Raw genomic sequence first — 57,671 nt, forward strand, 5'->3', positions numbered from 1 at the left:
ACTCACGCCGAGCGGCGCCAGCCGGTCAACCCAGCCGGCACGTCGAAATTCAGATAGAAGGGATCGAGCTTCATGAGAAGACAGCCCTGCCGACCGTCGGTGAGTAGCGCGGTTCGAGCATTCCAGTGCTAGCTTCACGAATGGCATCGACCGCCCTTGCCGAACGCACGCGCCATGCCGACCGGATCGGCCGCCCTCGGGACCGCCGTGTTCAGGAGCACGGCGTCAAACCCGAGCTCCATGACGGTCGCCGCGTACGACGGCCGTCCGAGCCGTGCATCCACAATCAACGGAATGTAGGGGAAATGTCCGCGCATCAACTGGACCTCGGAGCTCAACGCTTCATCGCATTAGAATGAGCGTTCGAAACGCAGGATACCGCCGACACTGCTCTTCTTGTTGGCATTGGCCCAGTTCACTTCGGAAGCTTTCACCTTTCCGACGGCGGAGCCTCCGTAGCGGTCGTAGTCGAGTTCAGCCGTAACTGTGAAATCTGGAAGAAGCGCATAGGCGACGTTCGCAGCGACACCATAGTTCTTGAGCTGATCACCCGAGAGCTGAAGGTTGAACGAAGTTGTCTCGTTGACCTCGTAAGCGGCGCCAGCCCAGAAAGCCCAGTTCCCGCCCCAAATCTTATAGAAGCCGCGACCATGAGCGTCGATCGCGTTCATGGAGTCGTCGTTGAGCTTGCCATTGGAACCGTAGCCGAACATTCCGAACAGCAACAGTTCGTTGGTGACATTGATGTCGACACGGACCTTGGCGGCCACCGATTCGTAGTTGCTATCATAACCAGCAACGCCGGTGATCGCTCCCCAGCCATGTGCGTATTTCAAGCCGCCGACTATGTGCGGAGCGTAGTTGTCGATTGTGCCGACCACGCCTGAGCCTTCTTCGAGCGAAACCACGGCCGAAAAGCCGTTCCCGGCGTCGAAGTAGTACTGGACCACATTGGTATCGAAAGCGCCGTACGGAACCGGCGTCTGGTTGAGTACGTCACCCGCGCCGCCAATAAACATGTCGAAGGCCGACCAGTCCTTACCAACTCGGAGGCCACCAAGCTGAATCCAGGCGAAAGTCAAGATGCTGTCTCCGTTGAAGGCATTGGACCGAGAACTGTCCGAAACCGAAGTGTGGCGGTTACCGAAATCCACGCGGGTTTCGGTGTAGGTCTTCAACGTGCCGAGTTCGGTCTCCTGGCCGGTCCAAGCTTTCAGTGTGAAGCGCGTGTTGTTTTGCCATGTACCCTGATCCTCACCAGTCCTCACATCTGAGGTTCTTGCGTGGTAAAACAATCCGACATCGCCCAAGCCCACGTAGTAGCTAAGATAGCCGCCGATGCGCAGGCAGGTCTCGGTGCCTGAAATGTAGACGTAGCCCGAGCCGTAGACGTCGCAGATCTTGACGTACTCAGTCGGGTCAGGCTCGGCGACGGTGGTCACCGCGCGAGCGTCGGAAACGGCGATCAGTGCCGCAGTTGAGCCGAGGAGGAGGCTCCCAATGGTCATTGTTGATCTCCGTCTAAATAGTAAAAGGAATCGAGACCGATAAATGATTTTGCTAAGCAAACGATTGATAGCGCATCAAGCTGAATTCTGGGAGTGTTGCTGCACCTGTCGTGCTAATGCTCAGGAGAAGTTAGAATGTGATTGAGACTTGTTGTCACATATATTAAATAGTTATCACTCCCAGGCGGTCGTACAACATTTTTGTACAATCACCCTTTTCACCTCCGCGGCGGGCCTCACAAAGGGTACTACTGCAAATGACGTGCCACCCTGACGACCCAGCTGCGGCTTGAAGCTCAACTATGCGGGCGGACCTTGGTTCGCGCTTCCGTTCTTTTGCCTTGCGGATCCACCCAAGCACGAACGGCAAACGTTTCGGCTACGGTTCGTCTGTTCGCTTCGGGACAGTTTGGCTTAATGGCGACGGCATTGTTTGCTTGAGCCCCGCCGTTGAGGCATCATGCGGCGGCCACCGCTCGGTACGACGCCGTCACTTTGGCGAGCTGATGGTCGATAACCACGCGCCGCAGCCTTGCACCACTGAGTCGGTAGGCGCCAGCCTTGACATTGCGGCGGACCAGACGGTCGTGTCGAGCAGGTTTTAGTGCTGAAAGCGGCGCGCCACAGCTAATCTTCTTGCCAGCAATTCACACAACGAGCTCATCGAGACGGCAGAGATCATTATGGGCGGCGCTAGCTGGCGTGCAAAGTCTGGACCCAACACCGTATTGTCTCATCGGATGCGGCATCTGCGCTCAGAAGAATCTCCCACGCGCAGATGAAGGGAAGGGACGGTGGAACAAAACGGTGCGCGTGAGGGTTTCGGCGGGAACACCATCGTCAGTTGCTGACCGAGTGCGCTCAGACCATCGCTGTCCAGCCAAGACTGAACGGCGCCCATTGCTAAAAAATTTCGAGCCCAAAGCGGGACGGACTGACATAGCGCAAAGACGCAGGCGAGCGCAGCGGTAAGGTTGGATGTTATCAGCATGGGACGGTGACCGTTGCAGACCACGAAATTTCGAGAGGCTCGGCTGCCTTGGTACACTATCTATCCGGCTGTGTCGGAGTTCTCTGGGGCGGTCGGCGCCGAGGCTTATGAGGAATGGCTCAGGAACCTGCCGGCTGATGATCCGGTGTCACTCTATCTGCACGTTCCGTTCTGCCGATCAGCCTGCTGGTATTGCGGCTTCCCAACCACCATCACCCGCCATGATGCGCCCATCCTCAACTATCTGGCGGCGCTGCGTGACGAGATCCGTCTGGTTTCGGAGCGAGTGCCGAAGACGCTGCCCGTGAGCGACATACATTTCGGCGGCGGAACGCCGTCTCTCATCGGACCAGCCGAGTTCCTCGCTCTGATGGAGTTCCTGCGATGCCGCTTCGCCATCTCGAAAACAGCTACGGTCGCCATCGAGATAGATCCACGCACGCTCACGCCCGAGATGGCGGAAGGCTTGGGAGCGGCCGGCGTGAACCGCGCGAGCCTGGGCGTACAGAGCTTCGATCCCATTGTTCAAAAAGCGATCAACCGAATCCAGAGCGAGGCCCAGACGTCGGCTGCCGTGGAAGTGCTGCGCCGGCATGGAGTAAGCCGCATCAACTTCGACCTCATCTACGGCCTGCCGCGTCAAACGGTGGAGTCGTGCGTCGAAACAGTGAGGGCGGCGGTCGCCATGCGCCCCGACCGGCTTGCCTTGTTCGGCTACTCGCACATCCCATCCCAAGTAAAGAAGCAGCGCCTCATCGAGGCGGAATTTCTTCCCGACAGCGCTGCCCGCGCTGAACAGTATGCGGCTGTCGCCGTGACGCTGATTGCCGCCGGCTACCGACAGATCGGGCTCGACCATTTCGCCTTGCCGGACGACGAGCTCGCGCTGGCACAGGAAACAGGTCGCCTGCGACGTAACTCGTTGGGCTACTCGGCCGATACCTGCAGAACCCTGATCGGTTTCGGCGCGTCGGCTATCGGCCGCATCGGCCAGGGATACGTTCAAAACGAAGTTACACGGGAGTCCTACATCCAGCACATCGCAGCTGGCCGACTGGCGACATCGAAGGGCCATCGCCTCACAGACGACGACCGCGTGCGAGCCGCAATTATCGAGCGATTAATGTGCGATTTCGAGGCTGACGTGCCGGCAATCTGTGTCGCCCACGGATCTGATCCGATCCATCTTCGCGATTCGGCTGAGCGCTTGGCCATGCTGGCCAAGGACGGGATAGTGGACTTCGAAAACGGCTTTGTCCGCGTACGGCGGGAGCATCGCTTTGGGATTCGCGCTGTCGCTGCCGCATTCGATGTTTTTAGGGATGGCGTTACGTATATCCCGCAGCAGCTTAATGCGATGCAAAGCACGACATAGTCCGGCATCAATGTCTCCGCTTGGAACCGCCGGCCTACTTGCCACGCCGGCCGGGCGCTGGTCTGGCAAGTGGGCTTTCCGTTTGCCCATGCGTTCGTTCCCGGCCCTCACGGGGCGGCGAGTCCCTGCCGTGAGCGCCTCACCCGCGAGGCTACATGGCGGCCGTGGAGATTACCTCAGCAGCGGCGCCCGATCGGAAACCTTAGCACCTCAGCGCTTTGGCGTGGCTGCTTGAACTCTTCGACGGCAACCGCCTCAATTAGCAGGTCCAAGGCTTCGCGGCCCCTTTGACTCATCGGGTCATCCCCACAAAGGTAGTCATACGCTCGATCTAAATGCACTCGGGCGGCGGAAAAATCGCTTGTCATATCATAGAACCCTCTCTACCCGCCCGCATTGCCGTCTACCGAGGTGAAGGTAGTGCAATCGTCAATATATACAGACAAATTTGAATTAAATCGGCCGAGTTCCCTGACCTGATGCCGCCATCGAGCCCGCCGACGACCACTCGCTGGCGCTCGGTCGGTTCATAAATGCCGAGCACCCCGTCCCGAGACCACCTCTGACCTACCTCCTTCGATGCTAGACGCGTGGAAGACATGGCTGCGCCGCCGCTGCGAGAAAGGCGTGTCCCATCGCGCGGCGGCTGCATAGTGGGCAGCCAGCGCCGGGAGCTAATCGGCAAAGCCGCGTGTGGCGATTTTGCATAGCGGGCGCAGGCGAATCGCCACGCCCGTCCAGCATGTCCGATGCCGCGTAGGCCGCCAGGATCCCTGAGCGGAGTGCATGCACGATCCCGCGTGATGACAGTGGATCGGCACAGAACAGGCAGTCGCCCGCCGCGACCCAGCGGTCACCGGCGGCGGGATCGATCGTTGCGGTTCCCGCCGCCTTGATCATGCTGGCGGTCTCGATTGCGTTGGGCGGCACGAGCGGCGCGATGGACTGCGTTGCGGCTAAAGCGCGGTACCAATGTCCGGCTTTGCGCAGTTCGCTGCCCAGATCCGGATCGGTGAGGCACGCGCAAGTCGGCGCTGTACCACCAGCCTTCGGGACGCGCCTCGACGACCATGCTGCAATCGCTCGGTGCGCGGTCGAAAAAGCGTGTGTAGGCGGCAAGATGTCCGTGCATGGTGAGCTTGGCGCCGAAACATCGCGCCAGCCTCCAACTGCGACCGGTCGCCCAAACCACGGCGCGGGCAACGATAGCTTCATCGGCCAGCTTGAGCAGCCAGCCTTGAGCGTCGCGCACTGCCGAACCCACGGCCGAGCCAAACCGCGTGTCCACACCTGCCGCCTTGGCCGCCTGCACCATCAGCCGGTCGAATCGCGTCCGGTCGAGCTGCCAGCCGGCACCTTGAGCGGAAAACATGCCGTGCCGCTCGCTGGGAACTTCATTGGCCCACACCGAAACAAGCGCACGATTTTCAACGAAGCCGGCCTCGGCGAACGGCGTCCAGACACCAAGCTGACGCAGCAGCCCATTCGCTACTGCCGGCAGCACCTCTCCCGGCTTGGGCCGATTATGTCTTCCTGCTTCCAGCAACAGCACGCTCCGCGCGGGTGCATCGTTGCCAACGCCAGTCCAGATGTGGTCGCCGCCGAACGTGATCGTCGCAGCGAGCTGGCGGGACAAAATGCCAACCTCAAGATAGCGTTGGCCCGGATCAGCGAGGCGGACTGAGGAAGACTTTAAATTCAAAAGGTGACACGCGGCAATAGTCGCGTGCCGCTGTAGCCCCAGGCTCCGCTTCACCGTGGGGACCGATCGGACGCACTCTCAGCCTGGGGTTCTTCTCTGCCACCCATCATCGAATTTTGGTGGATTGTCCGTCTCCCGCACCGGTTTGAGCGCGATAGACAAGAATCGCGTTTTCTGTGCCGGCCGGGCTTCAATGAGGGGGATGGCGAAAAGCTGAGTGCTCGGGCTTGCGGGCCGAGCTTGTCGGCCGCTCGATGGAAAGTGTCATCTGAGGCGCTTCCTCTCCCGCGTGCAACTGGAAGACACGCTCGTCCAGTTCCTTGTCCACTTCCGTCAGACGATGATTGAGGCGAAGGTAGTCCGTCCAGGTCGGCGTGCGGAACGTTTCTGTCCAATGCATAGGCTTCTGCAGGTTCCGCTGGAGCGTCCAGTTCCGAGCACCGACGCGGCTGTGTACATGGCGCCGCTGCCGCATGAGGTCGAGGAAGGCCTCGAGATTTCTCTCGGCTATCAGATATTCGATCTTGACCACGATCGGGCCGCTCCTCGGCTTCAGATTGAGAGCGACAGCCGGGGCATCGAATTCCTCCAGAGGATCGGGCTCTGAGTCGCGGCGCTCGCGAAGAGGAAAGAGAACGCCGGCTGCAGCGACGAACATCAGGGAGGCAGCGGAACCCTCCAGCGCCCAGGTCAACGAATGGTTTTCGGCCACCGTGCCCCACACCCAGCTGCCGAGCGCGATGCCACCATCTATCAAAGCATAGTAGATCGAGATGGTGCGCCCCACGACCCAGCGCGGGCTTGCCAGCTGCACGCTCACGCCGACCCCTGACCAGGCGGTGACCCAGCCCGCGCCGCCCAAAGCGAGTGCAATTGCCGCCACCCCGATCGAAGTTGTCAGTGCCAGGGAAAGTGAGCACGCCGCGCAGGCGACGCAGGAGAGCCTCATCAGCCGCTCCTGCGACAAGCTCCGTCTGAACAGGCTGTTGGAGAGGCCGGCGAAGACGGCTCCGGTCCCGAAGCCGGCCATGAGCGCGCCATAGGCGAGCGGGCCTCCTCCCAGCTGATCGCGGACAACCACCGGCAGCAGCGCGAGTATGGCGATGCTCGCCAGGCCAAAGAGGGTTCCGCGCGCGATCGCTGCCTTGATTTCCGATGACATCGCCGTGAAGCGCAGCCCGTCATAGATCGCCGTCCTCATCGACTCGCGTGGAAGAGGGGAAGAACGAACCTTCCACTTGCAGCGCCAAATAGTGCCCAAGGGTACGAAATAGGTGAGCGTGGTCACCGCGAATGCTGCCATAAGGCCAAACGAGGCAACTACAATGCCGCCGAGCGCCGGGCCCACAGTCCGGACGGTGTTGAATCCAACAGAAAGCAGGGTGACGGCAGCGGGAACATCTCGTCGATCCACGATATCGCCAACCGACGCTTGCCAGGCGGGATCATTGAGAGCACCGCCGCTTGCGATCAAGAAGCTGAAGCCGAGGATCATCCACGGACTGACAAAGCCCAGCGCCACCGATGCGGTCAGCATCGCGGAGGCAGTCACCATAAGGCACCGACCGGCGAACATGACCCGGCGCCGGCTGAAATTGTCGGCGAGAGCCCCGGCGAAGACAGACAAGACGAAAGCGGGCAGGTTCGATGAAGCCTGAACCAACGCAACCATCAGATCGGAAGTCGAGATCGTTGCCATCAGCCAGCTGATGGCGACAGTCTGCATCAACCAGCCGAGGCTTGAAACCTGCGTGGCGAGCCAGATCGAGCGAAAGGTGGGCTGCAGAAGTGGCCCAAAGGTCGTTGGTGCAGCCAAATCTTCGTTTGATCCAGCCACCCTACTCATTTTGCGAACCTTTTCTTTCCGTTATTGTCGCTTCCCATGTAATCTAGGCTGAACCGTGGCGGCTTAAGAATAGATGGCCCATTTGCCTACGACGAATGTGGCCACAGTTCCTCCTGACCAGTTGTCAGGCGGCCGGGACGCAGAAATGGGCCGGCTCACTCGCCTTCGACGACATGTTGGTGAGCCGGAATTCACATGTCATTTGAGGCATCATGCTCGTTCGACGCGCTGCCGAGCGATTTTTCGCGAAACTGTTACCCTGTTCTTTTGTTGGAAACTCACTCATCAGCGACGTTCGATGCTGAGTGTGGCTTCCGAAAGTGAGGACGCTTGCAGATCTTTGACAGGATCAGTTCCCTGATAGATGCAGACGATTGCCAGGCCGCGATCGAAGACGCGCGCGCCCTGCTCCTTCAGTTCGGACAAAAGTCTGACGCGCTCACACATGCGATCGACGAGTTTCTGCTCGACCTGATGACATTAGCCACTATCCAAGTTCCGCGTCGCGAAAGTTCTCCGGAGGGGTGCTGCGACAGCGCGAATACGTTCATCGCCATTTGAAACGTTTCAGCCCACAAGTCATCATGGGCGGATCTTTTCATATCCGGATATCAGTGAAGCGACCATGTAACCTGAATTTAGGCTTTCGGTGCGCGTTAGATGCCATGCCGTCGTGCCGAGATCGAGAACAAGAGGGCCGTGTCCAAAATCGTCAAAATCGACAAAGTGGACCTTCCCCTGGTGAACGCGAGTATTGCCTGTCCAGGCGTCGCCGTGACACAGGCCGGCTGGAAGGGAGTGCAACTCAGATCGCCGTAAGCACGCCAAGTAGTCGTGCTCAATCAATCCCGAGACTTCGCGGCTCTCAAGGATGGGAGAAAGTGCCAGCAATGTATCTTGGACTATCGCTATCGGCTCAAGGCTTCGGATGTCGCCGCAAGTGACAGTCGGCATGGCCAGGTGCAGTTGCGCGATGGACGCTCCGAACTGCGCCATACCAGTCGGTGTAAGCTCGATCGGATCGCCATCGACACTTTCGAAAAGGCAAGCGTGACGAAGGCCACCACGACATGCCAATCCAAGGATATGGCCGGACCGATTGGCCGTGGCGACAGGGCGGCTTACACCCACATTCGCGCAGTCAGGAAACTGCGCCAGCAGGGTTGCCTCGGCAATGTTCTGCGAAAGGGGCCTTCCCGATGCCCGGTAGAGCCGGTAATAGAAATGCTTCTTCCCCGCACGTGCCCGATAGGTACGGTTGACGCCGGTCAATGGCGTCAAAACCGATCGAGTAATGGGAAGAGAGCCAAGCCTTGTCGATATCATTCGTGGGCGTCAAATACACATTCAATCCGACGCTGCAAAATCCGAGGCCCCCATCCGGCCTTGCCTGTTGGTTCTAACCGGCGATCTTCGGCCGCACTTTCCGCGAAGGCCGTAAACACGGATGGGTGGTGTCAGGCGAACCTCATCACCGCCGGAGGCGCTGTTCCGCCGGGCCAAGGAATCCGGTCTCGGCAAGGCAGGCGGCCATCAGGGCATCGAGGATTATCTCGATACCAAACATGTCTGCCTCGGCCTCGCTGTCATTTGCTGACGGGTAGGTGCAGCCTTGTGTCGAGGGCAAAGGCTTCCTGGAATTTAAGCGCATAGGAACCTGCCGCTACTTTCGCGACGAAGATGATGTTCCAGCTATAAGAAGAGACCGTACTCGGTATGGCCACGAAGCGATGTTTCATCAGCAGGTCATCCCCGAATGCCTGCTGGCCGGCGCTTGGTATGCCCGGGCGAAGCCAGTTCGCATTTGGCACGCTTGCAGGGTCGACGACATGGATCTCGTTGGTATTGCCGATGACAGCGGCCGTCATCGTGTGAGGAACGATGTCGAGGGTGGAAAAACCCTTGTGCACGGCGACTTCGAGAATGGCGGTGGCGGGATCCAACGAGCAATAGACTGCCCTTGTGCCCTTGCTGTTCCAGCGGCCACCGACCCGATAGGCACCTTCGCCATTGTCCCACGTGGATGCGTGGACAGCTTGATCGAGCCGCCATGCGAGGAACTCCGCTCCCCCGAGCGCTATCGGCAGAAGCGTCATGCATAGACGCCGTATTCAAGCCGCTCCAGATAGTCTTCGACCAATTCCACACCCGCGGGGGTGCCCAGAAGATCGATCGGACGACGCTGGTCCAGGCCGATCGCCGGGTGCTCCAACCATTGCTCGGCTCCCGCCTGGGTGCCAAGGACATCGGTCGCTTTTGCAAGGATCTCCGCGAACTTCCATGTTCGTCCGCTCTGCTCTTGGCTAAGGGGTTTGGATGGAGCGTCTTTGCGGCGCTGCCACGTTCGCAGGCTCATACCAACCGCCTTTTCGAGAGAGGCTGTCTTGTTGATGAAGACCAATTGTCCGACGAGGTGGTTTAGCGCCGAGGCCGGCAGACCGTTTAGAAGTAGTTCATGCGCATCGAGCGCGCTGGTCAGTCGGCGCGATAATACACGAGACCCGCCGAGCAGTGCTTCCACCCTTTTTAGACCACCGCTTCTCGCTTCCATAGCGGCCTTATCCGCTCTGACTGTCAAATGCGCCTCCTGTGTCATGTGTCGCTCCAGATATGACAGTTGTCGCTCAGGATTTCAAGCGTGCGGGCGCATTTAGCTTTTCGTGATCGAGCACCATCCCCCAGAAACGCGAGACAGGTTGGTAGCGAATGGTGCACCAATTCGAATCTACGACGCGATTTCGGCGCATCCGGCCGTCTTCGCCGGCCATCATCGCGCGTGAACGCGCCCGCCTGCGGCGTCAAATTCCGCCATGCAGAGGTACTTCATCTCGAGGTAGTCTTCCAGACCGTGGCGGGAACCTCCAAAACCGCAGGTCGTAGGTTCGAGCCCTGCTGCCCGTGTCATTTTCTGGGAAAATCAGGCACTCAAAAATCGCCTTGCTTGGCGAGGACGCCGAAACAAGCCTTACACATCTCTTTCACAAACCTGCACGCGCGCAGGGAGTGTCTGGCGATGGCGGAAAAGCACAGGATTCTGGAAGGCAAGGTTCACGTCCATCGGCACAACGACTGACTGTCCGTACCTGCCTTTGCCCCAGACATTGCGGAAACGCTACGGGAGCCTTTACGCGGCCTATTTGTCAGTCGGGCTATGAAATGCCGACGCGATGGAAACTCGACGTCCAGGGCAACCCCTACACCAATGAGGATCTTTTCAACGAACTACGCCGCATTCACGCCGAGCATGTCCCCAGCTGGTGCGTGACGAGATGCCTGATCCGCCTTCCAGATTCTCGGCGGCAATGCCGGAGAGTGCCGCGCCTCGAACCTCATAACCTGCTGCCCATGCTTGGCGCGCAACGCCCAGCATGGCGCTCTTTCCGGTTCCGGCAAAGCCGACAATGACACCTAGACCGTGACCATCGGTGACATGCGCGAGCGCTTCGGTCTGCTCGCCTGACAGGACAAGCCCGCGTTGCGCAGCCCGCGCCAGCGCTGCCTCGCGATGTGCCTCACTCACCGCGTGTCGTTCGTCCAAATCAATACGCTCCGTGGCGCGGTGAAGGCGCTGTTCGGTCTCGATCATCTGCCTTGTGGTGAAACGGTCTTCGCCGCGTACGTCCTTGCCGAGTTCAACCAGATCGGGTGCGTTGCTGATGGCTGCCATCACCTGGTTGAACTGCTCCACTCCATCGCTGTGGCGATGCGCAAACTTCGCAATGTCTTTTTTGGTGAAGGTCGATTGCTGATGGGTGATGGCATCCAGCGCCACGGATGGATCGGCAATGATGCGCGCACCATTTTGCGCGCGATATCGCGAAGCAGTTCGGCGCGATCTGCTTCGATGTTGCCAGCAGCAAGGCCGGTGCCCTCGATGGGTTGGGCTGGCGCACCAATCCGGGTTTGCGGCTCCAGTGAAATGCCCTGCGCTTCCAAACTGCGATGATCGATGCGGGCGTCGATGTCGAGTTCGGCCAAGCGTTCATTGGCAAGCTCCGCCCATCGCTCGCGCTAGCGCTCGACCAGCTGGGTAGCATTCCAGTCGCGGACCTTGGCACCAAAACCGTTCTCGTCCACGGACCGCATTGACAGCATGACTTGAGCATGCGGCTTGGGGCCGCCATCCTCCGCCTTGTCCCAATGCACATTGAGATCGGCAACCATGCCCTTGCTGACAAACTCGGCTTGGACAAAGTCGCGCGCCAATTCGAATGCCTTGCGCCTCACGCGGCAGCGCAAACTCGACCTCGCGGGCAAGCTGCGCATCCTTGCGTACCTCCAACGCCCCGACATCGTTCCACAGCCGTTCGCGGTCGCGCCAGGCCTCCGGTGCGTCCTCCGGCAACATCACCTCGGAATGGACGACACCGCGTTTGGCCGAAAAGTCATGCGTTCGATCGATCCGCTCGTCGCACAACCGCGCGGCCGATCCATGCGCAGCCGACGCCACAGCGCTGCTCCCTGCCTTGCCGCCAATGACCTTGACGTGAAGATGATAGATCGCCATTGAAGACCAGATCATTTGCACGGCAAAGCGCACGTCGGCACGACGTATAAGCGCGGCTCCCTCGAAAAAATCTCGGGATGGACCAGCCCGTCCCGGGCTGTCTCGGCAACCCTGAAGCGTTCCGGCAGGCGCTCCCCCCTATCATCGCCGCATCGACAATCAATGGAGACAGCCATGCGCAAACCACGGGACTTCGACGCAGAACTTCACGCCCTGGAAGAAAAAGCGCGAGAACTCAAGACGCGAAAGAGGTGCAGCAGCTTGGCGAGTTGGTGATCGCCACGGGCGCCGATCAGCTCAGCACGGATGAATTGGCCGGCGCACTGGTCGCAATTGCCGAGACGAAAGACACCGCAAAGCGTGAGGCATGGGCCAAGCGTGGAGTGATGTTTTTCGAGAGCGGATCCCGGCGAACTGCTCCGGAATCGCAGCGCTACCTACGCAGCGCTCCAGCGCAACCGGGCGGCCCACAATCGCCGGCAGGCGGCTCTGGCTCGGCATGATATATGCACCTGGCAGGTCGAGCGTCGCAAGCGCACACGGCAGCTCATCGAACTCGGTGGGCTCGTCGTCAAGGCGGGCATCGTCGAACTGACTGCCGATGATCGCGCTACCGTCTACGGCGCGACGCTCTGGATCGCCGCCAAGCTTCAGAGCCCTGAGGCGAGCGTGCGCGGGGCCTATGGGCGGCGAAGGGAAAGCAGACGTTCAATGCGGGGCGCGCGAACGCAGCGGTGATTGATGCGAGCGGCGGGCGGCGCGAGCCCCGAACAGCTGCGTTTGAGACTTCGAAGCACGATTTGATCTTAACGGTCCGCTTCTGATTCAGGTCGTGCTGAAGTGGATGATGGTCGTTCAACGGCGGAGGGGATCGGTTTTCCTGCAACCGTAAACTCTGAAAGTATCGTGACGGTCGGCCAGATCGGCCGCGGCCTGGCAGATTTGCGCCTGATTGAAATTTATGGAGCCGTGAGGGCACTTGCCATCACTTCGATGTGCTTACGCACGATTTAGTTGGATGAGCCTTTCGGCTTACGACAGATGAGGATGGTTTCGGTCCTCATGCGCTTGCTCAGGCTGTCGCCCGTCACGGGCAGGTAGCGGTTCGCCGTCGGTAGGTCACGGTCACGTCGCTCGGAAATCTTCATTCCCGCACTCTGGACGCTCCGGGCTACCCCTTCGGCATTGTTGACGAATATGCCTTTGATGCAGCTGTTCCCAATCACGAAGGTGGCTATGCCGCCTGGACGAAGCACTCGGGCCACCTCGGACGTCATCCCCAAAAGATCCAGGGCATATCTTACCAGTACACCCTCCATCCGGCCGGCTAAGGGGGTAACACCACGCATCGACTTGACCAGGCTCTCGACGTCCTCGGCGTGATGATGCTTATCCGCACTCCGTTCCGCTCCGATCGAGGCGGATCGGACCGAACGAAGCTCCGGGATTGAGTGGCCCAGCCACACCAAAGACATTCTGTGCCCTCGCATGTAGTCGATGGCATTCAGGTAAGGCGGCGACGTTACAACGGCGTCGATGCTGCCATCCTCGATATCCAATGACCTCGCGTCGCCTCGGCGCACGGTTGCGTTTCCGGGGGCGGGATTCTCGGTAAGCCGCTTTCGCAATTGCGCAACGGAGCGTTCGAAGTTCGGCATGACCTCGTAGGCGGATTCCGTAGCGACCCGGTGGGGGCGGCTGTGCGACGTGTCCCTTGCAAGCGACGCGCATTGTTCCTTGGTGATGATTATGCGGCTGAACGCTACCTTGATGGCGTCCAGTGCCGCCAGTCGCTCTGGCGACCTCAATGCGCGGCTTCTTTCGTCGATGGCGTAGGCGATCTTAGTCAGCTCGCTCCTTTGTTTGCCATGGAACCAGTATTCAAGGAATTTAACGGTCTCGGCGTCCCGTTGCCAGGACAACACCGGAACAGCATCACCCAGAGCTGCTATTGTAATTTTGAGAAGCCGGAACTCTTCCCCGATGTCAGTGTCCGCGACCCTTGTGGTCCAAACCCTGCTCATGAGAATTGCGAGTGGGTCTAGATCGAACCCGATCGCACTATGGCCCAGTTCCAGGGCGTGGCGAATCACAGTGCCGGATCCACTCATAGGGTCCAGTATCCTGCTCCCGACGGGCAGATTCTTCAAAGAGACCAACGCGAGATCGGGTGCCATCCGGGCGGGAAACGGGTGGATCGTCCGGATGGGGGGATTCGTCACTGACTGCCTCGGCTTCCGGGTCGACCGGCTTTGAAGAAGAACCGGTGTCGATCATCAACTGCAACGTCGACGCATGCCACCTCGCCTAGGCAATAACATCTGAAACCGCTTGGACAAATACCTGAGACGATCGGATTACCGTAACCTGTTAATAACCGGAGGAATGTAGCTTTCGCGCAGACAAATCTCGCGAACCGGCGGTGGCCATGCTCACTATTCAAAGGCACGAGGATGACGCCCACGCCTACCTCGACTATGCACGGCTGAGTAGCGTTCCCGTATCGGATGCGTGGACCAGCACACCCGCTGTCGAGAATAGGGTTCACCGAATCCATGCGTATCCCGCCAAGTTTCCGGCTTTCATGATCTCGGCCGCTCTGGCCTATGCGCAATCCGAAGGTGTTGAGGTCTGTAGAGTTGCCGATGTGTTCTGCGGTTGCGGAACTGTTGCATATGAAGCTGCTGCCCGCGGTCTGGAGTTTTGGGGCTGCGATATCAATCCCGTTGCCACTTTGATCGCCGAAGTGAAGGCTTTCAAGATTGACGTCGTGCTCTTCGAAGCCCATGTGGCATCGGTCGCTTCGCGTTTCGATGATGCGTCATCGTCGCCTGCAATCTCAACGCAGGCAATCGACCGGCTACTCCCTTGGTACGATGCGCTCCAGTTCGATGACCTTGCCAAGTTGCTCAACGCCATCAACCTCGAACGCTGCGCTTCGGCGGATTATCGTCAAGCGCTTCTGTGCGCGTTTTCAGCGATCGTCAAACCGTCGTCGCGATGGAAATCACGTTCGATCAAACCGGCGAAAGATTTTCATCGAACCCCAGACAAGGTGCTATCCGCATTTCTGCGCCAATGCAGGTTCATGTCCAGAGCATGGCCCCCAGACGGCGACGATAGCCACAGGAAGCCCCGAATTGAGATGGGCAATGTCACGATGATCGAAGGTCCAGACGTTCCTGTCGATCTGATGCTTACCAGTCCGCCGTACGTCACTTCCTATGAGTACCCCGATCTGCATCAGTTGTCGGCGCTCTGGCTGGGCTTCACGGGCGATCACCGGACGCTGCGCAAAGGTGTCATCGGCACAGGCTATCGCCGTGCTGACCTCGGCTCCGCTCTTCGACATCTTAATCCGGTTGCGACACGAGTGGTATTCAGCCTGTTCGACAAGGATCGCAGCATGGCCGAGGCGGTCGCCGCTTACTTCCTGGACATGCAGTTGGTTGCCCGCCGTTGCTATCAATTCATCCGTTCGGGAGGTATTGGAATATTCGTCATCGGCGACACTAAGCTGCAAGGCGTCGGCATAGACAATGCGAATCATTTAGTCGAAAGTCTTTTAGATGCGGGTTTCGACAAGATTCGCGTGGTAAGACGTACCACGAAGAACAAGGCGAACACGCCTTTCAGGATGCCCGATGGCAAATTCTCAGGATCGCCGACGAGCATCAGTATCTATGGGGATGAATACATCTTGATGGCGCACCGACCATGAACGGAAAGCCTCTGAAGTTCCGCCCATATGCACGACTGCTCACGATGCTCGGCGATCAGTTGATCAAGAATGAGCAGGTAGCTCTTTCGGAACTGGTCAAGAACGCATACGACGCGGATGCCAACTGGGTGAAGGTGGACTTCATCGGGTTCGACGAGAACTTCCGAGCCGGCCCCGGAGCCGTGATCGCGATCGAGGACGACGGCCATGGCATGACGGCCGACATCATCGAGCACCACTGGGCAAACCCGGCGACGCCCGTGAAACTGCTCGGCAAGAAAGGGCAGAAGCCCAAGACCGATAAGGGCCGCATCATCCAGGGGGAGAAAGGTATCGGTCGTTTCGCTTTGCTTCGATTGGGGCGAGATGTCACCATGACGACCCGCCCAAAAGGACAGGCAGATGAGAACATTCTCGAGCTCAAGCTCTCGGGGTACGACAGCGACTTCCTTCATGGTGACGGCGCGCTTTTCCTCGATGACTTGGAACTCGACCTTTCCGTTCGGAATCCTGCCCGCGAGATTGTCGAACGTGATGTCAGTATTGGCACGCGAACAGTCCGGCGATTGCCTCATGGAACGAGATTGGAAATCTCGCCGCCGGCTGGCGTTTGGTCGAAGGAAAAGGTGGCGAAGGTCTTTCAGGACCTCACGCGGCTGCAATCGATCTTTGCGGCACCAGATGAGACGTCAAGCAGCTCCACACCGGATTTCGAGATCGTAATCTATCGCGACGGCGAGTATGTCCCGTTGGGCGAGGATGTGCGCGGCAAGCTCGATACGCTGTTGCAAGACCATTCCGTCGTGCAGGTCATTGGCGAGTACGATCAGGCAGCTTCGAGATTTGCATTTACGTTGAACGGCAAGCAAATCGAGTTGCCGCTCGAAGATGCTAGCATCTCGGGACTCAAGGTCTTCCGGGAGTATCTTGCTGAACGCGGCGTACCGAAGGATGAAGTCGGCTCCCTTAAAACCGAGTGCGGCTCCTTCGGCTTCTCGTTCTATGTCTTCGATTTCGCGGCTGACGCGGCCGGGGCTTACAATCTCGATAAGGAAGATAAGGAGCTGATCCGACAGCACCGGATCTACCTCTATCGAGACGGCATCAGGGTGTATCCCTATGGCGACGCTGATGACGATTGGTTGCTGATCGACATGCGGCGAGGCACTGTGCGTGCCAGCGAGTTCGTCAGCAACGACCAAGTCGTGGGCTTCGTCAATATCTCCCAAGCGGCCAACCCCCAGTTGCGGGACAAGACCAGCCGGGAAGGGCTGGTGGACACCGGATATCCTATCGAAGATTTCCGTGCGCTTCTTCAGGCGCTATTGGCCTGGATACGTCGAGAGCCCTACGCGAAGTACGCGCTGCGGAAGCAGCAGAAGAATGAAGTCGAAGTATTCAAAGAAAACAAGGTCCCCACCCTGCTGGAGGAGGCCATTGCCGCAGCCGCACAGGCGGGTGTGCCGTCGGCAGTACGCGAAAAGATCGGCGAAGCGACCAAGCAGTACAAAGCCGAGCGAAGGTATCTGATCCAGCGGGCGGAGACCACCGAACATCTCGCCGGTGTGGGTCTGTCCGTCGAGGCAGCGTCACATGATCTGATGCTCGCCATGCAGAAGGTGATGGGCATGATCGATCGGCTCATTCTCGCCGCTAACCGGGATGGGCCTGTTGATAAGGACGGTCTGCGGAACGAACTGACTTCAATGCGCGGGTTGCTCTCGTTCATCCAGAGCCAACTGAAGGACATGCAGCTGCTCTTCCGGTCGACGAAGCAGCGTCGTAAGGACATCCGGATCGGCGATATGGTCGAGAAGGTGTCGAAGATATTCTCCCCGATGATGAACCGCAACAAGATCGACTTCGTGCTCCGTGAGGAGGGTTCACCCCTTACCGCGAAGACCACAGATGCCGTTGTGCTGCAAGTTCTCCTCAACCTGTTCGACAATGCCGTCTACTGGCTCGACGGCGCGCAAGAGCCTCGGACGATCGAACTCGTTCTCGACGGAACCGCTGGCACAATGGTCTTCGCCGACAGTGGCCCGGGCTTCCGCGAAGACGATCTGGACTTCTTGTTCGAACCGTTCTTCTCCGGGAAGGGCGAGGAGGGAAGGGGCCTCGGGCTTTACATCGCGAGACAGCTTCTGGAGAGGCACGAGTATTCAATCGATGTGGCAGATCCGGATCAACGCCTACTGCCGGGTGCCAATCTCGTGGTTTCTTTCGTTAAGGAGCATATATGACCGTAGGTGTCCCAAACCTCTTCAAGGGGATCGCTGTCGTTATCGACAACGGGATCGGGGTGAAGGAGGAGGCTATAACCCAGATCCTTCGGAACATCGCCGAAAAGGGCGGTCACACGATTACCATGGGGGATGTGCCGACCGCTGCCATCGACCTTGAGCATTTCTCAAACGCCGCATTCTTCGTTATGGACTGGAATTTGCTGAACGGTGAGGATGGGAAGCCCTTTCCGCAAGGAGTTCAGATACCTGCTGCGCTCAAAGCCGACATGGTAAAGCGTAACATCGATTTCCTGCAGCGGTTGAGCAGGAACAGGCATGCCCCCGTGTTCATCTTCACGAATGAAGATCCCTCCGAGGTGATCGGTCATTTGGAGGACGCCGATTTCTATAAGGGAGCCCACGAATCGCACATAATGGTCAAGAGCAAGGCAGACGTGCTCGATAAGGTCTACGAGGTGTTGGAAGAATGGGGCCGCACGAAGCCGTCTGTAATCACTCTCAAAACTTGGGAGCGTAGTGTCAACAAGGCGGCGAACGAGCTGTTCATCGATCTGCATGACAAAACGCCCTACTGGCCGGTGGTCTTCTGGCAGACGTTCACGGCTGATGGGGTCCCTCAGGCCGCTGAGATGTCGAGGCTGCTGAACCGCTTAGTAGAATCTAGAATGGGCGTTTCCGAGCTCGACCTGTCGGCGTTCGAAGAGGCGCTGAAGGAACAGCAGGCTGCGGACGCGACCTCCTATAGAGAATCCGTCTTCAGTGTGCTCGAAGGCGAGCGGTTCCTACGTGCAGCGAGGTTGAGCGACGATATATTTGCTCCTGGCGACTTATTTGCCGTGCCCAATGAGCAAACGAAAGAAATCAGCTATTACCTTAATATTCGCCCTGAATGTGATTGCATAAGAGGGGGCGACGGACAGGAGCTCTATCTGCTCAAGGTCCGGAAGGTGAAGCCCGCTGTGCACCCGCAATTCGGACAAATCATGGACGAACAGCACAACGAAGCAATCGTACATGGGATGGTAGAGGGCCAGAGCTACAGCGTCTTGTTCAAGGAGATGAAAGTCAAGAAGGCCAAGCAGCTCCTGAAACATCGGGTTGGTCGGCTGCTCCCGCCTTTCGTGACGCGTGTTCAGCAGCGATACTCAACCTACCTCCAGAGACCAGGACTGCCTCGTATTCCTCCGTCTCTCATCGAGCAGGTTGCCACGTCTGGAGCCGTTCCAGCATAGTTTTTGCGGCGCTTTGGTAAGTGATAGTACGATGCCATCCCGATGAGGATCGACTCAGCAAGTAACCGGACGATGTTACGGCCACGTCATGGAACTGGCCACTCGATAGACGCTATAGCGCCGTCAAGAATTTCCGCATTGCATCCTTACGCGCGCTGTGATCGAGCGCATAATTTGCGCGCTCGAACTTAACTCCATCAAGCAAAGCCTGAATGTAGCTAGCGACTGTATCGCCTGCCATCACGAGCGCCGTGTCTACGGCGTGAATGTAACGGCTCGTGGCTCGTGATCGTCCCACGAGAATGTCCACCAAGGCAGCTATCGTCGACTGGGTAAAGCCGAGATCTGCCACGCTCGCGAAACTGTGACGAAGCACATGGGGTGTAACGCTTTCAAGTGGTGTGTCTTTGACGAGCTTTTCCCACAGCTTTGGGAAGCCGACTAATGGCTTGCCTTTCTGGGTACCGGGGAACACGAAATCAGCCTCATCGTTGGACAATAGTGGTTGGGAGCAACTCGACCACGGGCAAGCCGATGGCCCGGGTAGATGCTCCTTCCTTGGAATTCTTCAAGCCTGATGCAGCTGCGCTCAACATCGATCTCGCCCATTCTGAGATTGATGATCTCGCCTCGTCGATATCCAGTCAAAGCGAGGGTCCGCACCATTTTGGTAACCGTTGAAAACTGCGGGTCGAAAGCGGCGCCCGCGAGAATCTTACCCAACGCCCGATACTCACGATCGGTCAGACGACGGTCTCGAACGCGATCTTTTGATTTACGAAAGCCTTGAACCGGAATCCTCTCGATGATCCTTTCCCGGATGGCATACGTGAAGATGCCGCCGAGAAGACCTACGCCGCGTGAGCCGGTGCCAATGCCTGCGCGAACGATCGCTCGCCCACGCTTCTTCGTTTTAATGTCGGCTCGGATCTTCCCGTTGGTGCCTATCTGCTCGACCTCGCCGCCAAGACCCGTGTTGCCGAGATCCACATCTACGATGACGACCAGCTTCTCAACCACAATCTTTTCCGTTCGCCTGGTGCTCCCGAACTGGCGCTAGCCCGTCTTATTCATGACGAATCTGGATTTGTTTGCCGCTGAGCGGCGGACATGTGGCGGCTCGGCGTCTTTTTCACCGCGGCTGTGTCTGGACTTGTGAACGCGCTGGAGGGTGGAAGCTGTGTGGTTCGGCGGGGCCCGCTGCCCCGGCGGTCATGCTCCTGCCGGTAGCAGATTGCTGGCGATCGCCCGGAACAGACTTGCCTCGGGACAGGCGGCGGCGAAGGCCAGGCGGATGCGCGAGACGGTTTCGATGACGCGGGCGCCGAGCTTGAGCAGCCTGAGCCGCAGCGTAGCGAACTCGGGCGTTGCGCAGATGATGGGTCGTGGGCACCGCCTCGCGCAGGGTGAGCATTAACCAGTTTGCGGCGGTGTGCAGGACAAGACGGACCTGATTGGCAATCGGTGAGCGGCAGGAGGTGCGGTCGGAGGCGAGTTGGCTCTTGTGCATCTTGATCAGGTTTTCGGCCTGGCCGCGGGCGCAGTAGATCACGTCGTAGATGTGCTCGGCGGAGCCTTTGTCGAGATTGGTGACGACGAAGCGGATGCCGAGGCCGAGGGTGGTTGCCTCGATGCGAGCGCAGGTGCGGCGTTCGGCCTTCCACGCCCTGTGATAAAGGGGCAGGAGGGCTACGGCTTCCATTTCAGCGTCAGCCGCTGAACGCTTGAGCCGGCTCTACGGCTATTCGGCTGGGGTTTTCCGAAGCTTTTCTGACACAAAGAGCTTGCCCTGGCGCACGGCGTACTCGATTGATTGCGCCTTCGCCAGATGTGCCGCAATCGAGCTGGCCAGCATGCAGCCCGTCCCGCGCATCGATGCGGCAAGACGCGGCGTGTCAAAGCGGACTGGTTCGTGATCGGGGCGCAACAGAATATCGGTTGATTGCGGTCCCGATGCATGGCCGCCCTTGATCAGCAGAGCCCGCGCGCCGGCTGCCAGCAATTCTTGGCCTTGCCACACTACGCCATCCTCATCCACTGCCCGCTCCGAGCCAACAAGGAGTGCCAGCTCGAAGAGATTGGGGGTGACCAGACGGCAAAATGGCATCAGATCGCATTTCAGGGCGGCGATGGCGCCGGCTTCCAGGAGCGCCCGGCCTGACGTCGACGCCAGCACCGGGTCGAGCACTGCCGGCACCTGCGGATTTTCGCGCAGCAATCCGGCAACCGCAATGACGATCTCCACCGTGGCGAGCATCCCGATCTTGATGGCCGCCACCTTGTTGGCCTGCAACGCCGCACGCATCTGACCGGCAACCAGACCGGGTTGCATAGAGTGGATTTCCATGACCGCATCGTGCGTCTGCACCGTTAGCGCGGTGACAGCAAGGCAGGTACGCACGCCAATGGAAGAGATCGTCTCGATATCGCGTGCTATTCCGCCTCCACCGCTGGAGTCAGATCCGCCGACCACGAGCACATGCGGTTCTCGCCTCAGCGCCATGGCTTTGTCTTTTCGATCCATTCTCGCGTGCGCGCTTCGGGATCGGCATTCAACGTGATGTCGGTGACCACCGCCGCGCTGTCCGCACCAGCCTCGAAGACACCGTCGAGCCGGTCGGGGTTGAGGCCGCCGATGGCGACCAATGGGATCGGCGCCAACCGATGCTTCCACGCGCTGATCCGCGCGAGCCCTTGCGGCGCCCATTTCATCTGCTTCAGGATGGTGGGATAGATGGGGCCGAGCGCGATATAGTCGGGCTCGGCAGCGATGGCCGTTTCCAGTTCTAGATGATCGTGCGTGGAAAGCCCGAGCTTCAATCCGGCGTACTTGATCGCCAGCAGGTCGGCCGCAGCCAAATCCTCTTGGCCGAGATGGACGAAGTCGCAGCCTTCCTCGATTGCCGTGCGCCAATAGTCGTTGACGATCAGTTGGCAACCATGGGCCGCGCAGACGCCGTTCGCGCGGCGGATTTCCGTCCGCAGCGTGGCCTCGTCCCTATCCTTGATGCGCAACTGAACCAGCTTGACGCCAAGCGGCACCAGCCGTTCGATCCAGGCAGCGCTGTCGACGATCAGGTAGAAGGGATCGAGCTTCATGAAAATACTGCCCTGCCGATGGTCGGTGTCGATGGCATGGCGACGTCGCGCGGTTCGAGCATTCCCGAGCTGAAAGCTTCACGACCGGCCTCGACCGCCTTGCCGAACGCGCGCGCCATGCCGACCGGATCGGCCGCCTTGGCAACCGCGGTGTTCAGGAGAACGGCATCAAAGCCGAGTTCCATGACAGTCGCCGCGTGTGACGGCCGCCCGAGCCCTGCATCCACAATCAGAGGTACCTCAGGGAAATGTCCGCGCATTGAGCGCAGGGCCGGAATGTTGACCGGCCCGAGGGCGGAACCGATCGGCGCGCACCACGGCATCAAGACCTTGGAGCCCGCCGCAAGCAGCCGCTCGGCGACGACAAGGTCATCTGTGGTATAGGGGAATACAGCAAAACCGTCCTCGCACAGGATGCGGGCGGCTTCGACCAAACCGAACACGTCCGGCTGCAGCGTGTCGTGGTTGCCGATCACTTCGAGCTTGATCCAGCTGGTGCCGAAAACTTCGCGCGCCATCTTCGCGGTCGTGACAGCCTCCTTGACGGAGTGGCAACCAGCCGTGTTGGGCAGGATTCTGACATCCAGCGAGCGTATAAGAGACCAGAATTTTTCGCCGCCCCTGCCGCCTGCCATCTCACGGCGCAGAGAGACGGTCACCACCGACGTGCCCGATGCCCTGACCGCATCGGCAAGGATGGCCGGCGAAGGATATTGAGCCGTGCCGAGAAGCAGGCGCGACGGAAGCTCGGCTCCATAAAGCTCGATCATGGCCTAGCCACCCTGCATGGGCGAGAGGATTTCGATCCGGTCGCCGTCGTTCAACTGGAATTCCGCCCGGTTGGCTTTGTGCACGAGGTCGCTGTTGACGGCGGTCGCCAGCCAATCGCCCTCATAGTCAAGCGCGGCAAGCAGCTCGGCCAGCGTGGTGGTGGCAACCTCATGCGCTTCGCCGTTGACGATCAGTTTCATGAGCAAGCTCCTTAGTTCTGTCTTGACTGAAAACCAGGTCGGCAGCCTGGCGCGCCATGGCGGGAGCCAGGAGAAAACCGTGACGATAGAGCCCGTTGATCGCGATGATTTCGCCGTTCGTTTCGACGCGCGGCAAATTGTCGGGAAAGGCTGGGCGGACGCCGACACCGGTTTCAACGATATCGGCCTCGCCAAAGGCCGGGTGGAGGGCATAGGCGGTACCCAGCAGCTCCATCATGGAACGCGCCATCACCGGTCCGGCACTCTGGCTTTCAATCATCGTCGCTCCGATCATGAAACGGTGATCGGTGCGCGGCACGGCATAAAGCGGAAAGCGTGGATGAAGCAAACGGACCGGCCGCGACAGCGAGACATCAGGCGTGCGAAGGATCAGCATTTCGCCGCGAACACCGCGCAGCCTGTCATCGGCCGCTGCCATTCCCATGCAGTCTATCTGACGGGCGAAACCCGAAACAGGCCGGGCGTCGCAGCCGAAGTGGAATTTGACACCCATGGTCGCAAGCTTGTCATGAAGTGCCGCCATCGCCGGGCGTGGGTCGAGGTGAGCCTCGTCGGGGAAGAGCAATCCGCGGCGGAAGCGGCGGGCTAAGTCGGGCTCCAGCAAGGCAATTTCATCTTCCTCGACACGCCGATAGCCCGTCGTGCGGCTGGCGAACCGGTCGAGCTCGCCCGCATCGCGCGGCGCGGCCAAGACCAGCGTTCCCCGTCGTGCTACCAAGCCTGGCGTTGCGGCGTCCCACCAGTCGGCGGCGTCGCGTCCGAGATCCAGCACCGGCTGCTCGGCGCTTTCACGCTCGCACCACGGCGCCAACATGCCACCGGCGAACCACGACGCATTGCCTCCAAGGGCAGGCCTTGTCTCGGCAACGGTAACCGCCGCGCCGCGTGCGGCGAACTCGAAGGCGGCGGTGAGGCCGGCAACGCCCGCCCCTTTGACCAAGACCTTCATGATGGCTCACGTGGCTGAGATATGAGCGGTGCGCCGGTCTCGTCCGCCGGCAGGTAGAGATCGCCGCCCTCGCGGTATTTCGCCGCCATCGCCGCCATGCCCTCTTTCTGTGCCTCGGCGCGGATGTCGTGAGAGATACGCATGGAGCAGAATTTCGGTCCGCACATCGAGCAGAAATGCGCCACCTTGTGCGCCTCCTTGGGCAAGGTCTGGTCGTGGAAGGACCGCGCGGTTTCCGGGTCGAGCGACAGATTGAACTGGTCCTCCCAGCGGAACTCGAAGCGCGCGCGGGAAAGCGCATCATCCCTGACTTTCGCTGCCGGATGGCCCTTCGCCAGGTCGGCGGCGTGGGCGGCTATCTTGTAGGTGATCACGCCGATCTTGACGTCGTTGCGATCGGGAAGGCCGAGATGCTCTTTCGGCGTGACGTAGCAAAGCATTGCGGTGCCGAACCAGCCTATCATGGCGGCACCGATGCCGGAGGTGATGTGGTCATAGCCCGGCGCGATGTCGGTCGTCAGCGGGCCAAGCGTGTAGAACGGCGCCTCACCGCAGACGGCGAGCTGCTTTTCCATGTTCTCCTTGATCTTGTGCATCGGCACGTGGCCGGGGCCTTCGATCATTACCTGGCAATCCTTCGCCCAGGCGATCTGCGTCAGTTCGCCGAGCGTTTCCAACTCGGCAAATTGCGCCGCGTCGTTCGCATCGGCGATCGAGCCTGGACGAAGACCGTCGCCGAGCGAGAAGGAGACGTCGTAGGCTCTGGCGATGTCGCAGATCTCGGCGAAGTGCTCGTAGAGGAAGCTTTCCCGGTGATGGTGCAGGCACCATTTTGCCATGATCGAGCCGCCGCGCGAGACGATACCCGTGACCCGGTCAACGGTCAGCGGGATGTAATGCAGCCGCACGCCGGCGTGGATGGTGAAATAGTCGACGCCTTGCTCGGCCTGCTCGATCAGCGTGTCGCGGTAGACCTCCCAGGTCAGGTCCTCGGCAATGCCGCCAACCTTCTCGAGCGCCTGGTAGAGCGGCACCGTGCCGATCGGCACCGGCGCGTTGCGGACGATCCATTCGCGGATGTTGTGGATGTTGCGGCCGGTCGACAGGTCCATCACCGTATCGGCGCCCCAGCGGATCGCCCAGACCATTTTTTCGACCTCTTCGGCCATCGATGATGTGACGGCGGAGTTGCCGATGTTGGCGTTGATCTTGACCAGGAAATTGCGGCCGATGATCATTGGCTCGCTCTCGGGATGGTTGATGTTGGCGGGGATGATCGCCCGTCCGCGCGCCACCTCGTCACGCACGAATTCGGGCGTGACGAAATCGGGCAGCGTCGCGCCGAAAGCCTCGCCGTCGCGCTCAAGCTTGCCGCGTAGGATCTCGCGACCAAGGTTCTCGCGGATGGCGACGAACTCCATTTCTGGCGTGATGATGCCGGCGCGCGCATAGGCAAGTTGGGTCACCGCCTTGCCCTGCTTGGCCTTGAGCGGCCGATTGCGTATCGGAAATTCCGGTGTCAGGCGCTCGCCGGTGGCGAATCCGTTGTCCTCCGGCCGGACATGGCGGCCGTCGCAGCCCTCGACATCGCCGCGCGCCAAGATCCATTCGTGGCGAAGCCGGGCCAGGCCTTTTTCGATGCTGGTTTCGACAGCCGGATCGGTATAGGAGCCCGACGGGTCGTAGACGGTGACGGGCGGTTCGCCGGCTGTCGGATGGACGGAGATTTCGCGCATCGGCACCCGGATCTGCGGGTGGATGGCACCGGGCTTGTGGATCTTACGCGAAGCAGGCAGCGGTCCCGTTGAGACGGCTGGGGTGAGGGCATTCATCTTGAGGCTCCTTTGCTCATGCATTGGAGACCCAGTTCTGTGCCGGAAGGATGAAAAGACGCTTCTGTCGACCTGCCGAAACAGGACCTCGGGCGTGAACTCCCGCAGAGCGCTTGCACCGTCCCTACGCCAGTATGAACTGGATCAGGTTCAACGGGTCACTGCGCCGCGAAAGCCAGCAGTATCTCAGCCCCTTGCCGGGACTCCCCTGGTGAATGCCTCAAGTTGAACGGGCCGGGGTTGTCTTGTCAAGCGCGTGTTCGTCCTGCGGCGGCGGTGGGCGGCAATCAAATTGGGGCCAAATTGGGCCGACGGCCTCGCCACGGGTCGCGGAGAAGTTCCGCGGGAGACAAGGCAGGTGTGGCCAAAGCTGCATTTGCCTCGTCAAACTTGATGTGACATTGACGTAGACGGAACTGCTGCGTTTCAAGGATCTTAAGCCGTCAATGCCTGATCGGAACAGAACTGGTGGGCCGCCCGAACGCCCCACAAACATCGTGCTCTCGATCACCTCTTATTGTCGCCGGAAAAGGGGTGATCGACCAATCGATCAAGTCGACCGCTCGCTGAAGGGCGCCCTCGGTTTCAGCACGGCTGGGCGAAGTGGCAATGACATGTCCAATCCAGTCTCGGAAATCCCCCTTCCTGACGATCGGTGTCTTGGGTTCAACATTCAATTTGACCTCGGCCACACCTGATATAGCAGCTGCCTGAGTGTCGCCACCAATCCAGTCCAGGGTGCCATCTTGATCAGGAAGCAGGAATCGCGCGGCCGCAGTATGCGAATGCTTTTTGCGCAGATCCCATTCCCCGCCAATGACAAGCTTGATGTGCTCGGCGACGAGGTCGACACCGTAAGCTAACTGGACCAGTTGAGGGTCGGGCGCGCCACTAAGACGCGGATTAACTTCAATGACAACTGGACCGCGTTTCGTGCACCGGAGTTCAACGTTAGTTGGCCCCAGCCAAGGCCGAGAGCCCGCAAACAGCTCAGCGAAACATCGGCGATGCGCTCACGCTCCTGATCGGTTAGCAGGGCCGGATACGTCACCTCACGTATGACGAAATGGGGGAGGGGACCAAAGTCATTGGCGCAAATCGCAACGACCTCATTCCCCATAACATTAATGCTATAGAACGGGCCCTGTGCGAATTCTTCGACGAGTATTTTCGGTGTAGACCGCCATATGTGCTTTCCGCCCAATAGATAGGTCGTATGTTCGGCTACGTCTTCGAGGCTGCGGCACAATCGGACACCCATGCTGCCGCTGCCTACTGCCGGCTTAAGAATCACGGGCAGGCCGATCTCTGCAGCCGAGCTTTCTACCTCCGCCGCATTCGTTGCCAACCGATAAGCCGGTATTGGAACGCCGGCCTGCGCGAGGAGTTGGCGTTGCTTGAATTTGTCGCAGCTTCGTTCAATCGATTCAGGGTTCGGTCCCGGTAGATCGAAATGCCGGCAAAGCTTGCCAACTGTCGCATAGATCGATTCATGGTCCCCGGCAAAGCCAGTAATGCCAGCAATGTCGTGGGTAGCACGCAGCCGCGAACTTTCGCGGACCAACGCTTCGAGATTGCCAGTGTCGACACGGATTGCCTCAACGTTTTCCGCCGAAAGATAGTCGTACCGAGGTGGATCAGCCGTCAGAGTAATTGGATGAAGACCAAGACACTGAGCCGCTTGGACGTATAGCTGACCAGTACCCCTATGGCCTTCGACCAATATGAGCGCTCTTCTTCTTACCATTGCTGTTAATCCCGATGTTGCGTGCTGGCGGCGGTCCGAGGGTACCGGCGTCACTTTTGGAGCCGTGCCGGACCTCAGACTCGCGGTGCCGTACCATTGTCAACGACTGACGGTTGTAAAAATCTTGTAAATTGATTTGAAGGATCTGTTGCAGCGTTGTTGATTAGGGCGGCGTCGGAGGCTTGCTCCGTTCAAACCAGGTTAGCTGGGGTTGGTGTGTGATCCCGTGGGCCTGGGCGTGACCTACCTCTCGGGTAGGGCACGCCAAGCCACATCAAACTCGCAGCACAAGAACATGCGCTCTGGTCATACCGGCTCATCGTGAGCCCTGAATCTGGAACCGGCCCGATGTGTAAGCAGCGAGTCGTCAAACGGCCCCATTCAATCATGGAGTCACATCATTTAAGATCGCGAAAGCTGTCATTGCGGGTTACGGAACTGCTTTCCGATGACATTCGAAGATGCGATCGGGCGTCAGAACCGGATCGCGGACCGCCGCATCCACCTCGGCGAGCCCGGCTAATATAATCAGGTCTGAGGCTGCGCGCCCTGTCGTTCCCAGCATTTACATTAGGCAGCCTTGCCAAGATTGTCCCGCAGCAGAACCTGCCTGAGCGCATCGACGAACGTCCGAATATCTGTCGTACTATGGGCAGGCGTAACCGTCACCCTGAACCGCTCGGTTCCCACCGGAACACTCGGCGCCAGAATTGGCTGAACGTATATTCCATGCTGATCCAGAAGCTGGCGGGACGCTTCCTTGCAACGGAATGGATCACCAATAAGCACAGGAATGATGTGGCTTCGGGTCGGCATGACGGGGATGCCCGCCTCTTTCAGCAATCCGATTAAAAGTTTCGTTTTCCGGTGCAGATCAATTCGTTCTGAATCTGAATCGCGAAGATGGCGCAGCGCTGCCAGCGCACCAGCCGCCAGCGCTGGCGCAAGCGCCGTGGTGAAAATGAAACCGATCGAGAAGCTTCGTATGCTGTCAACAATGGAGGCAGGTCCGGTCACATAACCCCCCATCGAGCCGAACGCCTTACCTAGCGTCCCTTCGATGATGGTTGGACGATCCATGATGCCAAGTTCCGCGGCAATGCCGGCGCCTTTCGGACCGTACATTCCCGATGCATGAACTTCATCCAGAAACGTCATTGCGCCAAATTCGTCCGCCATGTCACAGATATCTTTGATCGGTGAAATGTCACCGTCCATTGAATATACCGATTCAAAAACAATGATCTTGGGTCTTGCAGGATTTACACTGCGCAGAAGCTCCCGCAAATGCGCAACGTCGTTATGCCGGAAGACGCGCTTTTCGGCCCGGCTGTTGCGGCATCCACTAATAATTGAAGCGTGGTTGTGCTCGTCAGAAAAAATAATTGTGTCCGGCATCAAAGATGCCAATGTACTCAAGGATGAATCGTTTGAGCTGAAGCCGGAAACAAAAATCAATCCTGCTTCCTTATTGTGGAAATCTGCAAGCTCCCGCTCGAGCAACACGTGGTAATGGTTGGTGCCACCAATGTTGCGGGATCCTCCCGATCCTGCGCCGTTGGCATCGACGGCGCGCTTCATTGCCGATAGCACTTTGGGGTGCTGCCCCATACCGAGATAATCATTAGTGCACCAAATGGTTATCTCTTTTCGGCCGTCGGGCCTATTGAGCCAGGCCTTTGGGAAGTTGCCAGACTGACGCTCCAGATCGGCAAATTCACGATACCCGCCACGGCCTTTGAGTTGCTCGATTCTTCCGGCGAAATACTGCACATAATCCAAATCAATCTCCTGTTGGGAAGCCGTTTTTCGGCGCGCTCAGTGCTGCTTCACAGCGCACCTGCGCCGGCCCATCGCGTCGCATCCCTCGACAAGCACCAGCAAGATTGGATTTCGACTACGCGCTTGATCCTGCGGGGGTTTCGGCCGCTCCAGCTAATCGGGTAACGCGCCCCAAAGTGCAAGTGAAGAGAATGTTAAATCTATTTATTACTGAAATGTCTGAAATTGCATAGTGTCGCAAGGGATTTCATAATTCTGGCCAGTCGTCGTTCAATTCCTGTCGCGGCCTTGTCAGAGCTGCGCTCGGCGGGCTTTCGGGCCCGAGAGCCGCAATGCGCGAGGGCCGCGTCTTGTCGCGCAACAGCCCTTGAAGCCCTTCTGCGGCGAAACGCTCTGCAAACGCCATACGCAGCTTTTGGACGTGCTGGCCTGCCGGATCATCTTGACGGTGCCGACGTCATCGTCGGTCCAGCCGGTTCGGAGTCGCCTCAGAATCGGAAATTTCTGCCCATCAGACTGGAAATTGACATGTAAGCTTCCCGGCTCCTTCAGATGTCATCATCTCTCGCACACCAACTCATGCCACGCAGATGAGATCGCGCCTTTTTTGTCGTCACATTCCATTGTCAGAATCGGAAAAGAAGGGTCTCCTTGTTTTTTTTATGAAACAAAATTTTCACAAATATTATGAAACGGACATGTTTGCTGCAGACAATTAACGTGCACGTACTTGTCTGCCGCTGAATAACAAAATATAGGCAGCGATTATAACTTATAAACGTAGTGAAACGCGTCAATCGACATTTCCGTAGAGCTGCAGCACAGACGAGGGGAGTCCCATGGGCCCTATGAAGATGCAGCCCGAGGAGATGGGCAGCCTGTCCGCGCGGATTTACAGCAAGGTGCGGGATGGCTTGATCATCGGCAATTTCGCGCCGGGCGATCGTCTCCTTATGCAGGATCTTGCCGAGCAGCTCGGAACCAGCATTACGCCGGTGCGCGAAGCCTGTCTGCGGCTCGTCAGCGAGCAGGCGCTCGAGTTGCGCTCCGGCAGGTTCGCCGCGGTGCCAGACCTCAGCCGCGCCCGCTACATTCAGATCAAGCTGATCCGCGTGGCACTTGAAGGGCTTGCGGCAGAACACGCTGCCGACCATTTTGCCCCCGCCGATCTCGAACAGCTTGAGACCTTCCGCGCCTCATTTGTAGAGAGCCATAAGGCCGGTAATATCAAGGAAGCGCGATCCTCCAATCGCGCTTTCCACTTCGGCGTCTACCGCCTGTCGCGTATGCCGATGCTGATCGGACAGATCGAAAGCATGTGGGCCTCGATGGGTCCAATCCTTAACGTTTACGATCGGGAAATTCCGCGCGGGTACACCGGCGCGGAAGAACATGACCATCTCATCGAGGCCTTGAGGGCTGGCGACAGGAAGAGGGCCCGCGAGGCGATCGAGAACGACATCCAGCGAGGCTCACATGGTTTTCTGCGCTATTTCGACGAGCGCGGCTCCGGCTGAGCTGAATTGCCCTAAGCACCATCGATCTGCGCGACGCGGGGTGTGCGCAGGCCGGCTGTTTCCCCGCCGTCTACAGTCACCACCGTGCCGTTGACATAGCTCGATTGATTCGAAAGTAACCAAGCGACCACATCAGCGATCTCTTCAGGGGCACCGAAGCGGTTGGCAGGGATCCGCAGTTCGAGCTGCTTCTTGCGCAGTGCATCGCTTATGATGTTGCCCATCATGCGTGTTTCGATCTGGCCGGGGCAAACAGCGTTGAAGCGGATCTCCTCGCCGAACTCCAGCGCGAGTGCCTGCGTCAGCCCGATGACCGCGGCCTTTGAGGCGCAGTAGGCAGCGAGCCCTTCTTCGCCCGTCTTTCCGGCGATGCTGGCCATGTTGACGACTGAACCCCTCCCGAGCCGCAAGCCGTCCAGCGCATGACGGATGAAGAAAAAGACGCTGCGTGCATTAACCGCAAGGACCTCATCCCAATCGTTCTGGGTGGCGGTGGCGAAGGCAATGCGCTTCGACATGCCGGCATTGTTCACGAGCCCGGCGAGCCGGCCGTTGCCAAGTTCAAGCGCACGGTCGACGACACGGCGGCAATCGTCTTCACGGATGATGTCACCGGCAACGAACGTGACACCGTGATTGGCGCGTTCGAGCGCCGCGCCCGCTTCTGCATCTCGGCCGGTCGCCACCACTCTGGAACCGGCAGACGCAAGTTTCTCCACGCAGGCCCGCCCAATCCCGTGCGTGGCGCCTGTTACGATGATCATTCCAATTCACTCCATTACGTATTTGGCAACCGCACAGTTTGGGGGGCTCGCTTTTGGGCCAATCCCCGCCCCATCAAATCATGACGAACAACGTTGTCGTCACCTAGGATCAGTGGATCAAGTTGTGACGCAGGTTAAAGCCGGTGGACTGGCCCAAGCGCCGGGCCGTCGGCCCAACGGCTAGATTGGCGATACTGCGCATGTGGCCATGTCTTTCCTCGCGTGATGGGGTTTCCCTAGAAGCGGAGCGATATGCGGGTGTGACGACCGATAAGGCGGACCGGCTATTCCGATAGGGACATCCATACTGTCGCATGACCGACTCGTCATCCCCGCAAGGCCAGTAATGCCAGAAGTGCTGCACAATACGCCAAGAACGCACACCGACCAATCAGTGTTTCGACTGTTCGCCGCACACGGGATCGGCCTCTCAGCTGGCAAAACCATGTCGCAATGGCTGGACGTGCATCGCGATTTGCGAGCCTGGTGACGCGGGACTTGCGCCGGCACGCTATCAAGGGAACGGGCCGCGACGGCTTGCCGGCGGAGGCTGTGCTGCCCTGCCCCTGCTCAAGCAGCACCACCCACTAAGCATCGGGAACCCGCGTTCCATTTAGAAGCCTCCACGTTGCGGGCCTTTGCCCGGCTGCCGGGAGAATGATGTCGCAAGACAACACCCGCAATCCGGGCGCCGACCTCTAGGAAGAACTCAGGCTGGCAAGCGCCAGACGAGAGAAGTTGGAAAGCGGCACGGTCGTGCGCGGGGAACCGTCATTTCAACAATCATCCGACCGCAGCGTGTTATGGCACGCTGCCGTGCGGTTCAGCGCGGCTGTTGCAGCACGCGAATGCACTGGGCACATCTCCTCCCTAAAGACCCTAGACGATTTGGTCGCTAGCGAAGTGCGGCTGCTGACCAATGGCTCTGTATTCGAAGGCCACGCTGATGGCTTTGACTTATTCGCCGGCGCTTGATGTCAGGCAACTCGATCGACAAGCCGCATACCGGTCGGTCGCGAGGAAGCCCACATCGCCGAGGCCAGTTGCATGGCTGCTGTCTCCGACCTCGTCTTTCGTCAAATGGATTGTGATCCCGGTCGAGGCAGCGAAACCGCGATTGAAGACACCTTCCCGGCTGAGCACCGGCTAATGAAAACCCTATTGACTTATAACTTATAAGTAGTACGGTAGCACTGTGAAAATGAACAACGGCGCGGATGGCCCTGAAGGCGGACTCGCCTAGACGGTACTACGATCCGCCAGCAAGCCTCTGCTCCCAAGGCAGACCGCGGAGCCGGCGAAATCGCCGGCTCCGGACCCGGGAACACACGAAAATGGGGAATCACATGACCAAGAATCACGCTTTCCGATCCATCCTCGCGGCGGCTTTCGTCACCGGCGTGGCCGTCCTGCCCAACGCCGCCCAGGCCAAGGATTGGTGGCCCTTCAAGATCAACTCGGCCAAGGGCGGCGATCTGAAAAAAGTCGAGGCACTCGACTATGTGCCGCTGGAAAAGGCCGAGAAGCCTTGGAACCTGTGCGTCTTGTTTCCGCACCTCAAGGACAGCTACTGGGTCTCGGTCGACTACGGTATCGTTGAGGAAGCAAAGCGCCTGGGTGTCAAAGTGACGGTCCTGCAGGCTGGCGGCTATGACGCGCTGCCCAAGCAGCTGTCGCAATATGACGATTGCGTCGCATCCGGTGCCCAGGGCATCCTCGTCGCCGCCATCTCGGAAGCCGGCCTGGCGGCCAAGCTGAAGGAGGGCGACGCCAAGGGCCTTGTCCAGATCGCCGTCGCCAATCCCATCCTGGAAACTCCGATCACCGCGCGCATCACGCCCGATACCTACCAGAAGGGTTTTCAGGAGGGTGAGTACCTCAAGAAGTATCTCGGCGACAAAAAGACGACCGCAATCGGCCTGCCGGGTCCGCAGGGATCGGGTTGGGCGGAGAGCTATATGGCGGGCTTTCGCGACAGCATCAAAACCGGCAACATCAAGCTCGCGGCCGAGCTCTATGGTGAGCCCGGCGTTCCGCAAAGCCTGCGCCTCGTCGAGGACGCCCTGCAGACCTATCCGGATCTCAATGTCATCTGGGGCGGGGCTGCTGCGGCGGAAGCGGCCGTCAGCGCCGTCGCCGACGCTGGCCGCGACGATGTCGTGATCATGTCGTCTTACGAGAACCAGACGATGCTGAAGCTGGTCAAGGAAGGCAAGGTGCTTGGCTTTGCCGCCGAGTATCCGGTGATGATGGGCCGCATCAGCGTCGACCTCGCGGTGCGCGCCTTGGAAAAGAAGGACTATGAGAAGGTTCTGCTGGTCGCGCCGGGTATCGTGACCAAGGACAACGTCGACAAAATCGACCCGACGCAGATTTTCGCGCCCGATGGGTGGAAGCCTGAATTTTCGGTACAATAGTCGCATCTTCGATGGGCGGTAGACCTCGGCCTTGGCCTGCCGCCCGTTTTGCTTCGAGTTCGGTGGTGTCAGCGATGCTTGAACTTACGGGTATGACGAAGCGTTTCGGGGGGGTGGTGGCGCTTGACGGCGTCGATTTCACGCTGCTGAGCGGTGAGGTCCATGCCCTTCTCGGCGAAAACGGCGCCGGAAAGTCGACGCTCATCAATCTGATAGCGGGAACCTACGGCTGGACCGAAGGCTCTTGCCGTATCGACGGCCAAACCGTTTCCGCGCTGACCCCACAGAAATCCCGCGATGCCGGGGTGGCGGCTGTGTTCCAGGAATTCAGTCTTGTCCCCGACCTCACGGTCGAGGAGAACCTGTTTCTTGGACGCGAGATCAAGGGAAGGCTTTTCCTAAATCGGCGCGCGATGCGTGCCCGCGCGGAAGAACGCTTCCGCGACGTTGGCTTTCACGTCGAGCTGGACAGCAAGATCGAAACGCTGACCCGGGCGCAAAAGCAGATGGTCGAGATTGCCAAGGGCATGCTTTCGGATGCCAAGATACTCATCCTCGACGAACCGACCGCGTCGCTTACCGACGGTGAAGCGGAAAAACTGTTCGCCGCAATCGCGGGCCTCAAGGCGCGGGGCGTCGGCATCATCTATGTGTCGCATCGCATGGCCGAGATCCGTCGGCTCGCGGACCGTGTCACGGTCTTGCGAGGAGGGCGCAAGATCGACACAGTGGCCATCGCCGCGGCATCGGACGCGACCCTGATCGAGATGATGGTCGGCCAGCCGGTCGAACGACTTTATCCATCAATTAGCCAGCGCCCCGCCGAAATCGTGCTGGCGACCAGGGGGATCAGTGTCTCCGGCACCATATCCGATGCCTCCATCGTGGTCAGAGCTGGCGAAATCGTCGGCCTGGCGGGCCTGGTTGGCTGCGGTCGTAGCGAACTTTGCCGAGCCGTATTCGGCCTGGAGCGTGTGACGTCCGGTGAGATCGAACTCCATGGCGAGGTGGTCAGAGCGCCAGTGCCGCACAGCATGTTGCGTGCTGGACTTTGTTACTACCCGGCCGATCGCGGCGCCGAGGGACTGGCGCTTGGCCGGCCAGGCCGCGAGAATGTGACCATGGCCGCGCTCGACGACCCGAGACTGTCCCAGGCCGGACTGCTCAAGTTCTGGCGCGAGCGCCGGGCGATAGCCGCGCCGTTGAAGACACTGGGTCTACGACCGATGGCGCCGGAACGCGCGGCGTCGTCGTTTTCCGGAGGAAACCAGCAGAAACTCGTGCTGGCGCGCGGTCTGATGCGTCCTGTCTCGGTCCATATTTTCGATGAACCGACGGTCGGCATCGACGTGGGCGCTAAAAGCGAGGTCTACAGGCTTATGAAAAGCCTGGTCGAGAATGGCGCGGCTATTCTGCTGTCATCGTCCGAACTGCCAGAGCTCGTTCACCTGGCCAACCGCGTCTATGTCATGCGCGAAGGGCGCATAGTCGCCGAACTCAAAGCCGACGGCATCACCGAGGCCACTGTGCTGCGTCACTATTTCGACGCCGAAACCGGCGCCACGGAGGCAGCATGAGCCCTGACACGCTGCGGCGCCGTTTTCTGGAAACCGGCGGGATCGTCATCCTGCTTCTGGTCGCGGTTGCGGCCGCGGCCGCGATCATCGAACCGCGTTTTCTGAACCGCCTGAACATCCTCAACGTCCTGCGCAATTTCTCCTTCCTGGCGGTTCCGGCGATCGGCCAGATGATCGTCATGACCACCGGCGGTTTTGATCTGTCGGTCGGTGCCACCATGGCCTTGGCGTCCGTGGTCACGGCCGCGGCGATGGCCGCGATGCCCGACGCGCATGGGCTCCAGCTGCTGATGCCGGTAGCGCTGGCCTTGGCCTGCGGCGCCTGTGTTGGCCTGGTAAACGGCACGCTGGTGGCGCGGCTTTCCCTATCACCTTTCATGGTGACATTGGCGTCGTTGTCGATCGTCGCGGGAATTACGCTCTATTACACGCAGGGCATCCCGATCTATGGCGTTTCCGACGCCTTCGTCGATGCCATCGGGCGAGGGCAGGTGCTTGGCCTGCCGCCGGCCTTGCTGCTGGCGATCGCGGTGATCGCCATCGCCATCATTCTGCAGCGTCGGACCGCGCTCGGGCGCCACTTCTACGCCGTCGGCGGCAATGTCGGTGCCGCCCGGCTGTCGGGAGTGCGCACACACCGTGTGTTGATTACCGCCTATGTGCTCTCCGGTCTCCTGGCCGCGCTCACCGGCGTGCTGATCACCGCCCGTATCGGTTCCGGCCAGTCGACGATCGGCGGGACGCTCGGACTGGAGACGATCGCCGCAGCGGTGATCGGCGGCGTTTCATTGCGCGGCGGCTCAGGCCGCGCCGAGAACGTCGCCATGGCGGCGCTGTGCCTGGCGATCATTGCCAATGCGATGAACCTCACGCAGATCGACAGCAAGTTCCAGACGCTGGTGCTGGGTTCGGTGCTCATCGGCGCACTGGCTTTCGACCGAATTGTTCAGGGGAGGCGGGCCAATGTCTGATCGCCCAGACATGGCGGCTCCGGTTGTTCTTCACCGCGCTCGCCCGGACATCCGCCAGTTCGCGTCGCAGGCCAAGCTGCCGGGGCTCGTATTCCTGGCCCTGCTGGGTCTCGGTCTGCTCGACCCGCGCATTGTTTCAAGCGGCAATCTCTGGAACATCGCGATCCAGACGAGTTATCTCGCACTGTTTGCCATGGCGCAGACCATGGTGCTGCTAACGCGCGGCTTCGACCTGTCGCTTGGCTTTACCGTCTCGCTCGTCAGCGTCATATCGGCGATGGTGATGACCGGAAGCGGCGATATGCCCATCCTGTGGGGGATCGCCGCTGGCCTTGGCGTCGGGCTGCTGATCGGCGGGCTGAACGGCGTCCTCATCGCCGGTATCGGCATCAATCCACTGGTGACGACGCTTGGCATGGCCAACATTGTCATGGCACTGGCGTCAACCGTCAGCGGCGGCTTTCCCGTGCCGGGCGTTCCCGAAGCCTTTACGGAGGCCTTGGCGGAGGGACGGCTGATCGGCATTCCGGTGCCCATCCTGTTCGCCGCGCTGTGTTTCGCACTGCTGTTCCTGGTCCTGCGCTTCACCGTGTTCGGGCGCGGCCTTTATCTCATCGGCGCCAACCCTCGCGCGGCGAAGGCGGCGGGCGTTCGCACCGGACGCGTCGTTGCGATCGACTACGTGGTCTGCTCGCTGCTGGCCGCGATTGGCGCCATGCTGCTCACCGCGCGCACCGGATCGGGCGAGCCCAATCTCGGCGGCAACCTGACCCTGGAATCGATAGCGGCGGCGGTGGTCGGTGGCGTGCGCCTCACCGGCGGAGAGGGAGGCGTCACCGCGGCTCTGCTCGGTGCCCTGTTTATCACGGTCATTTCCAACGCCATGAACCTCATGCAGGTCGACGGGTATCTCCAGCAGGTTTTGTTGGGCCTCATCATTCTGGCCAGCCTGATACTGGGCCGCGATCACAAGAAACGCTAACAGCTTCGGACCTATAAATGGCTTATCAAGTCTGCATCGATATCGGCGGAACGTTCACCGATTGCCTGGTTTCCGAGCCCGGTGGGAAAATCTCGATCTTCAAATCGCCCACCACGCCCGGCGAATTCGAGAAGGGATTCATCAACGTGCTGCACGTGGCGGCGGCCGGATACGGGCTCGATCCCGCGACGTTCATGACCAAGATCGACTTGATCGTACACGGCTCGACCGTCTCGACCAACGCGCTGGTCGAGCGCAAGACCGTCAAGGTCGGATTGATCCTCAACGAAGGACATCAGGACATCCTCGTCCTGCGCGAGGGGCCGCGCAAGGGCGCCTTCCAGTGGCGGCTCGACTATCCCGAGCCCTATGTCCCGCGCCACCTGACGAAGACGGCGCGGGGCCGCGTCGATGCGCGCGGGCGGGAGCTCACGCCTCTGTCGAGATCCGATGTCGAGGCGGCGATAGCCGACTTCCGGCGCTATGGGGTCGAAGCGATAGCGGTCGGTCTGCTTTGGTCGGTCGTCAATCCCATCCATGAAACAACGGTGCGCGATATCATCGCGCAGGCATGGCCGGAGATCCCGGTCACGCTTAGCCATGAAGTCAATCCGATGTCGCGCGAGTACAAGCGCATCATCGCGGCCGCTATCGACGCGTCGATCAATCCGATCGTGCGCACCTACATCGAGGACTTGCGGCAAGCACTTTCGCAGGCGGGTTTCCAGGGCGAGCTGCTGCTCGCCAACTGCGTCGGTGGAATGATGCCTCCCGCCGAGATGCTGCGGCGGCCAATCTACAGCGTCATGTCGGGGCCGACGCTGGCGCCGATGGCCGCGCTGGCGCTGAGCGACGAAGCCAACGTCATCGTCGGTGACATGGGCGGCACCACCTTCGACGTCTCGGCTTTGCGTGACCACCAGATCATCGTCACCCCGGACAGCATGATCCACGACGACTCGCTGGGGATCGCGAAAGTCGATGTGAGATCGGTTGGCGCCGGCGGCGGGTCGATTGCCTGGGTCGACGATGGCGGCCTGCTTCGTGTCGGGCCGCAAAGCGCTGGCGCGCGGCCGGGGCCGGCATGCTACGGAGCGGGCGGCACCGCGCCGACGGTCACCGACGCCAATGTCGTGCTCGGCATCATTGACCCGGATTATTTTCTCGGCGGCCGGATCAAGATCAGCCGCGATCTGGCCGAGAAAGCGGTCGCGAGCATCGCGACGCGGCTCGGCATCCCGTTGCTCGACGCGGCTTACGCCATCCAGACCACCAGCAACCACAACATGGTCGGGGCCATCGAGGAAATCACCATTCGCGAGGGCATAAACCCACGCGACAGTTTCTTTGTCTGCGGCGGCGGTGCGACCGCCATCCACATCGCCGAGATGGCCGACATATTGGGCTTGAAACGCTACATGATCCCGCGCTTCATGGCTGGGTTGAGCGCGTTCGGCGGGTTGATCTCTGATATCACGCGCGAGGAAAGCGCGGTTTTTCTAACCTCGACCCGGCGCTTCGACGCCGCCGGCGTCTCCGACATCCTGGCGCGGTTGAAGGTGTCGGGCGAAGCATTCCTCGAACAGGCCGGTGTTGAGCCAGATCTCCGGCGTTTCGAGTTCTCCTTTCTTGGTCGCTACGAATACCAATCCTGGGAGATCGAGGTCCATTTCGAAGCCAACGAGGCGCGTCTCGACGCGGCGAAACTGCCAGGTCTCGTCGAAGCGTTCCATCAGATGCACGAACGCATTTATTCAATCAGATCCGACCGCGACGTCGTCGAATTCACCAACTGGAAGCTGCGCGCGGTGGGCAAGCGGGCTAATCAGGACGCCTGGAGGGACTTCAGGCTAGCCGACCAGGCGACGGCGCCGGTCGCCAAGACCCATCGGCCAGCTTATTTGCACGAAACCCGGCGGACGAGCTCTCTGCCTGTCTACGACATGGACCAGCTGGGCGCGGGGGCGGCGCTTGATGGGCCATGCCTGGTGGAGGCGACGACGTTCACCGCCTTCCTCAAGGACGGACACCGCGGGCGCGTCGATCCGCAAGGCAACATTGTCGTGACAGTCGATTGAGACTCAAACCTTCCCGAACAAGGCATCGTAAAATGAATTCACCTGTCATTCGCCTGGAGACGCCAACGCGCCGCGTCGATCCGTTCCTGATGTCGGTTCTCAAGAGCCGGTTCGAGGCGGTGGTGCGGGAAATGACGCTGGTCGTGATGCGGGCCAGCCGCTCAGCGGTGATCAAGAACGCCCGCGACCTGAGCTGTGCGATCCTGACCTATGATCACCGCCTGGTTTCCACCGAGGACGCGCTGCCGATCCACGTCATGTCGATGGATCTGGCGACCCGTCCGATAACGGAGTTGTTCGACGATATTGCCGACGGCGACATCTTCCTCAACAACTGCCCATACACGGGCGGCACCCATCATGCCGACCTGATCATGGCGATGCCGATCTTTTTCGACGGCAAGCCGCTGTTCTGGGCCGTGGCGCTTTCCCATCACGCCGATACTGGCGCGCCGACACCTTCGACCTATCTGCCATTTGCCAAGAACGTTTATGAGGAAGGGATCCACTTTCCCTGCGTGCGTGTGGTCGAACAGCACCGGGAGAAGCAGGACATCCTGCGCATCGGCATGATGCGCAACCGTGTTCCAGACATCTGGCTGGGCGACGTGCGAGCCCAGATCGGCGCCTGCAGGACCGGTCGACGCCGTCTCTTGGAACTGCTTGAAAAATACGGCCGCGACACGCTGCTGGATTTCGTCGAGGACTGGTTCGACTACGGTGCGCGTCGCGCCATGGCCGAGATCGCCAAATTGCCGAAGGGCAAGTTCTCCTACGAGGTCCACCATGACCCGGTCCCCGGCGTGGCGGAGGAGGGGATCCCGGTCCGGATCACCATCGATGTCGACCCTGAAGCCGGCGAGATCACGGTCGACGTGCGTGACAACATGGATAACGTCCCTGGCGGTCTCAACCTGTCGGAAAACACCTGCACGGGCTCGTGCCGCATTGGCGTCTTCAACAATCTCGACGACGGCATCCCGCACAACGAGGGCGCCAAGAGCCGGATCAAGGTGTTGATGCGGGAGGGAAGCGTGGTTGGCAAACCCCGCTACCCCGTAGGCACCTCGGTGGCGACCACCAATGTCAACGACCGGTTGATCATCGCCGGCAATTGCGTGTTCTCGACGATGGGAGAACCCTATGGCCAGGCCGAGAGCGGCTCGCACCTGCCGGCGGGGATCGGAGTGATTTCGGGCAAGGATCCGTTCAAGGACGGGCAGCCCTACGTCAACCAGGTCTTCATTGGCTACGCCGGCGGCGGCGCGCGTCACGGCTATGACGGCTGGTTGACATATTGCGGGCCGGCGAATGGCGGCCTGATCGCGCTGGATTCCGTGGAGGTGGACGAATCCATGTATCCCATCATCATTGAATCGCGCGGCGTGGTGGCGGATACCCAAGGCATTGGCGAGTTCGAGGGCGCTCCCGCGGTGGGCGGTGTCTTCTATCCCGTCGACCACGAGATGACACTGGTCTACTCGGCCGATGGCACAACCTTTCCGCCGCGTGGCGTGCTGGGCGGCGGTGACGCCAAAGCAAGTCGCAGTGCCAAGCGCGGCACGGATGGCAAGCTGGTGGAATTGCCGGCCTTCCATGAGGAGGCGTGCCGCGCCGGCGAGCGCATCGAGTTCGTTGCCTGTGGCGGCGGCGGCTACGGCGACCCGACCAAGCGCGATGTCCGCCGTGTCGCGGCCAGCGTTGGCCGCGGCTGGCTAACAAGCGAAGCGGCTCGCAAGTCCTACAAGGTTGCCCTGGTGCTGGACGCCGAGCAGGGCGTCTGGGTTGTCGACCAGGATGCCACCGCGCGCCTTCGGGCGGCCTGAGCCAGCGCGAAGAGAGGTCGCCAGCAAATGACCGGCGGCTTCGATCACGCCCGCTTGGCGGCCGCGTCCTGCTCGTCGAAATACCGCAACAGGTTCATGCCACCGCGCACGATGTCGCGTTCGATCGCCTTACGCGCCACCTTCTTGTTGCGGGTCCGGAACGCTTCGATCAGCGTCTCGTGCTCCTCCGCGCCGATGTAATCGTTCTCGGCCTGCAGATAATACACGTTAAGGATAGGGCCCATCGAGACCCACAGGCTTTCGATCTGCGCGATCAGCATATCCATCTTGGACAGGCGGTAGACGCCGAAGTGGAATTCACGATTGGCGCGACGGGCGCGGTCAGCATCGCCGGACGTTTCGCCGGCCACGAAATCGCGATGGATCTCGACCAGTTTTGCAATGTCCTTCTCCGAAACATGCTCAACGGCGAGTTCGGCCGCTAGTCCCTCGAGCGCGATGCGAATGAGCCGGACCTGCCAGTAACGCGACCGGGTCAGCTCTGGAACGGTGATGAACCGCCCTGACCGCAGTTCCAGCGCCTGCTCGCTGACGAGCCTGAAACAGGCCTCGCGCACAGGCGTGACGCTGGTGCCCAGCCGTTGCGCCAGATCCTGCATCAACAGTCTTTCGCCGGGCCGGAAATTGCCGGCGATCAGGGCTTCGCGCAGCGAGATATAAGTTCTCGCCGACAGACTGCCTTGCTCGATTGGCTGCATCGTGCTCATGGTCCACCGCTGCAATCTTGGCCGCACCGAATCGACAACGGATAGTGCGAGACGCTCTTATATCCTATAAGTCCGTTGCGAAACATGGCTAGGAGCTGGCGGGTTTCCCAGCGGAGAGCTTGCGCAGGATTGTCTCGATGATATCCAGCGATTTCTCGACTGTCGCCCGGTCATGGCTCCCTGACAGGTAGAGACGCTTGAGCGGAAGCGGCTGGCCGATCAGCCGGTTCGCCACCATCTCTCTGCGGAATGCAAGATCGAAAACATCGTCGTTGCCCAGCAAGTCCTGGTAGTCGCGGTAAGGACCGCTGAGGAAATAGATCAGCCAGACCGAGCCAAACCCGGCGCTCTGCGCGGGCAGGCCGAGGCGATCGATAATGCCATCCAGCTGCGTGCGCATGAAAGCGCCGAGGGCAAACAGGCGGTCGTAGAAGCCTGGTTTCGACAGCTCCTCAATCGTCGCCTGCATGGCGGCGAGCGTCGACGGCGTGCCGTTGAAAGTACCGCCCATGAACACGGATCCTTCCCCGGTCCGGCCGACGAGCGCCATGAGATCGCGACGACCGGCCACCACGCCAACGGGATAGCCTGACGAGGCCGCCTTGCCGAAGGTCGCGAGATCAGGCGTGACGTCGGCGATCGACTGATAGCCGCCGAGCGCGTGGCGAAAGCCGGTGATGACCTCGTCGAAGATCAGCACGACACCATGATCGCTGGTCAGGCGACGCAGCTCGCGCAGGAAAACATCCGTCGCGATCACCGACCCCATATTGTGAGCGATTGGCTCGATGATGATCGCCGCGACATCGCCTGGATTGGCCTTGAGATAATCCTCGACGGCGCCGGCATCGTTGTAAGGCAGCACGATGGTGTGACGGGCGGCATCCTCGAGGATGCCAGCACTGATGGGATCGTACTTGCCGATCGCCTGCGCGTGCGACTGTACGTTCATGGCGACATAGTCGTGCCAGCCATGATAGCCGCCTTGGAACTTGATGATGCGCTTGCGACCGGTGGCGGCGCGGGCAAGGCGCAGGGCGTGATAGGTCGCCTCCGATCCGGAATTGCAGAAGGCGACGAGATCCGCGCAAGGGATGCAGTCGACCAGCGCCTCCGCCACCTCGATCTCCAGCCGCATCGTTCCCGCACCGACAAGATCGATATCCTGCGTGACCGCAGCGATGCGTTCGCGCACCGCCGGATGACAGTGGCCAAGCACGTTGGCGCCGAAGCCGCAATGGAAGTCGGTGTACTGGTGTCCGTCGACGTCGTAGAGAAACGCACCCTGCGCCCGGGCAAATACATGCGGCGCGCCGAGCCTGCGGCTCGGGCTGAGCAATCCGCCCGGCATCACCGCACCGGCGCGCTCAATGAGTCGGGCGGTGTTATTCTGATCGGTCATCGGAATGTCCGTGCATGGCTATGGTCCGCCGGCTCAGCCGAGGGCTTCAAGAACGGTGGCCTCGATTCCCGCCGCGTCCAGCCGGTAGTGCTTGTAGAGATGCGTTGGCGGCGCAATCAGGCTGTATTCGTCGCGGATGCCATGGCGTATCAACCGTGCCGGGCTGCCCGCCTCCGCCAGGATTTCCGCCACGGCGCCGCCCAGACCGCCCAGGATATTGTGTTCCTCGATGGTTAGAATGAAGCGGGAGTGAGCCGCGGCCGAGAGCACTGCCTTCGTATCCATTGGCTTCACCGTATGCATGTCGATCAGTCCGACGGATTTGCCCGCCGCGCGCAGCGCGCGGTAAGCCTCCCTTGAGGGATGGACCATCGAGCCACAGGCGATGATGGTCAGGTCCGATCCTTCGCCGTGAACGATCGCCTTGCCGAACTGGAAGTCGACGCCGTCGTCTTCATAGACCAGCGGTTCCTGGCCGCGGCCAATGCGGAAGTAGATTGGCTGGGCATGATTGACAGACGCCTTGACGGCGGCCGCCAGTTGCGGGCCGTCAGCCGGCGCGACGACCGTGAGGTCGGCGATGCTTCGCATGATGGCAAGATCTTCCGTCGCATGGTGGGAGGTGCCGTAGAAGCCGAGTGAAATACCGGCATGATGACCGATCAGCCGCACCGGCAGAGCCGAATAGGCGACGTCGGTTCTGATCTGTTCGCAGCACAGCAGCGCCAGGAAAGAAGCGAATGTAGCGACGAACGGCATGGCGCCTGTGCTGGCCATGCCGGCAGCAGCCGAAACCATGTTCTGCTCGGAAATGCCAAATTGCGTGAAGCGTTCGGGAAAGCGTTGCGCGAACCGCACCAGCCCGTTGGAATATTGAAGGTCGGCCGTACCGGCCACGACCGGATAACCGTCTTCGACCAGATCAATGAGCGCGTTGGCCAGATAACTCAGGCCAGGCGCACGCGCGTTGATCTGGCGGTACTGCCAGGAGTTGGTATCGATCGGGCCGTTCATTGTGTTTTGCCTCCACGCTTGATCTCTTCGGCGGCCAAGGCCTCGTCCGATGGCGCGAGATAGCCCAGATGCCAGCCGGGTTCGGTTTCCATGTAACCAACGCCCTTGCCTTTGGAGGTCTTGGCAATGATGCAGACGGGCCGGGTGCGGTCTGCCTCGGCCTTCAACTGTCGCAGCAGCGTCGCGAGAGCGACGACGTCGTGCCCATCGACCTCGTGCACCTGCCAGCCGAACGCCGCCCATTTGTCGGCCAACGGTTCGATGCCGATGATGTCGTCGACCTGCCCGTCGAGCTGGTATCCGTTGCGGTCGACGATGGCGATCAGATTGCCGGCCTTATGGTGGGCGGCGGAGAGCGCCGCTTCCCAGACCTGGCCCTCCTGCATCTCGCCGTCACCGAGCAGGACATAGACATCGAAGCGCCGGTTGGCCGCACGGCCGCCAAGCACCATGCCGAGGCCGCCGGACAGGGCATGGCCGATCGAGCCGGAGCTGAAATCGACGCCGGGCACCTTGCGCATGTCGGGATGATCGCCAAGCGGATTGCCGAGCCGGGTGTAGCCATCGAGGACGTCCTTGGAGAAGAAGCCCCAGTCGACCAGCAGCGGGTAAAGGCCGACCGCGGCATGTCCCTTGCCCATCAGGAAGCGGTCGCGATCCGGCCATTGCGGCTCGCCGCGCCTCAGCCGCATCGCATCGTAGTAGAGCGTGGCGAATATTTCCGCGCAGGAGAACACCGACGAATAGTGGCCCACCTTGGCGATCTGGATGAGGCGCAGCGTCTCGAGCCGGACGAACTCTGCCCTGTCGCGCAACAGGGCGATCCGCTCCGCGTCGGGTGGCAGGGTGTTGTTTGAAGGAGTGGGTGCGTTGGCCATTGGACGTCACTCTCAGGATCATTTTTTCTCGACAACTTATAAGTTATAAGATATTCCTCGCCGAAGCAACCGCCTATCTGGTCGCAAGGAGAATTTTGATGAACAACGAATCGCGCGTGCTGGACATGGCCAGGCACTTTCATTCCCAAACGGATCCACGCCTGCATGAGGATCATGGTCCGTTGACGATCGTGGCCGGCGAAGGCGCGACCGTCACGGATGACGCGGGCAACCGCTATATCGAGGGCATGGGCGGACTCTGGTGTGCCTCGCTCGGCTTCAGCGACAGCCGGCTGGCCGCCGCTGCTGACCGCCAGATGCGCAAGCTCGCCGTCTATCACACCTTCAATCACCGCTCGAATGAGCCCACCGTCGAACTCGTTGAACAGCTTACCGCGTTGGCGCCGTTCGACCACGCGCGCGTCTTTCTGGTCGGCTCCGGTTCGGAAGCCAATGACACGATGGTCAAGCTCGCCTGGTATTACCAGGCCGCGCGGGGACGTCCGGAGAAACGCAAGATCATCAGCAGGTTTGGCGCCTTCCACGGCAGTACGATCATGGGCGCGGCGCTGAGTGGGCTGCCGCACATGCACAAGTCCTTCAACCTGCCGCCGCTTCCCGTCATATTCGCCGCGCGGCCGTTCCACTATCTCGACGGTCTGCCGGGCGAGGCGGAGCATGACTACGCCACGCGCCTGGCCCAGGAACTCGAGGCCCTGATCCTGGCGGAGGGGCCAGAGACGATTGCCGCGATGATCGCAGAGCCAGTCATGGGCGCCGGCGGCGTGCTGGTACCGCCGGAGAATTATTTTCCAAAGGTTCAGGCGGTGCTGCGCAAATACGACATTCTGATGCTGGCCGACGAGGTGGTCTGCGGTTTCGGACGCACCGGAAATTGGTTCGGCAGCCAGACTTTTGGCATGGAACCGGACATGCTGTCGGTCGCCAAGGGGCTTTCATCCGGTCATCTGCCCATTGGCGGCGTCATTATCTCCGACAAGGTCTACCAGTGCGTCGCCGACGAGGCCCACAAGGTCGGCGTGTTCGGCCACGGTTTCACCTATTCCGGCCATCCGGTGACAGCCGCCGTCGCCGCCGAGGCGATCAGGATCTACCGCGAGATCGATCTCGTGAGCCAGGCGCGCCGTCTCGGCGATTATCTGCATGCAGCGCTCGCGGACGCGCTCAACGACCATACACTGGTCGGCGAGGTCCGCGGCCGCGGTTTTATAGCGGGGATCCAGATCGTCGAGGATCGCGCCACCCGTCGCGCCTTTGCGCCGGAGCTGCGAATTGGCACCGATGTCGAGCGGCGGTGCCGCGAGCACGGAGTCATGATCCGCAACATGGGCGACGTGCTGGCAATCTGCCCGCCCTACGTCATCGCCCCTAAAGAGATCGATTACATGGTTGATGGCATTCGCGCGGCTCTTGATGAGACCGCGGCGGCCCATGCGCGGACTGACCAGTCGGCATGAACCCGCCCGGCGTGCGGCGAGACGTCGCTGGAGGGGCCGGCCGCGCGAAAGGCGCTTGGGCAAGCGCGAGCCGCAGCCAGCATACAGGATCCTGATTGTCTTATCCGAACGGAGGCCAGACCATGCTTCAGAAAACCAGCCATTTCATGCGCCAGGCCAATCTCATCAACGGCGAATGGGTGCAGGCCGACAGCGGCCAGACGGTCGACGTCAACAACCCGGCCACCGGTCTCAAGATCGGCACCGTGCCGAAGTCGGGCAAAGCCGAGACCCGCCGCGCCATCGAAGCCGCCGCGGAAGCTTTCAAGACCTGGCGCAAGACGACCGCGCTCGAGCGCTCGAAGCTGCTGCGCAAGCTGCACGACGCGATGATGGACAATCAGGACGTGCTGGCCGAACTGCTGACCATCGAGCAGGGCAAGTCGCTGTTCGAATCGAAGGGCGAGATTGGCTCTGCCGCGGCCTACATATTGTGGTTCGCCGAGGAAGGCCGCCGCACCTATGGCGACGTGGTGCCGTCGCCGTGGGCGGATCGCCGTATCCTGGTGACCAAGGAACCGGTCGGCGTCATCGCCGCCATCACGCCGTGGAATTTCCCGTCCTCGATGCTGGCCCGCAAGCTCGGCCCGGCGCTCGCCGCCGGCTGCACCGCAGTGGTCAAGCCGGCCTCGCAGACGCCATATTCGGGCCTCGCCTGGGGTGCGCTCGCAGAGGAGGTCGGCTTCCCCAAGGGCGTCGTCAACATCCTGACCGGTTCGGCAAGCGAGATCGGCGACGAGATCTGCGCCAATCCGCTGGTGTCGAAGATCACCTTCACCGGATCGACGGAAGTCGGCAAGCTTCTCATCCAGAAGTCGTCGGTCACCGTCAAGAAAGTGTCGATGGAACTCGGTGGCAACGCGCCGTTCATTGTCTTCGATGACACCGACCTCGAGCGTGCGGTCGCCGGTGCGATCACCGCCAAGTATCGCAATTCCGGCCAGACCTGCGTCTGCACCAACCGCTTCCTTGTCCAGGCTGGTGTCTATGACAAGTTCGTCGAGAAGCTCGCTGCCGCCAGCAATGGGCTGAAGGTCGGCTCCGGCCTCGAGGACGGCGTGCAGCAGGGGCCGCTGATCGACGAGAAGGCGGTCGAGAAGGTCGAAGAACTGATCGCCGACGCCACATCCAAGGGCGGCAAGATCGTTGCCGGCGGCAAGCGCCATGCGCTCGGCGGCTCGTTCTTCCAGCCGACCGTCATCGCCAACGCGACACCCAATATGCGCTTCATGAAGGAAGAGATCTTTGGGCCGGTCGCCCCGGTGTTCAAGTTCGAGACCGAAGAGGAAGCGATAGCGCTCGCCAACGACACCGAATTCGGCCTCGCCTGCTATTTCTACACCGGCGATCTCGGCCGCGCCTTCCGCGTCATGGAAGGGCTGAAATACGGCATGGTCGGCGTCAATGAAGGCCTCATCACCACGCCGGAGGCACCCTTCGGCGGCGTCAAGGAATCCGGCCTCGGCAAGGAAGGCGGACATCAGGGCATCGAGGATTACCTCGACACCAAATATGTCTGCATCGGCGGCCTCGGCTCTAGTGCGCCGGCTTTTCCCGCGTCTCAGAACGCGGAATGACGAACCCGCGGGTGATCCGGTGAAAATCTTTCCGGTTCCGAGGAGAAGTGACCTAAGATCGTGAGCGCCCTATGCTCTTACGTTTCCGGAAAAAGCTTCGGAAACAGCGCGTCCAGAGCGTCCGCCGGAAAGCGTAGGGACACTGGGCCCTTTGGCGTTTCCGACGCCAATAGTCCGAGCGCGATTACGTCATTGAACACTCGACGCGCCGTACGTTCGGGTAGTCCGCTAATACGGGATGCCTCGCCGCGGTCAAACTCACCGCGCGTGAGCGCTTCCTCCACGAGGCGGCCGGCTTCGGGCTTCAGACCACTGCGCTCCACATGCCGATACAGCCGCTTGGCCAACGTGTCGAGATCGAACAGTCCGGTCATGAAGCTCACCTGATCGATACACGCCTGCAGGAACCATAAGGTAAAATCGCCGAGTGCGCGTTCGGAGAGGTTGCAACGTCCGTCGAGATCACCCTGGCGGGGCATATCGGCATGATCCATCATGCTCTTGTAATCCGTTCGGCTTTTCACGCCACGTGCCAAGCCTCGTGAGATCGACCACAGCCCGTGCGCGGCGACCCCGGCCTGAGGGCCATGGCGTGGCTCATCAATCGGCTGACGCGTCCGTTGCCGTCCGGAAACGGGTGAATGTAGTTGAAGCGGTGATGCGCGGCAGGAATGGTCAGGATGCGTCCGGCCTTGCCCAGCTTATCGAAGCGATAACGCATGGCAAAGTATTGCATGAAATCGTTGACGCGATCGCTCGAAGGCGGTTCATGCCGGCCGATGGCGACGTCATGCTCTGGCTTCGATCGCCACTCACCTGGCGCCATGACGAACTCACGGCCGGAACCCTTGATGGTCAGCATGGGCGATTCCGCATCGCGGTAGAATTCCGCATGCAGCCATCGAAGAAAACCTACCGATGCCGGTTCCGGCAACTGCCCATCGGCAGCCAGGCGGTCGATCTCGGCTTGCACGCGAACGTGCGCGGCCGCCTCGAGCTGCAGATTGCGGCGGTTCTCGTCTCGATCGAAATTCCGACCAGCGCCCGTTCGATGTCGCGCGGGCGCGTATCGTGGCCTTCGATCAGGTTGCTGTAGTAGGTGTTCATGATGCGCACGAGATGGGGCGAGGTTGGCTGCGGTACGCGAGTGCAGGCTTTTGCCCAAAACAGCCGACGTCGCCAGGCTTGGACACAAATCGATGCTGCCGATGATGATCATGGCCGATGTTCGGCAGGCCTATCGTACTGACAACTACGCACAAACCGTAATTGGGGGAGCCATCTGGCCGATGCTTTGGCCGATCTATGACGATCGGCCGGACTCAGACAGGTTCGAGGTGGAAAACAGGCAGCTTTAAACATGGTTCTGCCTCGGCCAGCGCAAGATTCGCCTGGAGCTTCGCTTATGCTGTGTGAGCTTGTTCTCTCGCGCCCGAATTCCCCATGGATGGCCCAAAAGCAGGCGATCCATTTGTCATTTTTAAGTGCGTCGGACTGCCAGTTGATCGCGTTCTGACCCGACTGGGAGTTCAAGTTTGACCTGAAACTGACCGGGTGCTGGATGGCAGGCTTCATCCCCACCGGTCTGATATGAAACAACGTCCGGCCCCGAGGCTAGGCTGCAATCTCGGATGGCTTGTATGCGCCGTTTTTTTAGAGCGTGTTGCGGGCTTGGTCTGCTCAACCTCGGAGCTCTACGCTTCACGGCGTTAGGATGAGCGTTCGAGGCGCAGGATTACTGCCGACACTGCTCTTCTTGTTCGCATTGGGCAGTTCCCGTTGGAAGCTTCCATCTTGCCGACTGCTGAGTTTGGAGTCGCCGTAGCTGTGAAATCGAAAAGAAGCCCATAGGCAACGTTTGCCGCGACGCTACTGAGAGCTGGTCACCGGGAGAGCCGAAGGTAGAACGAAGTTGTCTCGTTGAGCTTGTATGTGGCGCCAGCATAGAAGGCCCAGTTCCCACCCCAAGGCTTATACAAACCGCCACCGTTAGCGCCGATCGCGTTCATGGCCTCGTCCTTTTGGCAGAGATCACCACGGTCGCTAGCTGGCGAGCAAAGTCCGTCCCAGCGCTGCATTATCTCGTCGGATCCGGCAAGCTGGCAGAATTTCCCAGGCGGAGCTGACGGGGAGGGATGGTGGGAACAAAACGGTGCGCGTGAGGTCTCGGCGGGAACAGCCAAGACATCTAAGCGGAACGGACTGGCATAACGCAAAGACACAGGCGAGCTCAGCGGCAAGGTGGTTTGTTATCACCATGGGACGCCTGCCGCGTCAAACGGTGGTGTCGTGGGTCGAGACGGCGAGGGCAGCGGTCGCCATGCGCCCCGACCGGCTTGCCAGCGCTGCCCGCGCTGAACAGCATGCGGCTGTCGCCGTGACGCTGGTTGCCGCCGGCTACCGGGAGATCGGGCTCGACCATTTCGCCTTGCCGGACGACGAGCTCGCGCTGGCACAGGAAACCGGTCGCCTGCGACGTAACTCGTTGGGCTACTCGGCTGACACCTGCAGAACCCTGATCGGTTTCGGCGCGTCGGCTATCGGCCGCACCGGCCAGGGATACGTTCAAAACGAAGTTACACGGGATTCCTACATCCAGCACATCGCAGCTGGCCGACTGGCTACATCGAAGGGCCATCGCCTCACAGACGACGACCGCGTGCGAGCCGCAATTATCGAGCGATTAATGTGCGATTTCGAGGCTGACGTGCCGGCAATCTGTGTCGCCCACGGATCTGATCCGATCCGTCTTCGCGGTTCAGATGAGCGTTTGGCGATGCTGGCCAAGGACGGAATAGTGGACTTCGAAAACGGTTTTGTCCGCGTACGGCGGGAGCATCGCTTTGGGATTCGCGCTGTCGCTGCCGCATTCGATGCTTTTAGGGATGGCGTTACGTATCCCGCAGGTGAGGGCAAGCAGACACACGGAAGCTAACACAGGGGGTATCTTTTGCCGGAGAGAACGAGCTGCCATCGTGCGGTGCCCGGTTAGTAGTGAAGCGCCGTAAAATGTCGACATAGGCGTTGGTGAACTGGACCGAACGACGAGAACAGCCTATCCAGTGTGTTGTCGGCAGTTAGTTCGAAAGTCCTGCTACACCCGATCCGATGCCTCTCAACGCCGAGGCCGCACCTCCGTGCCGAAGCCGGCCTTCCCAATGGTGGGTCGAGCCGTCGCTTACCCCGTGCTTGCCTCACAGATCCGCGACCGAGAACCCAGCCTCATGCTCCCGCCCTGCCGGGGCCTAGGTCAATCTAGCATGAAAGGAACACGTCGGAACCTGGGATATCGCTTGCCCGGCCGGGCGGCGATAGCCTTGTCGGGGCAGCGAGGAGCCGTAGCCGATGATGAACGCACAGGAGAAGTCTGGCGTGAATGGGGCGATGATTGTCAAGCTTTGCTCTCGAGTCATTTCGTCAACCATCTTGCGTGACCGATTGGCGACCATCTCCTCGTCCCGACCTTATATTACCCGTTGCCTGTCGCCGCCAGCGCGCAGTGACTTGTCAAGGATGGAGGCCCGCAGACCCCATCGCGCGGCGACTTGTCCTTGACGGTCACGAGCACGGCGGCAGGTTTGCCGTGGTCGGGGAGCCCTTCCTTGGGCGGAGCCGACGACGGTGTTCGAGGGGAACTCGCCATGAGCCGGGTGCGCAGAGATCGTCCGACGCTCTTGTATTTGCTGGATCCCAGCCGGCTCCGCCTCCGACTGCCTCGGTAGCTCGGTATCCTGAGCGCGTCGGCGGCATCATGCCATTATCATCCTACGAATTGCATGCTCCATCGTCCTGGACGAGACCGGTTTGGCTAGCCAAAGGACGAAGGTCTGATTACCAGATGTGATCGGCATGGGGTCGCTTCCACCAACGACGATGATGGGCACCGTCATCAGGGTGGTACGTAGAGCTTCGGGCTGTCCTGGCCCGAGGAAAGTCGCTTTATCGAAAATTAGGAGGTCGGCTGCCTTCCCGCTCTCGATCCAGTCGCAAAGACTCTCGAAGGTCGCGAAGCCGACCGGCTTATAACCCAGCGCGGCGATCTTATCCTTGTAGATCTCCAACGCTGCTGGATCGGGGTCAACGACTGCAATGATTTCTCCGTTGCCAAGTGATCCATCGCATGGGCCGAAAGCGCTATCAGCTCTGACCTGCTCCTCAGCGCAGGCCGGTAAGTAGAGATCGAAGCGTGTACCTCGGCCAACAGCCGAGGTGACGTCAAGGCATCCTGCGAGCGCGCTCACATGGCGGTCCACTGCAGCAAGACCCAGTCCGGTCCCGCCGACGCGAGAGCGCGTGGTAAAAAAGGGCTCAAAGATATGCGGAAGCACCGAACTTGCGATTCCTTGGCCATCGTCGCTGATGGAGAGGAGAACGTAATCTCCCGGTTTCAAGGTGCCCTTAGCCACGGGCTTCGTTTGACAGACGTGAGCGCGAGAAACGCTAATCTCGACACGGCCCTCATTCAAGAGAGCCTCCGACGCGTTCTTGCATAGATTCATAAGGATCTGCTGTATCTCGGTCGGGCTGCCCTCGATCACCGTTTGCCACTCGTTGATCTTGAAGTTCAACTGAACATCCGCACGAAGTGTAACCCGCAGCAATGGCGCGAGATCCATTACACTCTCCGAGACGTCGAAAGGCATCGTCACGCGCTTCCGATTTCGGCTTAGTGACAAAATTTGATCAATAATCAGTTTGGCTCGGTTGCTGGCCAAGATAATTTGGCCGATGTGGCCCCGAATTCTCGAGGGGCGACGCACAAGACCTTTAGCCATCTCTGCGTAGCCGACTATTGCTCCTAGAACATTATTGAATTCATGTGTAACGCCGCTTGCGATTGTGCCGACAGCCGTCAGCCTTTCCGCATGCTCCCATCGACTCTCAAAAAGGTTACGTTCCGTGTGTACACGTTGCATTTCAAGATGGTTGCCTAAACGCACAGTAGCGCTCGCCAGAACCAGGAGGTCGTCTGTGGAGGGTGGTGAGCGATCTCCTTCAAAAACAAGGATACAAACCGCAGCCTGCTGATCGGAGGCCCGGCAACAAACAATTTGACAAACACCGGTAGTGCCTACGGCAGTCCGAACCACTTCCGACGCCGGAACGACGCGAAACACTGGCTGTTCCGGGTGTACAAGTGAGACGACTTCATGGATTAGCGTGGCGTTCCAGACGCGCATGCGCTTGTTCGCGACAAAGTACTCGGTATTCCTGCTGATACTCGGATCCACCAGAGCAAGCGCGCATTGATCCGCATCGAAAACGCATTGAATGAGTCTAAGCGCCGCTTCGGTGGAGAAGCGCCGCGAAGCCTTCGTTGCTTGACTGTCGATGAAACAAGCTTCGATCTCACTCATCGCCGCTTCAAGCTCTAACCGCCTTTCCAACCGGTTCGTCCGCACATGCAGCGTGGAGGCTCGAATGGTCGCAAACAAGCAGAGGCATATGGACACCAAGCCAAAGAAAAGCCGTGTACGCTGCGCTTGCGCGCTGGCGAAGCTGTAGGCTTTCAGATGTTCTCGCTCCAATTCGGCAGCCTTGGCGAACGTGTCGAAGGATGGGATCCGATTGACAGCGCGGTCCAACCTCAACATTGAGGACAGGATAGCGCGGCCCTCGCGGGCAACATCCTCCGTGACTTGGTCCTGGCTAGGAGGAAGTCGGCGGAGAGACTGATCGATTTGTAATGCGAGGCTGAATCCCGGTCTGGCCGAAAATTGAAGGATCAGATTGGAAAATTCAGGCCTGTTCGACACTCCCCCCCGAAGGCGATTAGCCGAGCGAGCAAAGCGTACGAGAGAGCTTTGCAGAAGCTCATTTTGCGCGGCCGAGGCCGAGATGGCAGCTTCTGTGTTTCCGAGGGAATTTTTGAGCTGTGCAACCAACCTGGAGTGCACCCCGGAGCTCTCATTGGGCGAAATCTCAACAAGGCGTTGGTAGTTTTGAAGGTTCCTTTTTAATGCTTGCCCGGTAGAAGCAACGGAACGGAAGTCCAATACCATGTCGGCGCGGGCGACGTCTCGCTGGAGCAATGCGTAGTTGATCTGAATCGTCCGCAGTTCGCTTAGGACCGCCTCGTTGATCTGGGGGTCTTGCCACTGTATCGCGACCAAGAGCGCAACCGAGGCCACTAGGGCCATTACAGAAGCTTTGTCGGTACTGAGCCATTTTTCCCAAACGAACGGCGTTTGAGCCGCGGTGCGTGCCTTGCGAAGGTCCGAGTTGAATTCTAGCTCCCCATCGCGTCGGTGTGCGGCCGGATGCTGCTGGAACAGGAAAGCCAAGTGTACCTCTCCCCTCAAACAGGCGGTGTAGACACCGTTGCACTCTGCCCCCATGGCCCGCTGACCTTCCATTGATTCGCGGGCGTTTCGACCTCGACGGCGAGGCGGCAGCACAAGGCGGGCAACTGATCGCAGTTTTCGGAACTGGTCTTCCGAGAGATCATCGAAGGGGCATACAAGCGCACGCCTGCAGCAGCCGAGGATGATACCGGCCGGTCAAACGCAACTGGCGAGGGCCGGATCTGCTGTTGGCTGGCAGCTAACACTGGCGGGGCGGCGGCCTCAACTACGGCGTGCCTAGAGCCGGCTGCTGCGAAAGCGTCCGACACGCTTCCCTTGGGGTCATCCCGTCCAGCGGGCATTCTTGGATCGCTGAAAAAAGACGAGGCGGCTTGATGATCCTGCCCTCGCTGAAGCACCTCGCGAAACCCCTTTTCCAGTCGCAGAAGCTCCTCTGGACCGGTAGGCGGCTCGTCAGCTCGACCATCGAACAGCGGCCGGAGCGCCTCGGACACGTGCTGCTCAAAGCCCACTCGCCGGGCCTGGACCGCTTGCCCGTCTTCCAAGCCGGCGTCCTGCACCTGCGACAAAGCTGTTACACGGGATGGATTACTATTTCGCGGGTTCATACTAGCCTCACATCAAACTGTATCGTCAAAGTCCTGCGCCAATTCACACAGCGGGTCATCGAGTTGAGATTCTGCGGAGAGCGCCTCCTCTGCTCCCGTCAAGGGCGCCGGCTCCGGGAGGGCGCCTGTCTGGCTTTCAAAGATGCGTTTCAGAATGCGATCCGAAAAATATCGCACCTTCCTCAATTTTAATGGTGGCAGACCTTTGATGAGAACAATCTCGTAGTCGTCATCGAGCAGCCGAACCTGTTCGGGACGCAATAGCGGTGCACCTTGATGTGAATTCTGAATGTTCCAATCGAACGTTCGCGCCTGGCTGTAGGAAATCGATTGGGCTTGAAATGTGAATCCACCGATAGCTTTGGAAATGTAGTTCGGAGTCTCGTCATCTACCTCGATGTTCCTAGAAGCGCGCCGGCAGCCCGGGCGGGGGGCTTGGGGTTAGACTGCCAGCGCACGCCACTCATAAAGAGCGGCCTCTTTTCGCGGTTCGGACACCCATAGTCAACCCGGCAACGTCTGGATGCCCGCTGTGCTTTTTGCAGAGCGGCGATGCTGGGCATATCGGCCGATCCTGTCTAGGATGGTGTGGCCACTCTCGTCGGCCGAGTTGATGCTCCAGCCAGTATCGCCTTGCCGACCAGCATGAGTTCGCCGTTAGCAATCCATCGTTGCGGGCGTTCCAGTCACGGCCTTCCATTCGGCGATGGCTTGCAAGCGATGAACATGTATGGCGAGAGCAGAACGTTTGGGGCGGGGGACGAAGAGGTTGCGGAGGGCTGACAAGGTCGAGACGAAGCGTTGCAGGCCTCCCGGCGATCGGACCCCTGCATCATCCGCTCCCGTTTTCGCGGCGGCACATGGGAATTCTCCGCTCTGTTGTTCAACCCCTTGTGCGACCGGTGCTCGACGTCCGGCATCATCTGTCGCTTTGCCGCTCCATACGAGCGAAGCTAGTCGGTGATCATGCGCTTCGGCGCGAGCCCCTGCTTCTTCCACAGCCGCGTCAGCAAGCGCAACCTCTCGCAGGGTGCGCTCTCAGAGTTCGTTCCTGCGCAGCGGCCTTGTTATCTCGATACTGGATAAGCGTCTACGAACCTACGCGCCGCATAACGAGCTTTGTTGCGCTGGTCGGTTGCGAAGGGTGGCTCTATGCATCGCAGTGGCGGACGCGAAATCCTCACCATCCTTCTGCATCGCGCTATTTGGCTTGCCGAACACCCAATTTCGCCGGCACGCTGCCGCTGAATACGATGATCATCTCGCATTCTTGCTATGGAGACTGTCGTCCTTCCTGGGCACGCGGCTGACGGCGACGAAAGCGGGTTTATTCATGCAACACCCCTTTTTGGCAGGCAAGCTGGTGGACTTCGGGATGTCGGGGGCGAATATAGCGAAGACTCCCGCCGCTCGCTGATGCATTCTGGACGCAACCGCATCGAGCCGATGTGTTCGAGACGCTTCGCGGCTGCAGTCGCCGAACGATGGCGTGGTTATGCGACCTGTTCGGCATGGCTACCCCCGTCCAGTCAGGCGTTCACGAAGGTGTTTGTCGAGAGTTCGTGGAGAAAGTCCGCCACTTATCGTTGGCGAGGGCTTTGCTCCGGAGTGGCGATCGGTGCGCTGATCGACAGGCAGGCTCTGGCCAAAATCGAATCCCATGCCGTCGCGAAAGGCCGCAGAATCGATGCGGGGGCAAACGCATCGCGCAAATGGCACGTCGAACTATCGGTCCGGTCTCCAGCGAGATGACCATCGCGCAAGAAAGAGACATTCGGGCGGCTGGCGCCTGTGATTGCTTCGACGATGCGGATAGGTCGTGCATGAGGCCAACGACACGATCTACGGCCTTCCCCCACATTTGTGCCTCAAACGGAAGCGTGTTTGGCGTGTCGCCGAGGCCTTGGAATATGGCATAGTGGTATGAACACGGGACGCATGTCGTCGGAAGCCGCGCCTTTCGGCCGAGTGAAGCAGTCCG

Annotated in this window: 39 protein-coding genes, 12 pseudogenes and 1 riboswitch (2 of these 52 only partly in view); of the genes and pseudogenes, 20 read left to right on the plus strand and 31 right to left on the minus strand. The window is 60.1% G+C overall.

Going from position 1 to position 57,671, the window contains the following annotated elements; genetic code table 11:
- The 3 genes and pseudogenes from NKI69_RS07025 to NKI69_RS07035 all read right to left on the minus strand — a co-directional run.
- Nucleotides 1-74 (minus strand): annotated as a pseudogene (locus tag NKI69_RS07025) (thiamine phosphate synthase) (its annotated part extends 501 nt beyond the left edge of the window); the annotation flags it as partial.
- Nucleotides 71-332, minus strand: a pseudogene (locus tag NKI69_RS07030) (thiazole synthase); the annotation flags it as partial. The pseudogenes NKI69_RS07025 and NKI69_RS07030, both read right to left, overlap by 4 nt.
- An 18-nt stretch (nucleotides 333-350) precedes the next feature.
- On the minus strand, nucleotides 351-1,508 hold the full coding sequence (locus tag NKI69_RS07035; RefSeq protein WP_352720662.1) for a porin: 1,158 nt from the start codon (nucleotides 1,506-1,508) through the stop codon (nucleotides 351-353).
- Nucleotides 1,509-2,512: 1,004 nt separating this feature from the next.
- On the opposite strand from NKI69_RS07035, the gene hemN reads away from it, so the two are divergent.
- Nucleotides 2,513-3,874 (plus strand): oxygen-independent coproporphyrinogen III oxidase, encoded by a 1,362-nt coding sequence (hemN, locus tag NKI69_RS07040; protein ID WP_352720664.1) that lies wholly within the window; start codon nucleotides 2,513-2,515, stop codon nucleotides 3,872-3,874.
- 176 nt (nucleotides 3,875-4,050) lie between these two features.
- Here hemN and NKI69_RS07045 read toward each other — a convergent pair whose 3' ends face one another.
- The 3 genes from NKI69_RS07045 to NKI69_RS07055 all read right to left on the minus strand — a co-directional run bounded on the left by NKI69_RS07045 (nucleotide 4,051) and on the right by NKI69_RS07055 (nucleotide 7,422).
- Nucleotides 4,051-4,242, minus strand: coding sequence for a hypothetical protein (locus NKI69_RS07045; protein ID WP_023727257.1), 192 nt, complete (start codon nucleotides 4,240-4,242; stop codon nucleotides 4,051-4,053).
- 485 nt (nucleotides 4,243-4,727) lie between these two features.
- On the minus strand, nucleotides 4,728-5,510 hold the full coding sequence (locus NKI69_RS07050; RefSeq protein ID WP_352720666.1) for an NAD(P)/FAD-dependent oxidoreductase: 783 nt from the start codon (nucleotides 5,508-5,510) through the stop codon (nucleotides 4,728-4,730).
- A 256-nt stretch (nucleotides 5,511-5,766) separates the two neighbouring features.
- On the minus strand, nucleotides 5,767-7,422 hold the full coding sequence (locus NKI69_RS07055; RefSeq protein ID WP_352720668.1) for an MFS transporter: 1,656 nt from the start codon (nucleotides 7,420-7,422) through the stop codon (nucleotides 5,767-5,769).
- A gap of 330 nt (nucleotides 7,423-7,752) precedes the next feature.
- Here NKI69_RS07055 and NKI69_RS07060 point away from each other — a divergent pair, with 330 nt between their 5' ends.
- On the plus strand, nucleotides 7,753-7,983 hold the full coding sequence (locus NKI69_RS07060; protein ID WP_352720670.1) for a hypothetical protein: 231 nt from the start codon (nucleotides 7,753-7,755) through the stop codon (nucleotides 7,981-7,983).
- Between the two features lie 21 nt (nucleotides 7,984-8,004).
- Here the strand turns inward: NKI69_RS07060 and NKI69_RS07065 are convergent, their stop codons facing one another.
- A complete protein-coding gene (locus NKI69_RS07065) occupies nucleotides 8,005-8,694 on the minus strand; it encodes a phosphotransferase (protein ID WP_352720672.1) in 690 nt (229 codons plus the stop codon).
- A gap of 143 nt (nucleotides 8,695-8,837) precedes the next feature.
- Between NKI69_RS07065 and NKI69_RS07070 the strand changes: the two are divergent.
- Nucleotides 8,838-9,019: pseudogene (locus NKI69_RS07070) on the plus strand (succinate-semialdehyde dehydrogenase (NADP(+))); the annotation flags it as partial.
- Here NKI69_RS07070 and NKI69_RS07075 read toward each other — a convergent pair.
- The 3 genes and pseudogenes from NKI69_RS07075 to mobQ form a co-directional block, all read right to left on the minus strand.
- Nucleotides 9,009-9,518: an RES family NAD+ phosphorylase gene (locus NKI69_RS07075; protein ID WP_352720676.1), complete on the minus strand. Its 510-nt coding sequence runs from the start codon at nucleotides 9,516-9,518 to the stop codon at nucleotides 9,009-9,011. The pseudogene NKI69_RS07070 and the gene NKI69_RS07075 sit on opposite strands and share 11 nt — an antisense overlap.
- The gene (parS, locus tag NKI69_RS07080; protein WP_352720754.1) at nucleotides 9,515-9,973 is read right to left on the minus strand and encodes a type II RES/Xre toxin-antitoxin system antitoxin; all 459 of its coding nucleotides are present in this window, start codon (nucleotides 9,971-9,973) and stop codon (nucleotides 9,515-9,517) included. Before parS ends, NKI69_RS07075 begins: the two co-directional genes overlap by 4 nt.
- A 687-nt stretch (nucleotides 9,974-10,660) precedes the next feature.
- A pseudogene (mobQ, locus tag NKI69_RS07085) lies at nucleotides 10,661-11,929 on the minus strand (MobQ family relaxase); the annotation flags it as partial.
- A 174-nt stretch (nucleotides 11,930-12,103) separates the two neighbouring features.
- Between mobQ and NKI69_RS07090 the strand changes: the two are divergent.
- Nucleotides 12,104-12,432 (plus strand): annotated as a pseudogene (locus tag NKI69_RS07090) (conjugal transfer protein TraD).
- Between the two features lie 46 nt (nucleotides 12,433-12,478).
- Complete coding sequence (locus NKI69_RS07095) at nucleotides 12,479-12,667, plus strand: conjugal transfer protein TraD (RefSeq protein WP_352720756.1); 189 nt, start codon at nucleotides 12,479-12,481, stop codon at nucleotides 12,665-12,667.
- Nucleotides 12,668-12,939: 272 nt separating this feature from the next.
- Here the strand turns inward: NKI69_RS07095 and NKI69_RS07100 are convergent, their stop codons facing one another.
- On the minus strand, nucleotides 12,940-14,040 hold the full coding sequence (locus NKI69_RS07100) for a class I SAM-dependent methyltransferase (RefSeq protein ID WP_352720678.1): 1,101 nt from the start codon (nucleotides 14,038-14,040) through the stop codon (nucleotides 12,940-12,942).
- 317 nt (nucleotides 14,041-14,357) lie between these two features.
- On the opposite strand from NKI69_RS07100, the gene NKI69_RS07105 reads away from it, so the two are divergent.
- Genes NKI69_RS07105 through NKI69_RS07115 form a run of 3 tightly spaced genes read left to right on the plus strand, consistent with a single transcriptional unit; the run spans nucleotide 14,358 to nucleotide 19,128 of the window.
- Complete coding sequence (locus NKI69_RS07105) at nucleotides 14,358-15,650, plus strand: class I SAM-dependent methyltransferase (RefSeq protein ID WP_352720680.1); 1,293 nt, start codon at nucleotides 14,358-14,360, stop codon at nucleotides 15,648-15,650.
- Nucleotides 15,647-17,893, plus strand: a complete 2,247-nt coding sequence (locus NKI69_RS07110; RefSeq protein WP_352720682.1) for a sensor histidine kinase — start codon at nucleotides 15,647-15,649, stop codon at nucleotides 17,891-17,893. The genes NKI69_RS07105 and NKI69_RS07110 overlap by 4 nt, the downstream gene beginning before the upstream one ends.
- Complete coding sequence (locus NKI69_RS07115) at nucleotides 17,890-19,128, plus strand: hypothetical protein (protein WP_352720684.1); 1,239 nt, start codon at nucleotides 17,890-17,892, stop codon at nucleotides 19,126-19,128. The genes NKI69_RS07110 and NKI69_RS07115 overlap by 4 nt, the downstream gene beginning before the upstream one ends.
- Before the next feature lie 441 nt (nucleotides 19,129-19,569).
- On the opposite strand, the gene NKI69_RS07120 is transcribed toward NKI69_RS07115, so the two are convergent.
- The 10 genes and pseudogenes from NKI69_RS07120 to hemA form a co-directional block, all read right to left on the minus strand.
- Nucleotides 19,570-20,148 carry a site-specific integrase gene (locus NKI69_RS07120; RefSeq protein WP_352720686.1) on the minus strand — a complete coding sequence of 193 codons (579 nt, stop codon included), beginning with the start codon at nucleotides 20,146-20,148 and terminating at the stop codon, nucleotides 19,570-19,572.
- 192 nt (nucleotides 20,149-20,340) lie between these two features.
- A pseudogene (locus tag NKI69_RS07125) lies at nucleotides 20,341-20,797 on the minus strand (transposase); the annotation flags it as partial.
- 72 nt (nucleotides 20,798-20,869) lie between these two features.
- Nucleotides 20,870-21,631, minus strand: a complete 762-nt coding sequence (thiD, locus tag NKI69_RS07130) for a bifunctional hydroxymethylpyrimidine kinase/phosphomethylpyrimidine kinase (protein ID WP_352720758.1) — start codon at nucleotides 21,629-21,631, stop codon at nucleotides 20,870-20,872.
- Complete coding sequence (locus NKI69_RS07135) at nucleotides 21,622-22,227, minus strand: thiamine phosphate synthase (RefSeq protein WP_352720688.1); 606 nt, start codon at nucleotides 22,225-22,227, stop codon at nucleotides 21,622-21,624. The genes thiD and NKI69_RS07135 overlap by 10 nt, the downstream gene beginning before the upstream one ends.
- Complete coding sequence (locus NKI69_RS07140) at nucleotides 22,224-22,997, minus strand: thiazole synthase (RefSeq protein WP_352720690.1); 774 nt, start codon at nucleotides 22,995-22,997, stop codon at nucleotides 22,224-22,226. The genes NKI69_RS07135 and NKI69_RS07140 overlap by 4 nt, the downstream gene beginning before the upstream one ends.
- Before the next feature lie 3 nt (nucleotides 22,998-23,000).
- Nucleotides 23,001-23,198, minus strand: coding sequence for a sulfur carrier protein ThiS (gene thiS / locus NKI69_RS07145; protein ID WP_352720692.1), 198 nt, complete (start codon nucleotides 23,196-23,198; stop codon nucleotides 23,001-23,003).
- Nucleotides 23,167-24,168: a glycine oxidase ThiO gene (gene thiO, locus NKI69_RS07150; protein ID WP_352720694.1), complete on the minus strand. Its 1,002-nt coding sequence runs from the start codon at nucleotides 24,166-24,168 to the stop codon at nucleotides 23,167-23,169. Before thiO ends, thiS begins: the two co-directional genes overlap by 32 nt.
- Complete coding sequence (gene thiC / locus NKI69_RS07155; RefSeq protein ID WP_352720696.1) at nucleotides 24,165-26,000, minus strand: phosphomethylpyrimidine synthase ThiC; 1,836 nt, start codon at nucleotides 25,998-26,000, stop codon at nucleotides 24,165-24,167. The genes thiO and thiC overlap by 4 nt, the downstream gene beginning before the upstream one ends.
- 103 nt (nucleotides 26,001-26,103) lie before the next feature.
- Nucleotides 26,104-26,220, minus strand: a riboswitch (TPP riboswitch).
- A gap of 223 nt (nucleotides 26,221-26,443) precedes the next feature.
- Nucleotides 26,444-27,747: pseudogene (locus NKI69_RS07160) on the minus strand (ATP-grasp domain-containing protein).
- A gap of 570 nt (nucleotides 27,748-28,317) precedes the next feature.
- On the minus strand, nucleotides 28,318-29,529 hold the full coding sequence (gene hemA / locus NKI69_RS07165; RefSeq protein WP_352720698.1) for a 5-aminolevulinate synthase: 1,212 nt from the start codon (nucleotides 29,527-29,529) through the stop codon (nucleotides 28,318-28,320).
- 848 nt (nucleotides 29,530-30,377) lie between these two features.
- Here hemA and NKI69_RS07170 point away from each other — a divergent pair.
- On the plus strand, nucleotides 30,378-31,046 hold the full coding sequence (locus tag NKI69_RS07170) for a GntR family transcriptional regulator (RefSeq protein ID WP_032904552.1): 669 nt from the start codon (nucleotides 30,378-30,380) through the stop codon (nucleotides 31,044-31,046).
- Between the two features lie 11 nt (nucleotides 31,047-31,057).
- On the opposite strand, the gene NKI69_RS07175 is transcribed toward NKI69_RS07170, so the two are convergent.
- Nucleotides 31,058-31,810 (minus strand): SDR family NAD(P)-dependent oxidoreductase, encoded by a 753-nt coding sequence (locus NKI69_RS07175; RefSeq protein ID WP_352720700.1) that lies wholly within the window; start codon nucleotides 31,808-31,810, stop codon nucleotides 31,058-31,060.
- Nucleotides 31,811-32,175: 365 nt separating this feature from the next.
- Between NKI69_RS07175 and NKI69_RS07180 the strand changes: the two are divergent.
- From NKI69_RS07180 to NKI69_RS07210, 7 genes and pseudogenes are all read left to right on the plus strand, one after another.
- Nucleotides 32,176-32,681 (plus strand): annotated as a pseudogene (locus NKI69_RS07180) (ISNCY family transposase); the annotation flags it as partial.
- Between the two features lie 475 nt (nucleotides 32,682-33,156).
- A complete protein-coding gene (gene torT, locus NKI69_RS07185) occupies nucleotides 33,157-34,227 on the plus strand; it encodes a TMAO reductase system periplasmic protein TorT (protein WP_023707089.1) in 1,071 nt (356 codons plus the stop codon).
- 74 nt (nucleotides 34,228-34,301) lie between these two features.
- On the plus strand, nucleotides 34,302-35,804 hold the full coding sequence (locus tag NKI69_RS07190) for a sugar ABC transporter ATP-binding protein (protein ID WP_352720702.1): 1,503 nt from the start codon (nucleotides 34,302-34,304) through the stop codon (nucleotides 35,802-35,804).
- Nucleotides 35,801-36,775, plus strand: coding sequence for an ABC transporter permease (locus NKI69_RS07195; protein ID WP_352720704.1), 975 nt, complete (start codon nucleotides 35,801-35,803; stop codon nucleotides 36,773-36,775). The genes NKI69_RS07190 and NKI69_RS07195 overlap by 4 nt, the downstream gene beginning before the upstream one ends.
- Nucleotides 36,768-37,757 (plus strand): ABC transporter permease, encoded by a 990-nt coding sequence (locus NKI69_RS07200; protein WP_352720706.1) that lies wholly within the window; start codon nucleotides 36,768-36,770, stop codon nucleotides 37,755-37,757. The genes NKI69_RS07195 and NKI69_RS07200 overlap by 8 nt, the downstream gene beginning before the upstream one ends.
- Nucleotides 37,758-37,774: 17 nt before the next feature.
- Entirely contained in the window at nucleotides 37,775-39,835 is a 2,061-nt protein-coding gene (locus tag NKI69_RS07205) for a hydantoinase/oxoprolinase family protein (protein ID WP_352678385.1), read from the plus strand.
- Between the two features lie 32 nt (nucleotides 39,836-39,867).
- Nucleotides 39,868-41,661: a hydantoinase B/oxoprolinase family protein gene (locus tag NKI69_RS07210; protein ID WP_352720708.1), complete on the plus strand. Its 1,794-nt coding sequence runs from the start codon at nucleotides 39,868-39,870 to the stop codon at nucleotides 41,659-41,661.
- Nucleotides 41,662-41,705: 44 nt separating this feature from the next.
- On the opposite strand, the gene NKI69_RS07215 is transcribed toward NKI69_RS07210, so the two are convergent.
- The 4 genes from NKI69_RS07215 to NKI69_RS07230 all read right to left on the minus strand — a co-directional run bounded on the left by NKI69_RS07215 (nucleotide 41,706) and on the right by NKI69_RS07230 (nucleotide 45,620).
- Nucleotides 41,706-42,389, minus strand: a complete 684-nt coding sequence (locus NKI69_RS07215) for a GntR family transcriptional regulator (RefSeq protein ID WP_023737066.1) — start codon at nucleotides 42,387-42,389, stop codon at nucleotides 41,706-41,708.
- 88 nt (nucleotides 42,390-42,477) lie between these two features.
- Nucleotides 42,478-43,791, minus strand: a complete 1,314-nt coding sequence (locus NKI69_RS07220) for an aspartate aminotransferase family protein (RefSeq protein ID WP_023768619.1) — start codon at nucleotides 43,789-43,791, stop codon at nucleotides 42,478-42,480.
- A 33-nt stretch (nucleotides 43,792-43,824) separates the two neighbouring features.
- The gene (locus NKI69_RS07225) at nucleotides 43,825-44,805 is read right to left on the minus strand and encodes a transketolase family protein (protein ID WP_023747620.1); all 981 of its coding nucleotides are present in this window, start codon (nucleotides 44,803-44,805) and stop codon (nucleotides 43,825-43,827) included.
- Complete coding sequence (locus tag NKI69_RS07230; RefSeq protein WP_245263162.1) at nucleotides 44,802-45,620, minus strand: transketolase; 819 nt, start codon at nucleotides 45,618-45,620, stop codon at nucleotides 44,802-44,804. Before NKI69_RS07230 ends, NKI69_RS07225 begins: the two co-directional genes overlap by 4 nt.
- 161 nt (nucleotides 45,621-45,781) lie before the next feature.
- Here NKI69_RS07230 and NKI69_RS07235 point away from each other — a divergent pair, with 161 nt between their 5' ends.
- A complete protein-coding gene (locus NKI69_RS07235) occupies nucleotides 45,782-47,161 on the plus strand; it encodes an aminotransferase (RefSeq protein WP_352793957.1) in 1,380 nt (459 codons plus the stop codon).
- A 122-nt stretch (nucleotides 47,162-47,283) separates the two neighbouring features.
- Nucleotides 47,284-48,777, plus strand: coding sequence for an NAD-dependent succinate-semialdehyde dehydrogenase (locus NKI69_RS07240; protein WP_023768617.1), 1,494 nt, complete (start codon nucleotides 47,284-47,286; stop codon nucleotides 48,775-48,777).
- Between the two features lie 77 nt (nucleotides 48,778-48,854).
- On the opposite strand, the gene NKI69_RS07245 is transcribed toward NKI69_RS07240, so the two are convergent.
- Together NKI69_RS07245 and NKI69_RS07250 are read right to left on the minus strand one after the other, a co-directional pair.
- The gene (locus NKI69_RS07245) at nucleotides 48,855-49,274 is read right to left on the minus strand and encodes a Fic family protein (RefSeq protein ID WP_352720713.1); all 420 of its coding nucleotides are present in this window, start codon (nucleotides 49,272-49,274) and stop codon (nucleotides 48,855-48,857) included.
- Between the two features lie 23 nt (nucleotides 49,275-49,297).
- The gene (locus NKI69_RS07250) at nucleotides 49,298-49,996 is read right to left on the minus strand and encodes a Fic family protein (protein WP_245264324.1); all 699 of its coding nucleotides are present in this window, start codon (nucleotides 49,994-49,996) and stop codon (nucleotides 49,298-49,300) included.
- 1,047 nt (nucleotides 49,997-51,043) lie between these two features.
- On the opposite strand from NKI69_RS07250, the pseudogene NKI69_RS07255 reads away from it, so the two are divergent.
- Nucleotides 51,044-51,712, plus strand: a pseudogene (locus tag NKI69_RS07255) (oxygen-independent coproporphyrinogen III oxidase); the annotation flags it as partial.
- An 814-nt stretch (nucleotides 51,713-52,526) separates the two neighbouring features.
- Here NKI69_RS07255 and NKI69_RS07260 read toward each other — a convergent pair.
- From NKI69_RS07260 to NKI69_RS07270, 3 genes and pseudogenes are all read right to left on the minus strand, one after another.
- Entirely contained in the window at nucleotides 52,527-55,061 is a 2,535-nt protein-coding gene (locus tag NKI69_RS07260) for a two-component system VirA-like sensor kinase (RefSeq protein ID WP_352720716.1), read from the minus strand.
- 641 nt (nucleotides 55,062-55,702) lie between these two features.
- A pseudogene (locus NKI69_RS07265) lies at nucleotides 55,703-56,080 on the minus strand (type IV secretory system conjugative DNA transfer family protein); the annotation flags it as partial.
- Nucleotides 56,081-56,347: 267 nt separating this feature from the next.
- Nucleotides 56,348-56,706 (minus strand): annotated as a pseudogene (locus tag NKI69_RS07270) (DDE-type integrase/transposase/recombinase); the annotation flags it as partial.
- A gap of 507 nt (nucleotides 56,707-57,213) precedes the next feature.
- Here NKI69_RS07270 and NKI69_RS33565 point away from each other — a divergent pair.
- Nucleotides 57,214-57,671 (plus strand): annotated as a pseudogene (locus NKI69_RS33565) (aldehyde dehydrogenase family protein); its annotated part runs 77 nt beyond the window's last position; the annotation flags it as partial.

Origin of the sequence: Mesorhizobium sp. M0491, assembly GCF_040321265.1 — a bacterium.
Lineage (GTDB): Bacteria > Pseudomonadota > Alphaproteobacteria > Rhizobiales > Rhizobiaceae > Mesorhizobium.

Excerpts from the sequence above, each read along its gene's own strand:
- NKI69_RS07035 (WP_352720662.1), bottom strand. The coding sequence starts at position 1,508 with ATGACCATTGGGAGCCTCCTCCTCGGCTCAACTGCGGCACTGATCGCC.
- NKI69_RS07045 (WP_023727257.1), bottom strand. The coding sequence starts at position 4,242 with ATGACAAGCGATTTTTCCGCCGCCCGAGTGCATTTAGATCGAGCGTAT.
- NKI69_RS07055 (WP_352720668.1), bottom strand. The coding sequence starts at position 7,422 with ATGAGTAGGGTGGCTGGATCAAACGAAGATTTGGCTGCACCAACGACC.
- NKI69_RS07075 (WP_352720676.1), bottom strand. The coding sequence starts at position 9,518 with ATGACGCTTCTGCCGATAGCGCTCGGGGGAGCGGAGTTCCTCGCATGG.
- parS (WP_352720754.1), bottom strand. The coding sequence starts at position 9,973 with ATGGAAGCGAGAAGCGGTGGTCTAAAAAGGGTGGAAGCACTGCTCGGC.
- NKI69_RS07100 (WP_352720678.1), bottom strand. The coding sequence starts at position 14,040 with ATGAGTGGATCCGGCACTGTGATTCGCCACGCCCTGGAACTGGGCCAT.
- NKI69_RS07105 (WP_352720680.1), top strand. The coding sequence starts at position 14,358 with ATGCTCACTATTCAAAGGCACGAGGATGACGCCCACGCCTACCTCGAC.
- NKI69_RS07110 (WP_352720682.1), top strand. The coding sequence starts at position 15,647 with ATGAACGGAAAGCCTCTGAAGTTCCGCCCATATGCACGACTGCTCACG.
- NKI69_RS07115 (WP_352720684.1), top strand. The coding sequence starts at position 17,890 with ATGACCGTAGGTGTCCCAAACCTCTTCAAGGGGATCGCTGTCGTTATC.
- thiD (WP_352720758.1), bottom strand. The coding sequence starts at position 21,631 with ATGGCGCTGAGGCGAGAACCGCATGTGCTCGTGGTCGGCGGATCTGAC.
- NKI69_RS07135 (WP_352720688.1), bottom strand. The coding sequence starts at position 22,227 with ATGAAGCTCGATCCCTTCTACCTGATCGTCGACAGCGCTGCCTGGATC.
- NKI69_RS07140 (WP_352720690.1), bottom strand. The coding sequence starts at position 22,997 with ATGATCGAGCTTTATGGAGCCGAGCTTCCGTCGCGCCTGCTTCTCGGC.
- thiS (WP_352720692.1), bottom strand. The coding sequence starts at position 23,198 with ATGAAACTGATCGTCAACGGCGAAGCGCATGAGGTTGCCACCACCACG.
- thiO (WP_352720694.1), bottom strand. The coding sequence starts at position 24,168 with ATGAAGGTCTTGGTCAAAGGGGCGGGCGTTGCCGGCCTCACCGCCGCC.
- thiC (WP_352720696.1), bottom strand. The coding sequence starts at position 26,000 with ATGAATGCCCTCACCCCAGCCGTCTCAACGGGACCGCTGCCTGCTTCG.
- NKI69_RS07170 (WP_032904552.1), top strand. The coding sequence starts at position 30,378 with ATGAAGATGCAGCCCGAGGAGATGGGCAGCCTGTCCGCGCGGATTTAC.
- NKI69_RS07175 (WP_352720700.1), bottom strand. The coding sequence starts at position 31,810 with ATGATCATCGTAACAGGCGCCACGCACGGGATTGGGCGGGCCTGCGTG.
- torT (WP_023707089.1), top strand. The coding sequence starts at position 33,157 with ATGACCAAGAATCACGCTTTCCGATCCATCCTCGCGGCGGCTTTCGTC.
- NKI69_RS07190 (WP_352720702.1), top strand. The coding sequence starts at position 34,302 with ATGCTTGAACTTACGGGTATGACGAAGCGTTTCGGGGGGGTGGTGGCG.
- NKI69_RS07195 (WP_352720704.1), top strand. The coding sequence starts at position 35,801 with ATGAGCCCTGACACGCTGCGGCGCCGTTTTCTGGAAACCGGCGGGATC.
- NKI69_RS07200 (WP_352720706.1), top strand. The coding sequence starts at position 36,768 with ATGTCTGATCGCCCAGACATGGCGGCTCCGGTTGTTCTTCACCGCGCT.
- NKI69_RS07205 (WP_352678385.1), top strand. The coding sequence starts at position 37,775 with ATGGCTTATCAAGTCTGCATCGATATCGGCGGAACGTTCACCGATTGC.
- NKI69_RS07210 (WP_352720708.1), top strand. The coding sequence starts at position 39,868 with ATGAATTCACCTGTCATTCGCCTGGAGACGCCAACGCGCCGCGTCGAT.
- NKI69_RS07215 (WP_023737066.1), bottom strand. The coding sequence starts at position 42,389 with ATGAGCACGATGCAGCCAATCGAGCAAGGCAGTCTGTCGGCGAGAACT.
- NKI69_RS07220 (WP_023768619.1), bottom strand. The coding sequence starts at position 43,791 with ATGACCGATCAGAATAACACCGCCCGACTCATTGAGCGCGCCGGTGCG.
- NKI69_RS07225 (WP_023747620.1), bottom strand. The coding sequence starts at position 44,805 with ATGAACGGCCCGATCGATACCAACTCCTGGCAGTACCGCCAGATCAAC.
- NKI69_RS07235 (WP_352793957.1), top strand. The coding sequence starts at position 45,782 with ATGAACAACGAATCGCGCGTGCTGGACATGGCCAGGCACTTTCATTCC.
- NKI69_RS07240 (WP_023768617.1), top strand. The coding sequence starts at position 47,284 with ATGCTTCAGAAAACCAGCCATTTCATGCGCCAGGCCAATCTCATCAAC.
- NKI69_RS07245 (WP_352720713.1), bottom strand. The coding sequence starts at position 49,274 with ATGATGGATCATGCCGATATGCCCCGCCAGGGTGATCTCGACGGACGT.
- NKI69_RS07250 (WP_245264324.1), bottom strand. The coding sequence starts at position 49,996 with ATGATCATCATCGGCAGCATCGATTTGTGTCCAAGCCTGGCGACGTCG.